Below are 57,671 nucleotides of genomic sequence, written 5' to 3'. Positions count from 1 at the left end.
GTATTGACAAAACTAAAAATATCCAAATAACTTTGGTTGAATTGAGAGATTTTTTGCTTAATAACCAATATGCCAATAAAACTAAAACAACAGGTACTATAGCTGGCATAATAGGGTCTAACATTTCTGTTTGGAAAGATAGTTTCTTATCACCAATAACTAACTTGAATGGAACACCAACCTTTACAACACTAGGAACCAAGCCTCCTATTACTACTACGCCAAGTAAAGTTGCTGATTCAGTTAAATCCTTCAACAATCCACCTACACTGGATACCAGTTTTTTACCTTCTCGGAAAGCAATTGGTAACTCAAAATATCTCAAAAATAGTATAATGAGAGATACTAATAACCAAAGTAGTACACCTAATGGATTTCCTTCTAATCCCATATAAGCTGCTAGAGATCCAAAAATTGTTGGAATCACTGCCCCAAATAAAGAATCGCCTACAGCTGCAAAAGGTCCCATCATACTCGTTTTAATTGCTGCAACAGCATCTTTCGATTTGCTTCCATCTTCTACTTGCAATGCTAAATCAATTCCAATAATAAATGCACTTAAAAAAGGACTGGTATTATAGAATTGCATTTCTGATTGCAACACACTTTTTAATTCTTTTTCATCTTTGTATAACTTTTTCAAAGCTGGATATACAGCTCGAACATATGCCACATTCATCATTCGTTCGTAGTTCCAACCTAGTTGAGCTCCAAACATATATCTTAAACTAACTTTTCTCAGATCTTTGCTACTTAATTTGCTAACATTAGATTTCATCATCATCAACCTCTCCGTTAACTACTTCTATATGATTGATAGTATCTAGTTTTGATTCTAATAAACGTTTATCTTGTAATTTTTTATAGTGAATAATAGCAGCTGCCAATCCTGCAAAAGAAATACCCATCATTGGAATATTTAAATAAGCGGCTAAAATATACCCAATAATTAAAAAACCGAAAAAATTCCTAATTGGCAAATAATGTAGTAAAATGGCAATCCCAACAACTGGTAATATAGCTCCTGCCAATTTTAATCCTCCCATTAACCAATCCGGTGCATAATTTAATACTGTATTTACTACTTCATTACCAAAAATTAAACATAAACCTACTGGTATTGCACGAGATAATGCAATAGGAACTAAACTTAACCATGCTTCTAAACTAATCTTATGAAAATTTTCTTCTTCTATATGTTTATCCACACGATGTAAAAAATAAACCCCACAAAAACGAGCTAAAATATCTAATTGAACTAATAATAAGCCTACAGGAACAGAAATACCTATTGCAAATTCAATTCCTTTTCCACTAACAACACCTAATGCTGTACCAATGATTGCCCCTGTGCCAAAATCAGGAATTGATGAGCCACCAAATGTTCCTACACCTAAGACCATCAGTTGTAATGTTGCTCCTACTAATAAGCCTGTATTAATATCTCCCATTATAATTCCTGCTAGAAAACCAGAAATTGCCGGTTTACTTAATTGTAATCCTGACAGATAAGGATCTATACCTCCTAGTATAGCTAAACATATTAAAGAAAATATCTGAAAAAAAGAAATATCATTCATGATCAAACTAACTCCTTTATATTATTTTGAACTTTTCACTGCCCCAATATCTAGTATGCCATCTAACTTAATACCAAAAAAATCAGTTCCTAAATTATAACTATTTTTATCGATAACCTTCTTCCCACTATGAATAGCAGGAGATGATTGTTCCAATTTATATCCATCAAACACTGTATTCTGACTGAATCGATCATATGTCAAATAGTTAAAATTAGGTTTTACGGGACCATTTTCAGGAGAAACAAATATATTCGACTCTTGGCTATTACTGATTTCAATACACGCCTCTATATTTTCTGAATTTTTTATTTGTAAATACTGATCTTCAAAAACCAATCCATTTTCTAATAAAACTTTATCCCCTGGATTTAATTTAAGTTCATTTATTTTATTTAAACTTTTAAAAGGCTCAGATATAGATAATCCTGAATTAGTGTCACTCCCTCTTTGCGAACTAACATAGTAACAATTACCAATGGGGTTACTTTCAGCATGAGCGACTTTTGTTAACATAGATAAACTGATCAAACAGCAAGTTGCAATAAAATATATTTGGATTTTTTTATATTCATAAATTCCTCCACATTCATTCATCTTCTAAATCTATTGGATTTGCTTCCAAATATTCATTTACATGTATAATATTTTCTCTTCCTTTATTTACCAAAGAACTATCTTCTCCTAAAAATTGATTATTAACAAAGCCTATAACCATTGGCATATTCATTCCTGCATATAGTTCTATTTCTTTTCCTTCTAAAATTAATTGAGAAACAACATTGCAAGGAGTGCCTCCCATTAGATCAGCCAGAACTGTAACTTTTTTCAAACCATTAATTGTTTTTTCGAAATTTACTCGAAAATCTTTTGCTGACTCTTCAGGTAATAACCCTACAGTATAAATATCTTTTTGTACTCCCATGATCATATCAACACTTCTCTTTAACTCTTCACAAAATCGTCCATGACTAATTAAAACTAAATGCCCCGCCATCTTTTCACCTCCTCGTATATTATTATTTATTTAACAGAGACATAAAGTCATCTGCTTTGTCACTTGGAACCATTTGCGCAATTAAATGGACACCTTTTTCATTTAATTGATTGAACGTTTCTACATCTTGATCGACAACATTAATTGATTTCGTAATTGATCGAGTCTCAGAAGTTTGTGACATATTTCCAACATTAATCTCTTTTATTGGAACGCCCAATTCTACCAATTTTAATAATCGATCAGGTTTTCGTGCAATAATCAGTAAACGTTGTGAATCATATTTTCCTGCTAAAATGTTTTGCGCCGCTTTTTCAATCGGCAAAATACTTAGTTTCACCCCTGCTGGGGTAGCCAATTTCAATCCGCTTTTTTCAATATCATTTTGAGCCACTTCATCATCCACAACCATAATTCGAGAAATATTCAATTTGGTTGTCCATAAATTGGCTACCTGTCCGTGAATTAAACGTCCATCAATTCTTACTCCAATAATACTCATTGTTCATCCCTCTTTCATTTCTTTATATAATGGTGCTTTTAATAAATTGATTTCTGGTTCATAGGTACCTTCTGTCTCAAAAATAACAATTTCATTCTTACCAACTTTTAGAAAGCCGCTAGAGATGTACAGTGAAAGCGTTGGACCTACTTCCCAAAAACGACCTATATTGGTCTGATTAACAAAGACAATTCCTTTACCAAATTTCCTTAAATCAATAAAACAATCACCGATATCCTCTAAAAGAAACTCATATCGATAAAAACTTGGGTGTTGGGGCTGCCATCCTTTTGAATAATCCACAGTTTTACAATTTTCCAAAGGCAATGAATACTGTTGCCAATTTGTAATAAAATGTAAGTCTGCCATTACTCCCGTTCTAATTCCTTTTTTTTGCGTTTCCGCAAAGAGTTTATGTCCATAATTGACACGTCCCATATTTTCAATCAAAATATCCACTTGATTGATTTCTTCTGTCATACTAACTTGTATATCTTCACCTATTTCTGTTTGATATTGGGTAGCTTGTAATTCTTGATTCAAAAATAATTGGCTGCGATCTCTGCCATCAATTACCCGTAATCGTTCTTCCTCTGCATCCCTCTCTATCATTGTTCGGTAAAGTAGATAACCTGTATTTTGTCCCAACTCTTCCATTGTCTTTGGATACTTTGATTGAACCGGTTGACTAATGGTATCTAAAGTCGCGAAAAGACTTACCTTATTCGTCAAAGAAATCTTTTTCTTTTCAATCGTGGGTTTAATGACAGGATCTAGCTGCTTAATCTCTGGATAATTATCATGAATCATTTTCCGCAATGCATAATATTTTTCTGTTGGATTCCCCTGCTCATCTAATGGTGCACCATAATCATAGGAAGTAATTTGCGGTAAATCAATCACTCCTCTTGCTGAACAACCATTCATAAACCCAAAATTCGTTCCTCCATGAAACATATATAAATTAATGCTTCCTTGTTCTAATACCTCTTTTACCGCTTCAGCGAGTTCCTGTGGATCTCGTTGAATAATTGGTTCTTTCCAACGATTAAACCAACCATCCCAAAATTCCATACACATCAGTGGCCAATTTTTATCATATTCTTTAAAAAACTGCTTCATAGAGTTGAAGTTGTCTTTTGCTTTAGAACCAAAATTACCAGTAACCAAAATATCATCTTCAATCATGCTTCCCGCTCGTAAAGTAGCCCTCCACGGTCCATCTGAAGTGAAAAAAGGAACTGTCACTCCTCGCTTAATCATCAAATCTCTTATCGCACGCAAATATTCCTTTTCTTCCCCAAAAGATCCATACTCATTTTCAATTTGAATCATCAATATATTTCCCCCATTATTAAGTTGATGGGGAACAATCCTTTTCATCAAAACATCATAATAATCTGCTACATGCTCCAAATAAGCGATTTCATTCCTTCGGATATGAATCGGTTCACGGAGTAGCCATGACGGAAACCCTCCAAATTCCCATTCAGCACAAATATAAGGCGATGGCCGCACAATAGCATATAATCCTAAGTCTTGAGCGATTGTCAAAAATCTCTCTAAATCCAATATCCCTTCAAAATGAAACTCTCCTTTTTGAGGCTCATGTAAATTCCAAGGAACATATGTCTCTACTGTATTAAATCCTAGTGCTTTTAAATTGTACAAAGAATGTTCCCAATCACATGGGGGAATCCGAAAATAATGAATTGCACCAGATAGTATTTTAAATGTTTTTCCCTTTAATAAAAATTCTTCCTTTATTTCAAATGTAGTCATCTGTTACTTTTCACCTCGATATGTTAATATACTTAGTATATTAATACTTTTGTATTAAAAGTCAACAATTTTTTTTTTAAGTATGTTAATATAGATGCGAGTAATTTAAAGGGGGAGCTTATAATAAAACCGAAATATCTAGAAATCAAACAGAATCTAAAACAACAAATTGTAACCGGTCAATTTCATAATGGCGACCGATTCTATTCAGAATCAGAAATTATCAAAAAATATAATGTTAGTTCTATAACAGCAATTCGTGCGTTAAAAGAATTAGTTGCCGAGGGGTATATCGTACGTTATCAAGGAATAGGAACTTTCGTTTCACGTGCAAGAAAAGAAAAAATAGTAAAATTTTCTGATATAGAAATATTTTCATTTGACAATGATAAAACACACGTTCTTTCGATTAAACGCGAAAATAAAAAACAAATATTAGATACATTAAAATTATCAACTGATTCATATTATTATCAAATCGAACGAATTAGAGAAGCTAATGAAATACCTTATATCTATCATAAATCTTATTTGCCAGAACAATATATAAATTCTAATTATCCAGAAATTAATTATTACAATTCTATTTACAAACGTTTAAAATCAGACTACAACATTGATTTAAACGAAGAAAACTTTAGGGAAACAAACGAAATTTTATTTCCTGCTCCTAATAGTGTATGTAAACAACTAAAAATAAATGAATCTGAGCCTGTCGTTTTTCAAACCAAATTATCCTGCTTATCTGAAAATAATAAACCTATAGAATATGTTGAAAGTTATAAAAAATGGAATTTCTATAAGATTCAACTCCTATCTAATTAACTACTACTGAATTTGATTTTACTTTGTTCGTTATAGCAATTTTTCATAATTAAACTATATTAAAAAATGAGGTTCTTACTATGAAACATATTTCAGTATTGATCAAACCCGCATCTTCCCTCTGCAATCTTCGTTGCAGCTACTGCTTTTATGCCAATGTCAGTTCCTTGCGAGAAGTCCGCTCGTTTGGCAAAATGAAAGAAGAAGTGACAGAGAAAATGATCGAAAATATTTATGCAGACTTAGAAGACGGCGATCAATTAACATTAGCGTTTCAAGGTGGAGAGCCGACTCTTGCTGGTTTACAATATTTTCAACATCTGATCGCTTACGTAGGGACTAAAGAAAAAAAAGTTCAAGTCTCTTACACGCTTCAAACGAACGGGACCATGATCAATGAAAAATGGTGTGCTTTTTTGAAAGAACATGATTTTTTGGTCGGTCTCTCGATCGATGGCCATCCGCTCTACCATGATCTGCATCGGGTCGATCCGAAAGGAAGAGGAACTTTTCAGCGAGTGCTGCAAACAAAACAGCTGTTTGACTACTATGAGATCGACTACAATGTACTTTGTGTCTTGACCAATCCGTTGGCAAAAGAGGCTAAGAAAGTCTTTCGCTTTCTAAAAGAGCAACAAATTGATTTTGTCCAGTTTATTCCTTGTTTAGAAGATCTAGATGCAAAAAAAAGAAATAGTTATGCTCTCACACCAAAACGTTTTGCAGGATTTTACCACCAGCTTTTGCAGTTATGGCTGCAAGAATTAGCGGAGGGGCATTATATAAGTATCAAGCTTTTTGATGATCTTTTGAATCTATTGATCAAACGACAAGTCACTGCCTGCGGGATTTTAGGAAACTGTCAGGTACAATATGTCATTGAAGCAGATGGCAGTGTGTATCCTTGTGATTTTTATGTGCTGGATGAGTATCGCATGGGGTATATTCAAGAACAGACTTTACGTCAGTTATTTGAACAGGACATTGCAAAAACGTTTGTGTGTCAACGGTCCGAAATGCCAAAGAAATGTCTGAGTTGCCCGTTTCAAAAAATGTGTCGTGGCGGCTGCAAACGAATGAAAGATGCCATCTATGTGGATGGGGACTATTGCGGTTATCAGCAACTCTTGCAGGAATTTGTGCCGCAGATCAATCGGATTTTAGGTTTGTTACAGGGGGTAAGTGTGTGATTGGGTTCGTTTATTTTATAGTGATCGTGTTGGCAAATACGGTTGGTGCCGTTTCAGGCATGGGGGGCGGTGTTCTGATCAAACCCATTTTTGATTTTATCGGTGCCCATTCTGTTGCAGCCATCTCGTTTTATTCTACCGTAGCCGTGTTTACCATGTCGCTGGTTTCGACCGCGAGACAGTTGGCTAGTGGACGTAAAATCAATTGGCAAATCGTCCTTTGGGTTTCAGGCGGCGCCGTCTTAGGAGGCATCTTGGGCAATGTCGCTTTTGATCACCTGCTACTTTTATTTCAGAATGAAGATGAGGTACAAATGATTCAGATCTTTTTGACCGTTGTGACACTGCTGTTTGCTTTCTTTTATACCAAATATGACTGGCCCGGATTCCAACTGAAAAAAAATTTCTGGTATTGCTTCTGTGGCCTAGTCCTTGGTTTTCTAGCGAGTCTGCTGGGCATTGGCGGTGGACCGATCAATGTGTCCTTGCTGATGCTGATGTTTGCTTTACCCATCAAAGAAGCCACGGTCTATTCGATTTGTACGATTTTTTTCTCTCAATTGGCGAAAATCGTGACGATTGCTGGGACCACTGGATTTGGCCTCTATGACTTAAAGATTTTGTGGTTTGTGATTCCAGCCGCGATTGTTGGCGGTTTGTTAGGGGCAAAAGTCAGCACTGTCCTCTCACCACAAAAAGTGACGCTGGTCTTCCAGACAGTCATCTTCTTGGTGCTAATCATCAATCTTTATAACGGCTATCAATTACTATAAAAAACGAGTATTATCAACCACTTATAGAAAACGATTAATTAGTAACTTTAGAAGTACTTTCTCATTAAGAAGCGCTCTTTTTTGTGACTTTTCTGAAACTAGAATAAATACTCTCAATTGCATTAGTAATATGCATGATTTTTCTAATAGCACTGCCAATCAAATAGTTGTTCACCATGTGCAAAGTACCGTTTCCAGACATCTACTAACAAAATAGGCTCTTTGTCAATAAGGACTGATGAGTTGTGCAAAATCAAATCTGGGTCAGAATGAACCACATTCTGGCTCAGATTTTTTGTTATCTTACATTGATTAATTGATTGATCAAAAAGATTCTAATTCTCATGTTCTCGAATGATTTAAATCCGTAGGATACTCGTTTCATTGTCTTTATGTGGGTATTCTTCGCTTCAATTTTTCCATTGGAATAAGGATAGATCATTGCGTTGGTGATACCTTCTTCATAGGTCAGAAGGTTTTGAAGCTTCTCCCGAAATCCGTCATCTAACGTTTCGGGAAGTTCTGCCAATAAGGAGAAAAATAAGTCAGGGTCTTTGTCTCGAAAGGCTTCGACTAATTCATGAAAAAAGGGATACGCCTCCTTTAGAGGCGCAGAAAACTCAAGCAATCGATCAATCATCATTGCTTCAGTGAGAAATGGGTATTTTGGTGCTCGGAAACTTTTCCATGTTTTGTACTCATAATGGTTATGCTTGCACGATTTTTTAGCAGAAAGCGCCAGTTCTTTTTCAGTTTTTCTGCCTGACTTTTCTGTCCTGCTTTACGAAGCTCATTCATTTCACGGATACGCAACTCATTGAATGCCTGATTCATGTGTTTGACAATATGAAACCGATCAATCACTACTTTCGCATTTGGCAGAACACGTTTGGTAAGCTGAAAGTAAGCGGCGTTCATGTCTGTGACTAAGAATTCTACTTCTTCTGGATTGGTGCAGCCTAAGAAATAGCTTGTTAATCAAGGTAATTTACGCGTAGGCAAGACAGCAATTAAGTGTCCTGTTTCACCATCTGCACAAATAAAGCTCATTTTATCTTCTATGGAAGCGTGCGAACGAAATTCATCAACCATCAATACTATGGGGAGAATCTTCTTAGAAGGCTTTGGTAAATAGCTTTTAAACTCTTTCAATGTACGAATAACGGTAGTCAAAGATACCTGACAACTTTTCGCAATAAAAGACAAAGATACTTTTTCAGTCAGTAAAGAAGCAATTTTATATCGAACATGATCTGCGATTGAATGTCTGGGTCGGACAAAATAACTTTGAGCCGTCCAATAGGTACGACAGTTTTTACAGGTATAGCGTTGCTTTTTTAGGCGCATAACCAAAGGCATATGATTGTATTGTTCAAAACGGACAATCGTTTCCTTTTTTCCATTTTTCACTATAATTGCTTTCCCGTTTCCATCTACCACAGTAGAACCACAACTTCTACAAGCACGAGGAGTAGGCGAGAGAACAGCATCGACGACCAACGTCTTTTTCTTCTGAAGGGTCTCGTAAGAGACCTCTGTAATCATCAAATCTTTCTCTATTATTCTCAGCATTTTTTGATAGAATCATTCATATAGCATATCGTCCTCTCAGTTGTTTATTTTGTGGTGATTTAATCATACTAGAGAACGATATGTTTTTTAATACCTAAAATGAAAATGGGGCTGAAGAATCAATTCTGATTCATCAGTCCCATAAATTATAGAGCCAAAATACTTTGGCTCTATAATATCTAGTGTTGGTGACACCTTCTGTTGCCAACACTTTTTCTTTTTTTTAATAAACGCAAACAGACACCTTGAAATCCTTTAGAATAAAGTCGACGAAAACCATTCAAAGGAGTGTTTCAAGATGTCCTATTCAGAGTTTACCAAAGAGTTACTAGATATTCTAGATCTAAATCTTACCTTTCATGAGAATGCCTTTCGCAAAGAGCGAATCAATGACGAGACCTGTTTTGTTTTTAATGTCACATTAACCTATCGACCAGAAGAATGCTTTTATTGCCACTATGAAAACGATCAAACAATCATCAAATGGGGCTGGAAAAAAGTCTCTATCTTATTAAATGTCGTCAGTAACTACATGGATAGGCTACAATTAACTAGACAGAAAAATTAAGGTGTGTAGACTAGAAGAAAACATACCAGGAGGAATTTTTATATCTAAGAGAACACGAAGAACTTTTTCACAAGAATTCAAGCAACAAATCGTCAATCTTTACTTAGCTGGAAAGCCACGTGTAGAAATCATTCGAGAATATGAACTAACGGCTTCAGCATTTGACAAATGGGTAAAGCAATCTAAAACGAGTGGTTCATTCAAAGAAAAAGATAATCTTACGCCTGAACAAAAAGAATTGTTAGAACTACGTAAAAGAAACCAGCAATTAGAAATGGAAAATGATATTTTAAAGCAAGCAGCGCTGATATTCGGACGAAGAGACAAGTAATCGATGCGAATAAGCATCTTTACCCTATATCAGCGATGTGCAGAATATTAGGTCTATCACGTCAGTCCTATTATTATCAATCAAAACCAAAGAAAGACGAATCAGAACTTGAAGAAGTAGTCGCTGAAGAATTTATCCTCAGCCGAAAGGCCTACGGCTCAAGAAAAATAAAAAAAGCCTTATCAAAACGAGGCATTCAGATCAGCCGACGAAAAATTAGTAGAATCATGAAAAATAGAGGATTAAAATCGAGCTATACTGTTGCTTATTTTAAAGTACATCATTCTACTTGCAATGAAGCCAAAACGACAAACGTATTGAATCGTAAATTCTTAAGAGACAACCCATTAGAAGCGATCGTAACAGACTTGACTTATGTACGAGTCGGGAAAAAATGGAATTATGTCTGTTTCATTTTGGATCTGTTCAATCGAGAAATTCTCGGCTATTCTTGTGGAGAACATAAAGATGCCGTTCTAGTAAAAAAAGCATTTAGCCGTATCAGACAACCTCTGACAGAGGTTGAGATTTTTCATACTGATCGTGGAAAAGAGTTTGATAACTAAGCTATTGATGAATTATTAACGACTTTTGACATCAATCGATCATTGAGTCATAAAGGCTGTCCTTTTGATAATGCCGTAGCTGAATCAACTTATAAGTCGTTGAAAGTAGAATTTGTCTATCAATACACATTTGAAACCTTACAACAATTGGATTTGGAGTTATTTGACTATGTCAATTGGTGGAACCACCTTCGGTTGCACGGTACACTTGGCTACGAGACACCGGTTGGTTACCGTAAACAGAGATTGGCGCAGCGAATCCTTGATAATGAGCTCGGATGTGCTAACGCTAGCGAGGCAGTCTAACTTTAACTGTTAGCTCCTGCCGAAGATCGTCACATCCGAGGAGGCTTATTGTCTAGGACAATCGGAATAGTATACGGAAAGAAGTTCTGCACCTTATAAAATTTGTCAAAAAAACTGTTGCCATTCCATTAACGAGTTCTGTTCTTTTTCATACAGATCAAGGGTCTCAATATACCTCTTTTGAATTTAGAAAATTTATAGAGGATCATCCGATTGTCCACTCACTTTCAAAACCAGATTATCCGTGGGATAACGCCGTTACCGAAGCTTTTTTTAAATATATGAAAAAAGAAGAATTAAATCGCCGTTCATTCCATTCAATTGAAGAAGTACGGTTGGCTTGTTTTGCCTACATTGAAGGCTTCTATAACACCAAACGTCCTCATGGAACATGAGATATGCTTACACCAAATGAAATGGAGGCTCTTTACTTTGAAAATCTTTAAGTATCTTCTCTTTTTGTGTCTACTTTATTGACATCTATCCAATTAGTAATCAATAAATATTTCAATAATAGTCTAGCTATATATAAATAACATTACAAAACCTAAAGAATTATATCTGATAACCTTCCATGTTTTTCATATGATGTTACTCTTTCAACTTTATTATTATCATCGACAAAAACAACCTTAGGTCTATGATCCTTAACCTCATTTTCATTTAATTCACAATATGCCATTAAAATTATTTTATCTCCAGTTGATACACATCTAGCTGCAGCTCCATTCAAGCAAATCATCCCTGTTCCTCTCTCTCCAGCTATTGTATAAGTTTCAAATCTATTTCCATTATTAACATCAACTATTTGTACTTTTTCATATTCATATATTCCTGCTGCTTCTAATAAATCCATATCAACAGTAATACTTCCTACATAATCTAACTCAGCTTGTTCAACTTTAGCTCTATGTATTTTTCCTTTTAACATTGTAACTTTCATTATTATAGCCCCCTATTGTAATTCAAATGTAAAATTATCTATTAATCTTGTTTTTCCTATAAATACTGCTATTGCAACTAAAACTGATTTTTCAATATAATTTACTCTTTGTAATGATAAAGAATCAACAACTTCTACATAATCAATCTTTGCCAAATTATAAGTATTTATATTTTTACTTATTATCTCAATTATTTTTAAGCTATCTCTCTCTCCATTATTTAAGGCTTCCTTAGCTAAAGTTAAAGATTTATTTAAAATAGTAGCTGAAGATCTTTCCTCTAAACTTAAGTATGTGTTTCTAGAACTTTTAGCTAGTCCATCCTCTTCCCTTATAATTGGACACCCTACAACGTCTATATCAATATTAAGGTCCCTAACCATTCTTTTAATTACAGCTAACTGTTGTGCATCCTTTTCTCCAAAATAAGCTCTATCTGCTGGTATTATGTTAAATAATTTACTTACAACAGTGCAAACCCCTCTAAAATGTATTGGCCTACTAGCTCCACATAAACCTTCTGTTAATCCAGTTATATTAACAAAAGTACTTGCATTGTCACAATACATCTCTTCAACTTCAGGATTAAATATTGCTGTTGCTCTACCTCTTGTGCATACTTCTATATCTCTTTCTAAGTCTCTTGGATAACTACCTAAATCTTCATTTTTCCCAAACTGAGTTGGATTTACAAAGATACTTACAACAACTTTATCATTTTCTTTTGATGCTTTTCTAATTAAACTTTCATGACCTTCATGTAAATATCCCATAGTAGGAACTAATCCTACCTTTAAGCCTTGTTTTTTCCACTCTTTTACTTGACTTCTAACATCATTTACTGTTTTAAATATAACCATATTTCTTGACCCTTTTAATATAATTTTTCTAAAACATCATCACTTATTTTAAACCCATGTTCTGGACCTGGAAAAACTCCATCTTTTACTTCCTCTATATATTTTGTAAATGCTTTATTCATCTCTTCTGATAAATTAGCATATTTCTTCACAAATTTAGGGGTAAAATCACTATACATCCCCAACATATCTTGATATACAAGAATTTGTCCATCACACCCTGCACCTGCTCCAATACCAATTGTAGGTATTGATATCTCTTTAGAAATTAACTCTGCAAGCTTAGTTGGAACACATTCTAACACTACAGCGAATGCTCCTGCTTTTTCTACAGCTTTAGCAGCTCTTATTAATTCTTTAGCAGCTTCCTTGTCCTTTCCTTGTACCTTAAATCCTCCAAATGCATTAACAGATTGAGGTGTTAAACCTATATGCGCCATAACAGGTATAGAAGCCTTTACTATAGCCTCTATTTTATCGCATACTTCTATCCCTCCTTCTAATTTAACAACCTGAGCTCGTCCTTCTTTTATTAATCTTCCTGCATTAACTACTGAATCATATACTGAAGTTTGATAAGACATAAATGGCATATCTGCAACAACTAAAGTGTTCTTAGCTCCTCTTGTAACTGCTCTAGTATGATGAATCATGTCTTCCATTGTTACTGAAAGTGTATCTTCATGTCCTAGACATACCATACCAAGAGAATCTCCTACTAATATTCCATTTATCCCAGCTTCATCAATTATTTTTGCTGTTGAATAGTCATAAGCTGTAAGCATTGTTAATTTTTCATTTCTTAATTTAGATTCTTTAAATGTAACTGCTGTATTTTTCATCTATCTCTCTCCTAAATACTTTTCTAATTCACTATAATCTCTATTAATATTTTTTAACATAGCTATCTCTAATACATTTTTTGATAATAGCATATATAAAGCTCTGTCTTCATCTGATAAAACTTCACAGTGACCTTTAATTGTTGAAATATCACAACGTTCAACTGGTCCTGTCAAACTTTCTATAATTCCTTTTTCTTTTATATTTCTAATATTAAATTCAATTAATGGATATAAAGCTTCAATTGCCATTTTTTCAGTAAATCCACATTGAATTAGATATGTAACGCTTGTATTAATAAGTCCTAGCACAAGGTTACTAGATACTACTGATGCGGCATGATAAAGAGATTTATTCTCCTTAGATACAATTACAGTACTATTACCTAACTTTTTGAAGAAATCACATAAAAACTTTGCATATTTTTCATCGCCTTCAATTGTTATAAAAGATTTTTTTAATTTTTTGTATGAATTATATTTATCTGATATTGAAAACATAGGATGGACAGAATAGCCATAAGCACCATAGTCCTGTATATTTGAAAAGATATCTGAAGATATTGCACCACTGCAATGGCAGATTAATTTGTTTTTGATTTGATAATTTTTAATTTCTTGCCATACCTCCTGAATTTGACCATCAGGAGTCGTAATGAAAATAGTATCATTTTCATCTACTAATTCTCTTAAGTTTAAATATTGTTTACTAGATGTAAAATTCGAAGCTGCTAATGACGAGTCTTCGCTTTTACTATAAAATCCTGTTACTTGTATTTTATGTTCCTGGAAATACTTCCCGAATGAACAACCTACCTTGCCGGCTCCAATAAAACCAACGTTCATAATTATCACCTCCATAAAGAAGTGAGACTACAAGTCCCATTCTTACGATATGAGCTTAAAAATAAAAATTAAATCAAATATACAGTATGGTTTTTTCAAATATCATCCATAGTTAATTTATCATAATATCCCATATTTTAAAATAAAAGATAGCGTAAAATATTTTGTGTAAATAGAAATTTAGGGTAGAAAAAAAAAGTCCATTCTGTAAAATTAAAGTTACCACACAGAAATTTTATAGGAGGACTTTCTCATGACTAAATTTACTATAGAAATTATGCAAACACTACTCAATAAAGGGGATTTAGATGAATTATTTCAGGATCATTTAGAGCGAGCGATTAATTCACTTCTACAAGCAGAGCTAACTGCTTTTTTAGATTACGAAAAATATGATTGAAATGGATTCAATTCAGGAAATTCCCGTAACGGGAATTATTCACGTACATTTAAAACAGAATATGGCGAGTTGAATTTAACTATTCCTAGAGATCGGAATGGCGAATTTTCTCAACAAACACTACCAGCATATAAGCGAACCAATGATTCATTAGAAACGACCATTATCCAATTATTTCAAAAAGGCATTACTATGGCTGAAATCTCCGAATTAATTGAAAAAATGTATGGTCACCACTATACGCCACAAACAATCTCCAACATGAGTAAATTGGTGGCTGAAGATGTTTTAGCTTTTAAAGAAAGAACGTTAGAAGCCAATTATTCCGTTATATTTATGGATGCGACGCATATCCCTGTGAAGCGACAGACTGTTTCGAAGGAAGCAGTGTATATTACGATTGGTATTCGTTTGGATGGAACCAAAGAGGTTCTTGGGTTTACTATTGCCCCAACTGAGTCTGCTTATATTTGGAAAGAAGTTCTTCAAGATCTTAGAAAACGTGGGTTAGAAGAAGTTTTATTAGTCGTGACAGACGGATTAAGCGGTATTGAAGAAAGTATCCATAGTGTGTATCCGAATACCCAATTTCAACAATGTTGTGTGCATGTATCTAGAAATATCGCTCATAAAGTTCGTGTTCGAGATCGAAAAGAAATTTGTGAGGATTTCAAATTGGTTTACCAAGCGAATTTAAAAGAAGAGGCATTGGATCACATCGACTTTATGATTAGGAAATGGAAAAAGCAGTATCCAAGAGTCGTCAATTTACTCTTGAATCCTGCCCTATTAACCTTTTATAATTTCCCTCACGCCATCAGACGAACAATTTATTCGACGAACCTGATTGAAGGCTTTAATAAGCAGCTAAAACGATATACTCGAAGAAAAGAACAATTCCCTAATGAAGAATCTCTAGAGAGATTCTTAGTTTCGCAATTTAATCAATATAACCAAAAATTTTTAGGTAGAATTCACAAGGGATTTAAAGAAATTCAGGATACATTAGAGTCGATGATTTAACTGTAATTAACAGAATGGATTTTCCATTTACACATAATTCTTGACGCTACCATAATCTAAATAACCATCATATTCATCTACTACTTATATAATTGAGTTTTATTAAACTTTTTAAGTTTCTATTCTATCAAATATTTAAACAATCTCTGCATCCGAAAAGACTACCTCGTATAGTTTTACTAACAATATTTTTATTAGCGTGTTCAAATCCTGATTTCTTGTATCAATTATTTTCTGTTCACTTTCAATAAGAAAAAAGTCTTTACTTCCATGGCTAATAATAAGTCTCTATTTTTCAATAACTATTGCAAAATTATATCTTAATTAAGAAAATATTTTTATTTTAAAGATAAAAAATTCTTCATCTTGCAATACTTTATATTCTATATTGTAATTATTCAGAATATTACTTACAATATATAAACCTAATCCATTACTATTTTCCTTATTTAAATCAAATTTAACATCAAATATTTTATCCATATTCGAAATTTTATTGTTACCGTATGAATTCTCTATATATAACCAATCATTAACTATCCCAATATTAATTACCCCATTTACATCAGTATATTTTACCGCATTACTAATCAAATTAGATAGAATAATCTTTAAAGCTGTTTTTCCTATATAAACATTCTCGTCTAATATATAATTATTGACAGTTATTTTCTTTTGATTTGCTAATATTTCATACTTTTTTAATATGTCTTCTAATGTATCATTTATTTTCAAATATTCTTCATCATTATTCAAATTTTCTATAGAATGAACTGATAATATTTGAGAAATATTTTTTGTTAAACTATCAACGATTTCAATACATTCATTAATATAAATATCTCTTTCTTTATATTTTCCAATATTGTATTTCATGTTTTCCAGTATTATTTTAAGACTAGCAAGAGGGGTTTTAAGTTCATGGGATGCACCTTTAAAAAAGTCATATTTTAACTTTTCTAATTTTAAAATTTCTTTATTTTTAAATTCCAAATCGTCAATTGTTCTTAATAAAGTAGAATACAAATCATTAATTTGTTGTTTTAATTCTCCAACTTCATCATTAGAGCTAACTTTTAAACTCATTTTTTTATCAAGTTTCATCATTTTATCAGTAACAATTTTTATTTCTTGTATATTATTTTTTATTGATTTTGCATAAATTAAAGAAATAATAGCAGAAAATAAAATTGATATTAATAAAGAATATGGTAAAAATTTAAGGCTTAAATCTTTCGCATCTTTTTGCATATCAGCTGTAGAAACAAATTGTAGATTTGTTTTTTTACCATCATTAAGCTTTATTTCTCTTTCTTCAATTATCAAAGAATTACTATCACTTTCTAAATTAACATTTATATTATCTTTGATTTGTATTTCATTCTTATTATTTTTTTCTTTTATGAATACTTTTATTTCACTACTCTTGGAATAAAACTCCAAAGTTTGTTCTATATATTTTATTTCTTTTCCATTCATATTACTAGAAATTTCATTTGCCATATTATGAATCTTTTCTTTTCTCGTCTCCAAATATGTTTTAGGAAAGATAAAAAAAACTAATGAATGAACTAATATAATTATTATTCCAAGAACAGAAAATATTTGTATGAACATTTTTGGAAATATCTTTAATTTTTTCATTTTCTCTCCAATTTATATCCTACATTTCTTATAGTAGTTATACAGTCTAATTGTAATTTTTTTCTAAGTTCTTTTATATATACATCTATTACTCGATCATAAGGAGTTTCTTCGCTATCTTTCCATACATAATCAATAATTTGCATTCTTGTTAACACTTGTCCATTATTATCCAATAAACATTTTAATACTTCTAGTTCTTTTGCATTTACATCTATTTCTTCACCATTTATTTTAGCTGTATAGCTATTAAAATTAACCGATAGATCCTTATATTCAAACTTCTCTAAATGTCCATAATTCTTCTTAATTAAAGAATCTATTCTAGCTTTTAAGACCGGCAATGAAAATGGCTTTTCTACATATCCGTCTACTAAATTAGTAAATGCATCAATTTTATATTCTTCATCACTAAATGCAGTCAAGATTAGAATTGGTAAATTGCTTTTCTTTCTAATTTCTTTCAACACTTCTAAACCATTTATAAAAGGTATCTGAATGTCTAAGATAACCAAATTTATATCGCTATTAAATTTTGACAAGGCTTCTCTTCCATCTTTAGCTTGAATAACAGTATATCCAAATTCTGAAAGATATTCACTTATTCCCTCTCTTATCATATTATCATCTTCAACAGTTAATATTTTCATATATACCTCCACTTAAGCCTATACACTAGATATTATACAGCATATTATGGCTCTATAATATCTAGTGTTGGTGACGCCTTCTGTTGCCAATACTTTTTCTTTTTTTTAATAAATGCAAACAGACACCTTGAAATCCTTTAGAATAAAGGGTTCTATAATATTTTGTGTTGTTGGAAAATCGAAGGCGATTTTCCAACAACACTTTTTCTTCGTTTCAACTCAAAAAGAGACTCACTTTTGGTAAAATTTAGTCGACCAAAACATCACCCTACCAAAGGAGTCGCTCTATGGATAATCATACTAGAAAATTACTCGGATTAACAGATAAACATTTATTTTTTGATGAAGAATGGCTGATTGAAAAAGAATATAAAGGCGTTCAAGCGCAGTTTATTAAAGGGAGATTGGATGACTCACCTTCCCATTGTGAACACTGTGGATCGATTCGTATTATCCGCAACGGTTCCTATACGACACGCACTCAGATGTTGAAAGTCAAAGAAAAGTTGACTATTTTAGAATTAAAACGTACCCGTTTTCTCTGCCATGATTGTGGACGGACCTTTTCTGCGAAAACGGACTTAGTTGATGAACATCATCAACTAACAAAGGAACTGAAGCAGGCGATTCTCATGGAACTGCACGAAAATCAATCACGTAAACTAATCGCTAAGAAGTACTTCGTCTCGGATGGGACGGTGATACGGATCTTGCGTGAAGCAACAAAGCATTACCAGCCACGTATGAACTTCCTTCCGACGGTGTTGTGTATGGATGAGTTCAAATCAATGAAGTCTGTTTCTGGTTCCATGAGTTTTATTTGTGTTGATGGGACAACCAATCAGCTATTTACGATCCTTGAAGATCGCAGACTTTACAAACTAACTCAATACTTCCTGCGCTTTCCTAGAAAAGCCCGTTTAAAGGTCAAATACCTAGTGATGGACATGAATGCCAGCTATTGTCAGCTGCTTAAAACGGTCTTTCCAAATGCGGAGATCGTAACTGATCGCTTTCATATTGTCTAACATATCAATCGCAGCTTCAATCAATTGCGTATCCAGATCATGAATCGTTTTCGAGCCTCGCACTCTGAAAATCAGAAGACGTACCGTCGGCTCAAGCGATATTGGAAACTCTTACTCAAAGATTCCACGACATTGGAGCCGCTCAAACGGCATTATCATCGACTGTTTAAACGACCAATTAGTCAAACAGAAATCGTCGATGAACTGTTAAGCTACAACGAAGAATTGCGAACTGCGTATCATTTTTGTCAATTATTACGCTATTATTTCGTTAAACGAGATACGGAAGGCTTTCAAGAAACCCTTAAAACAATTTCATCTACGTTACCTCAGTCGTTTAAAAAGAAATTCACGATCTTCCATCGCTACCAATCGGGCATTTCAAATGCCTTTAAAGTGTCCCACTCAAACGGCGTCACGGAGGGGCTGAATAACAAGATCAAGCTGATTAAACGAATTGCGTTTGGTTATCGCAACTTTTATAACTTTCGGGCACGGATCTATTTACAACAAGGTCTGATCTTTGAAAACTAAAAAATATGCGGCGCATAGAACGCGCCGCATATCGGACTAAGTTTTATTCAAATTTGTCTTCACCAACAAGATTTGACGAAGAGCCAAAATCAATTCTACCTTAGATGTTCTTATATCACTCTATCAGTCCTATTTGACAAAGAGCCAGAAATGTTTGCCGACTATACACTAGCTTTGTTGTGCAAAATGCTGAGTATCAATTTCCACAGGGATTGCTAGAATATCTTTCAGCTGAATGTATAAGGCATCGCTAATTTTCTCTTCCCGATCGTTCAACCGATCCACTAAAATTTCTTTGCCCTCCAGCGTTTGAAAAACATACCGTTGAATGTTGCCTAAAATAAATGATTCCTTCCATAGAACCGGAATCTTAACCCCCTGAGGAACCGGTTCAAATTGAATCAGCTCCGGTCTTAAATAATAAATGCAGCGATTGCCCTTAGCGGAAAACTCGTGGGTATACTGATCCAGCTCATACCATTCGAAACGATTATAGTTGCCGATAAATTCCGCAACAAATCGGCTCTGAGGATTCTGATACAATTCCTTCGAGGTGGAAACCTGAGCCACCCGCCCAGCTTCCATCACAAAAATCCGATCACTGATTCGCATCGCCTCTTCTTGGTCATGAGTCACAAAAATCATCGTCATCCCTAGCGATTGCTGGATAGCGCGCAAATCCCGCTGCAGCTGTTTTCTAATTCGGGCATCCAAAGCACTTAATGGCTCATCCAGCAGCAGGACTTTCGGTTCAGTGACCAATGAGCGAGCCAGTGCCACCCGTTGTCGTTGACCGCCAGAAAGAAACTGGACATTTTTATCTGCCTGCTCCGTCATATCCACCAATGACAGCATCTCAAAAACCTTTTCCTGAATCGCCTCAGGACTCAGCTTCTTTACCTTCAAACCAAAGGCTACATTTTCAAAAACAGTCATAGTTGGAAACAATGCATACTGTTGAAAAACAAAGCCGATATTGCGATCCTTCGTAGGCTTATCGGCAATATTCTCATTGTCCAGCACAATCTCACCGCTCTTTGGTTGTTCCAATCCCGTGATACAGCGCAGCAACGTAGACTTTCCGCACCCGCTGGGACCTAGTAAAGTAACCAGCTCACCCTTTTCAATCTGAATTTCATCAATAGCTAAAATCTGTTTTTCATCAAAAAACAGATTGAGATCATGTATTTCTAAAAACATTTTCCGTCACAACTCCTTTAAGGGCTTCATTTTTCGACTGCTTCTCTTCCCTCGTCTGCTTAAGGGACAGCTGTTGCTTTTGTCGATTAGTCAGCATAAAGGTAGTTAAAGCAATTCCCACCATAAACAGCAAATACAAAACCATCACAGCGCTAGCCAAATGGCCGTTTTCGTTCATCCGCCGCAGCATATAGATGCGTACCGTCTGAAATCGACCGCCAATCAACAGGTTCGTCAGCATGTACTCCCCAAAAACCGAAGAAAAAATCATCAGAGAAACCAGGGTCGCACCGATACGGATGTTGGGAAACAGCACCTGGATAATAATCGTAGACATCGGGGCGCCCAAGGTTTCTGCTGCATCCACTAATTCCTTCAGATTAATTAAGCGCATCTGGTTGTTAAGACTAAGATAGACAATCGGCAACGCCGTAATAAACAATGCACCTACCAACACTACAAACATTGAGATACCAGTTTTAGCATACGTTCGAAGCAAAGCCGTTACCAAAATCACTCCCGGTAAAGCATACGGCAGCAGGAGCAGCTTTTCCAGCCAACGATTCAAACGAGGGAAATACAAATGAATCCAAATAATGGTTGGAATCATCAACAACAGAATCGTCACCAAGACCACACCTGCTAATAAAAGTGAGCGACCCACCGCAGCAATAAATTCCCTGTCCGTCAGCAGCTGTTGGAACCATTGCAAGGTAAAATCACTAGGTAAAAGCGATTTTGACCATTTTGTGGAGCTGGCATACAAAATCGTTCCAATAATCGGCAGCAAGTAATACAGGACAAAGCAGAACAAAATCGGTTTTACTAACTTTTTCACGTCTGCACCACCTTGCCTTTCTTTTGAATAATCAACATTGCCGTTACCAGCAGGACACCTAAAGCGACTGCCAACGCACTGCCTAAATTAGGCTTGGCGAACACATCTCCCGACACTAAAGCCGCAATTCGAATCGTTAAAAGATTTACATTACTGCTGGTCAGGGCATACGCTGTTTCATAGGTCCCCATGCCATTAGCAAATAAGATGACAAAGGTGCTGGCAATCGATGGTCGCAAAAAAGGCAAAGCCACCTTGAACCAAGCATACGCTGATGAAGCGCCCAGCAATTGTGCGGACTCCAGCCATTCCTTTTTCACTTCCTTCATGCTGGGATACAAAAACAAGACCCCTAACGGAATTTGGAAATAGGTATACGTGATGGTCAATCCCCACCAAGAATACAAATTGAAGTCCGCTAGAAATGGCAAAATCATTTTCAGCACACCTACATTCCCCAACAAAATAATAAAAGAGAATGCCAGCGGAATCCCAGCAAAATTAGCTGCCAAATTGGAAACAAAGGTGATTTTCTCCTGCAATTTAGTCGATAGATTCATTAAGCATAAACATAAAATAAACGTCCCGATTAACCCAATCACACTGGAGCTGACAGCAATCAGTACGCTGTTAACAAAGGCCTGTGTGTAATATTTGTTGCTGAAAATATCACTGTAATTGGCCAATGTCCACTGGTTAGTTAAATCACTGTGCAAGCTGCACAGAACCATAAAAAGCAGCGGCAGCAGTAAAAATGCACAGAAGATAAAGGAGGCAGGAACCAGAACCAAGCGTTTTTTCATCTCTTTCATCCCCTCATCAATTCTTGAATGTCCTGCATTTTCTCTGACGGTGCAATTCCTAATAACCAGCAAAACAATGGAGCCGCCAGCAGCTGTGGTACAGTTTGTTCCTTCAGCTTTTGGCGTTTATTTGAAATCAAATAAAAAGGAACTTCACGATGTGCAGCCAAGCTGCCGCCATGCAGTCCGTGCGCATCCATCCCGTGATCCGCAGTCACCACGACTTGATAACCTTTTTGCAGCCATTCAGGAAGGTAAACAGCCAATAATCTGTCCGCCTGATTAACCGCTGCTACATATTCATGAGAATCGGCGGTAAATTTGTGACCGACATCATCAATATTCATCGAATGTACGACCAAAAAGTCTGGCTGATACTGATTCACTAAATAATGGGCATCCGCAAATAAATGCGAATCAGGGTAAGTGTCCTCACTATAAAAGATGCCATGCTGAATCAGTCGCTCCTCCTGATGCTGGATGCGATCAACCAAACGATTATAGGGGGCTTGATTGTACAACTCGCTGTACCAGTGGTAAGCGGCGGCTCCTGTTTTTCCGCCAGCTTCCTTAACTAATTCAAACAGCGACCACTCTTTGGATCGCTGAGCATGGTAATTACTATAGATGCCATTTTCATAGGCTGGAACGCCGGTCATCAGTACTTCGTATAACGGACGTGAATTGCTGGGCAGCTCACTTTTTACCTTCAATAAGCTTGCTTGCTGGTGCTCAACTAAATGATTCATGAACCCAAGCTGGGCGACGGCTGTGTCGTAGCGACAGCCGTCTAGTATAACTACAATCAGTTTGTCAAGTCTACTTTGCATAGGTCAGTACCTCCGCCTGCCAAAGCTCTGGAAGCTCTACAGAGGTCTTGTTCCAAGCTTCATTGTCTTCAACTGGCACCGCCGCTTCATAAGCATCCTCCGGCAGTAATTTTTCAGCTACTTCTTTAGGCAGCTCTACCTTGCGAATAGGTCGCGCATAGCCCTTTGCCAAATTGATTTGCCCTTCATCAGATAAAATATATTCCCGTGCTAGCTTTGCCGCATTGGGATGAGGGGCATTTTTATTGATTAAGGTTGTATACCCGCTAATGATGGAGCCGTCTGTTGGCACAGTTACCTCAAAACGCTCGGAGTCAATTTGGTCACGATAATTTAGTCCATTGAAGTCCCAAACAACTGCCACATCGATTTCACCTTTTTCAAGATTTGCTACGCTGGCATCAACGGTGGACAAACGGCCTTTTTCTGCCATTTTTTTGTAGTAATTCAGACCTGGCTGAATATCCTTTTCGTCACCTCCGTTGGCAATCGCCGCAGCCAATACAGCAAATTGTGCTTGGTTGGCAACCGTCACATCCCCCACGCTAACTTGATAGTCACCCTCTTGTAGCTCCTTCCAGCTAGTCGGTGCTTGCTTCACATTCTCTTTATCGGTGATAAAGGAAATGGTTCCCGTATAGCTTAACAACCAATCCCCATCATCATCCTTTGCCCAATCCGGAATTTCCTCCCAATAGCTGGTCTTATAAGGCAAGGTTAACTCTTTGCTTTCAGCCAACGGACCGAAGCTGATACCGACATCACCAATATCGGCGGTTCCATTTTTTCCTTCTGATTCAAACTTGGCCAATTCTTCTGCACTGGACATATCCGTATCCACGTGACTTAAGCCGTATTCTTTTTCAAGGTCGTTCCAAGTGCCTACCCAATTTGCCCAAGTATCCGGCATTCCCAAGCTGGCAATCTCTCCTTCTTCCTTGGCTTTTTCTATAATCGTATCTAAAGAGTCGTCTGCCGCAGCCGATTGCTTCGTTGCTTCACCTGAGCCGCAGCCTGTCAGCAGAATACTTACTGTTGTTGCACAAAATAAACCGATAGTCATGTTACGAATTTTTTTCATTCATTCTTATCCCCTTTCGATAATTCCATTCTAACAAAGCTTTGTAATGAGAGAATCAATTTCTTGAAAAGGTTTCATGAACAATGTAAAGGTTGTGTATGGTTTGTAAATTTCGACGAATTCCCATTAACCTTCTAAAGCTTTTGCGGTATGGTAGTAGAAAAAAGGAGGCTCCCTATGCAGTATTATGATCAGCATCTCCACACGTATTTTTCCTTTGATTCAGAGGAAAAATTTGAAAACTATTTAGCCTATCAGCCGGAGTTTTTCGTTTCTACGGATCACTTTGATTTAAACAATCCATCTACCGGAAAAGATGACATTCCGGATTATCCAGCCTATATAAACAAACTGGACTCTTTAAAAGAAACCTATTCCACCAAATTTCTGCGAGGTATCGAGATTGGCGTTGTTCCAGGACAAGAAGAGCGGATCGTGGATTACCTCGCTCAGCATCCTTATGATTTAAAGCTGGTAAGTATTCATCAAAATGGCCGCTTTGATTATATGGACGATGTGGTTTTAACCAAAGATCCCATTCAAACTACCAAGGAATATTTTGATCAGATGTTGCAGGTCTTGACGGATTTTCCAGAAGGAGATATTTTGACTCACTTTGATTATGGATTACGCCGCTTCACCTTCACAGCGGAAGAATTCGCGGAGCATTTTGAGGCTCAGCTGCTAACGATTTTCAAAAAGGTTGTTGAACGAGAATTGGCGATGGAGTTAAATGCCAAGAGCTTCTTGAAATACGGCAACGAAGACCTTTACCGTTATGCCGTTCCTTTGTATCAAAGTGTCGGCGGAAAGCTCTTTACCTTAGGCTCGGATGCTCATGTTGCCGAAGATTATCAGCTGGGCTTTAAAAAAATGAGTCAGCTGTTGGCAGACTGTCAGGTAGAAAAGTTGCTAGTCATTCAAGGAAAAGAACGCTGCCTGACGCCGCTGCCGATTTTGTGATTCCTATATAATAGAAGAAAGTGGTGAAAAAATGAGCAACCTGCGGGACTACAATCAAGAGGCACCCATCCATCATTTAATTGCGCGACATTGGGATGCATTGGAAATTGAGGCGGTTTGCCGATCCTTGTTAGCAGCCGTTCCAAAACAACAACTGGAAAATTTTTTGGTGGCTGACAGCTTGCAGCGGGAAAAAGTTCAGGCTTATTTTGCAGCCTTTAAAGATCAACCTTTGGAATATTTGCATGCGCAGTTTCATCTTTTTTATCAAGTAGCCGCCCCAGATGACTACAACGATTTACGAGGACAGCTGCAATTGACCTTTCAAGCGGATGAAACCGCCTATACCGTTTTATTGGGAATGGCTCGCCTTGGTGATCAGGCGAAGGTCGAGTGGCGGATTTTCGATATTTGATGGCAGGATCAAGGCGTTTCAGTTGCAAACCTTCCTCTCTTTCAATTAGAAAAACCGCAGCAGGAAGAAGTTTGTGTGCTGGTCACCGATGCTGGTGAAATTCGTCTCCGCTTATTTCCTGACCAAGCTCCCCTAGCTGTAGCCAACTGGCGCTCCCTAGCTGAGCAAGGCGTTTATGACAACACACCTTTCGGCTCGTGTCATTAAGGAATTTGTTATTCAAGGTGGCGCTTTGGATGGTTCTGGTGATGAAGCTGTTTCCAGCTATGAGGGCTTTTTCGCTGATGAAGTGCATCGCGGACTTTATCATTTTAATGGCGCCTTGGCCTTAGGGGACCACGGCCCCCACACCAACGGCAACCAGTTTTTTTATTGTGCAAAACACAAAGGCGCAGGCTGACCTGCTGCCGAGGCTCTTGCTTCCTCAGAATGTAAAGCAAGCATACTTGGAGCTTGGAGGACTACCGGAGCTGGATGGTCGTTATACTGTTTTTGGACAGGTATACCAAGGGTTAGAAATCGTAGCAGCGATCGCAGCTCAGCCGACAAACAGTGAAGTTGTACCGATTGAGCCAGTGTTCATTCGACAAATTAACTTCGAAAAAACATCGTAAAAAGACACTCACTGACTTCAGCAAAAGCTCTATTCTTGAGCTGGCTGCAGCTAGTGAGTGTCTTTCATTTATCCATAAGATAAAGCTTGGATTCAATAAATAAATGTTTTGGTTAAAGCTGTGACCGGCAAATGAGGAACCGTGCGAGCCAGTTGATCTACCAATGCAAACATTTCTTTAGGTGAAGGCGCTGGCGTGTCTGCCAACGGATACTCCAGTCCCAATGCTTGGTAACCGTGCATACCATAGCGGTGGTACGGTAGTAATTCTAACGGTACGAACCGATCAAGATCTGCCACAAAACAAGCAATCGTCAGCAGCTCGGTCAGGTTCATATTGATACCTGGAACCACAGGAACTCGAATTCGCACTTCGCAGTTAGGATACTCAATTAAAAAGCGACGAATATTCTTCAAAATTTGTTGGTTATCTAAGCCGGTCCATTGTTTGTGGAGCTTGCTGGTAAACATTTTTACATCCACAAACAATGTATCCACATAGGGAGCTACCTTTTGGATTTCATTATAAGCACCACAAAAGCTGGTTTCCAGTACGGTATTGATTCCAATGTATTTCGATTTTTGCAAAATTTCTTTAGCAAAATCCGCCTGAACCAGTGCCTCGCCTCCGCTAATGGTCACTCCGCCATCCGAGTGAAAGTAAAAAACAGCATCCTTCTCAATCTCATCCATTACCTCTTCAGCGGTCATGGTCTGGCCAAATCCTTTTTCAATCTGCTTGCTTTGTGATTCGGGAATCGAACACCAGGCACAGCGTAATGGGCAGCCCTTTAAATAAACAACGGTCCGTAAACCAGCACCATCATGTAGAGAACCCTGTTCTATTCTTAATACTGTTCCTTCCATATAGATTTTTGAATTACACACTAGTTTAAACTAAAACACACAAGGAAAAATTTACCATTTAATCATAAAATTAGCTCATATGAATATACTAGAATGTAAAATAGACTGGTCAAAATCTGGTCAAAAAAGAGGACTAATACAGGTAGTCCTCTTTTTTGTTATTTTAATATTCTAAATCATTTTTTATTGGTTTATTCCCTTATTCGATGTAGACTCAAATCACTATATCACTAGATATCAAACGGCGTCATACGGAATCAAAAACATCAAATTTGACCTGTTAAATGGTCATTGAATAACATTTAAAATCAATAAAACGGAGTCAGACACGGAGTCAAAAATGCTGAGAGTAAAAAATATATACAGCCTTGTAGGTAAAGTACCACAGGGCTGTATATTTTTTATTTCAGATTACCTTAAATGATTCCATTTACTTTTTATCTCATTTTTTCCTACTAGTTAGTATCAAATACTCTCCTATTTTCTCAATAAACTATTTTTGGTTACATGGTATCTGAAACAGCTAAAACCTTGTCATTACAGCAAAAAATCACGTTATCTCCGTTTCATTTCAGATACATTTCACTTAAGCGGATTCCAAAAAAACAAAAGAAAAAGGAACCCCTAGTTAGCCTATGCTTTTTATTGGTTCCTCTCAAAACACGGTCATATAACAACGGGGTGGGGTAAATGAATGAAAAAGGTGGAAGAATCATTATTCAATAACTTTTTTAAATACTTCGTTGTAATCAGTTACCTGTCCATTCTTAAATACCACAGAATAATCTTTTTTCCCATTTTCAAGTAACCTAAGTGGAATATCTTTACCAACTTGCTCTGTCACTGCATTACTGATACCTGTTAGATTAGGTAATAAATCTGATAAAGATTGAGCATCTGTAGAAATCTCTGTATCAGTATTTATCGTGATTCCTTTATCTTCATTTACAAGTTTCCAAGTAGGTGGTATAGTTGTGTATGTTTCTACAAATGAATTAAGTTTTTTCATTAAGTGGCTTCTCTTTTATATTTCCATCTAAAAACTCTCTATATATGGCTTGAGCCATACTAAAACAAAGCTGACCTTGTTCCAATAATTTTACATCGTTAGTTAGTAAAGCTGTGTTCACTTTATCTATCGCTTCAAGAAGAGTATCTTTGGTGTCCCTAACAGCTTTTGGTATGCCTTCTGGAATTTCCCTACTTGATACCTCGTCCATTTTATCTTCCATAAAACCCTTAAAATCATATCTTTCTCCCAAATCCATAAAATTTTTTGATAAAATTTTCATTTCTGAGTCTATTTCTTCAATAACATGTAACATATCTGATACATATTGTTTTGTCTGATTCGTTTTTAATCTATATGTGGTAAATGTCTCAATTCCTCCAATTATCAATAAAATTGCCAAACAAATCCATAATAATTTTTTCTTTTTCATTTCTCCTCCTACGTACTGTTGTTATAACAGTGACTAATGTAAAGATTTTCCCAATAATCATTAGACTATTATTTACAGGGAATCAAAAAAACTCCTTAGTAAGCTTACACCTTTAGGAGTTCCTGTTTGGACGGTATGCATAATACATTTAAATCAATTTAACATTAACACCTCAGTATATGGTATCTCTACGTATACACAGTCTTTCTTTGGATAGTATTCAATATTTATATTGATAGCACTTCCATTGTCTAATATAGCTTTAGCTCGATATGTGTTATCTTCATTTTCATGAGTGATAGTTACATCATCACATGACCGATTTAAGCTATACTGTTCTTGTAAAATCCGTGTTACCAATGGTTTAGATGACTTCTCTAAATTAGATGAGCCCGTCATCCTTGAAAAAATGACACCTATAATAATAGCTAATACAACAATACCTATAATGACAAACTTCTTATTCATATTTACTTTATTCAACTATTTAATGTCTGCCGATCATTTCTAAAACCTTAACTTACCAGCAACACCCGCTGATATCTGATAAAATTAATGCAGGCCTTTTTCAGTAATATGCTGAAAACCGTGCACTCTTACCCTTTTTGGAGGTTTTTGAATGTATAAACCGCAAATTCACACCCAACTCGCTTTTGAAGATTTTAATCAACCTATCGGTTTAAAAATGAATCCTGAAAATCGCTGGATCAAAAAAGCAGAACGGATTCCTTGGATAGAGTTGGAGAAAGAGTACGCGAAAAACTTTCGAAATAAAAAAGGGAATGTCGCAAAACCGCTGCGCATGGCATTGGGCGCTTTACTCATCCAAAAAGAGTACAGCTACAGTGATGAAGAAACGGTGTTACAAATTCAAGAAAATCCATATCTTCAATTTTTTATCGGGTTACCTGGTTACCAAGATGAACGACCTTTCGATGCCACATCAATGGTCAATTTTCGTAAGCGATTAGACAAGACAACTTTGATTGAGATCAACGAGAAGATTGTCGCTTACAATGAAAAATCGAACCATGACAGCTCAAATGATAACGATGACTCATCATCTGGTACCTTGATTCTTGACGCAACCTGTTCGCCCCAGAATATCAAGTATCCTACGGATACTGAACTTTTAAATGATGCACGAACACATGCCGAAACAATCATTGACACTCTTTGTGCTGAGAACAATTGGAAGAGGCCTCGGATCTATCGTAAAGTAGCACGTAAAGTTTATTTGAACGTCGTTCGACGCAAGAAGAAAGCAAGGAAATGGTTGCGTGCCCAGCTTCGGAAACTTTTAGGATTCTTGAACCGTGATGCGAAAATTATTCGAAAGTTCCTGACCAAGGGCACTACTCTATCTGAAAAGCATCAAACATGGTGGGAAATAATCCAAAAAATCTATGACCAACAAAAGTACATGTACGATCATCGTACCCATTGCGTCTCTGATCGAATCGTCAGCTTTCACCAGCCATGGGTTCGTCCAATTGTGCACGGAAAAGTCAAAGCTGCAACTGAATTTGGAGCGAAATATGATATGAGCATCGATGGAGGAATCGCCCGCATCGAACGAACTAGTTTTGATGCATACAATGAATCAGAAGTACTCGTTTCAGCAATCCGGCGATATTACGACCGGCATGGATATTATCCAGAACGCGTATTAGCTGATAAAATTTATCGTAATCGGCAAAACATTCAATACTGTAAAGCACGAAATATCCGACTTTCTGGACCAGCATTAGGTCGACCAAGAAAGAATGAAAATCGAGATAAATTAACCGAATATCAGGACAACACAGACCGAATTGAGGTAGAGCGTGGCTTCAGCCAATTGAAACGCTGTTTTGGCGCGGCTTTAATTACCACAAAACGTCAAGATACGACTTTATCAAGCATCGTGTTGAGTGTTATCGCAATGAATCTGTCAAAATTGACGGCAGATTTTTTACGCCAATTTTTCAGATGGATATCGAAGATATCTCTCTTAGAACTGAATAATCAATCAATCATCATTTAACCAAAATTTGTCAATTATTCAGTAGGCACTAGTTAACTGTTTACTTTATTAAACACATCAGAAAACAGCTCGTTTATTGGTACACTTAATATCTCAGAAAGCATTTTCATTTGATAGGGTTTAGGAATCGTTCTCCCTGTTTGCCACGAACTTACACATTGCTGTGTAACATTCATTTTTTTAGCTAACTCAGTTTGAGAAAAGCCTTTTTCTTTTCTGTATCGGCTGAGATTACTTACTTTTTTCATGATTCTCCCCTCCTGTTTTATTATATACAACAATACGATGTATTTAAACTCATAAAATATATAAAAACTTCAAATATCATTACAAATACAACAACTTGTTGTACTCTACTGAGAGTCTAATGGTAATAAGTCAAGATAAAAATTGAGAATATTCTTATTGAGTAACCTGTTTTTAAGCGCACTTAACTAAACCCGACCAAAATCAAATTTTTTTCGGGTCATTCAAGGATTTGCGTAAATAACAAATTGTTATTTATCTATCACGCTCCTTGGTGGCGTGTAGAGTTGATGGTTACGTAGTAGCGTATCCACCAGACGCGTAAATTTTCTTGCGGTTAAGACGAGTGCTCGTTTGTGTTGATGCTTTGGAACCTCTTTACATTTACTTTGATAAAAAGCTTTATATTCAGGAAGATAATTTCTTACAGAGTTGGCAGCTTCAACTAAGTAGTAACGAAAATAGCGATTCCCTTGTTTTGTCAGAGGTGTGTTTTGAGATTGGTAATTTCCGGATTGTTTGACTTTCCAACTTAAACCTGCGTATTTTGCCAATTTTGTTTGATCCTCAAAACGTTCGATTTGTCCAATTTCAGCGATCAAGCCAGCGGCATATACTTTCCCAACGCCTGGAATACTGGTTAAGCATTGGTATTCTGGAATGACGACAACTAGTTGTTCAATTGCTTTATCTAAGTCTTTGATGTTCTTTTCAAGTGCACGTATTTCGCGTACAAGAACACTTAAAACAACATTGATGGATTCTTGTGCAAGATAACCTAAACGATAACTCATGGTAATTGCACGTTGAATTGCTTTGGCAATTTTCTTGGGCTCTTTAAAGCGCCCCCTTCCTTTTTCTTGGAGTAAGTCACAGAATGCTTCCAAAGGAAGCTCAGCTAACTCATCTAGGGTGAAGTCTTCTGTCATAAGAGAAATGACAGTGGCACTAAACAGACTTGTCGATTCGTCTCGCATTTCTCGGGCTAATGTATTGCATTTGTACGTTAGGTTTTCCAGGAAGTGTTGTTTTGTACGAGTTAATTGTTTAATGATCTGATAGCGCGTACGGGTTAATCTCTGTAAGGCCATGTACTTCTCTTCTTTGATAGAGGAAGTTGTGAACCGTTGTATACGCAAGAAATCAGCAATTCTTAACGCGTCGTTTCGATCGGTCTTATCCTCATCAAACATGCGACTGAATTGTTTCACCCGAAAAGGATTTTCAATTGTCACAAGTGTATTGAGTTTTTTTAGCTCCGCATCTTCATGGAAAAACATTGAAGGGTGGAAGCTGTACATGGATGTCGATTCCATACCAATCACGATTTGATCGAAGTGATAGTTTTCATTGAACTCAAGAATCATTTCTCGTGTTAATGACGCACCTTCAATATCATTGGCAATAGAAATTTCAGACAAGATAGACAGTTGATCGTCGTCTGTTAGGAAACAAATATCTAATTTTTCAGAACTAACGTCAATACCGACAAATAATTTCATGGAATAAGGACCTCCTTTCAATATAAATTTTGGAAAATGCTTCGATACTGTGGGATTCCCCAGAACCTCACTGTGTAGCCACAACCTCGCCTAATAGAATACGGTGATAACAGAGCTAGAAGCTGCCTTCCAAACTACTATATGAAAGTCTAGTCCATTATCGAAACAGCTAATGAGTTGGTAGTGATAACAGTGGTTCGGGTAACAGACTTAACAAGGTAGACAAAGCTACAGGGGGTGATAGCAAATTCCCGCTGGATCCTTTCCATACATCCATTGTACTCTGAGAAATCACACAATAACGAAACAAATTCCGTTAGGAATGTGTTATTCAATAAATTTTATGGTTCAGAAACATTTTGATTAAAAAGTATTAGACAAAAATTATTTTACGAGGGGGGTGTATTAATGAAACAGAAACAATATGCAAAGGTCATTAGAGAAAAGCGAAAAGCACTCGGGTGGACACAAAAAGAATTAGCTAAAAAAATCTTCTCTACACAACAGGCAGTAGCAAGATGGGAAAATTCTGTAACAGAACCTAACCTCGATAGCTTAACAGCTCTTTCTAGAGCCCTAGGAACTCCTGTAAGCCATTTTCTAGACAATGTTGTCGTAGGTAGATATGAGGAAGAGTTTTTAGCTCTCTATCGCTCTCTTAGCACTGAAGACGCAGTTCGAACAATTGACTATATGAAGCTATTAAAAAGGCAAGAAAATGAACGCAATCAGTTATTGAAAGATTGAAAAATAAATAACCCACCGAACTTTAACGGTGGGTGTATTGAGATAAGATTAAGAGCTATGGGGGTTGTCAACTAAACTGTGGAAGTTAAATATCTAGAAGTTTAAAACACAAAATTCTTTTGGTCATTTTTTACATCAGATAAATCCCGATTGGAAGCATAGTTGAATAAGCCTAACGTTGTTACGGAAGGTAAATGACATACTTTTCAATTCTAGAGGAGAATGTCTCGTTGACCATTAACTGATTCAGCACCATAGCCCAGTTTCGAATTCGCCCACCCGCCCACTTCGTGTGTAATTCTTTCGTACGTAAATAAAGTAATTTTAAGAGCGCATTCTCATTAGAGAACGCTCCCTTTTTTGTGACTTTTCTGAAGCTAGAGTGAATACTTTCAACTGCATTAGTAGTGTACATGATTTTTCTAATGGCGCTGCCATAATCAAAGAGTTGTTCAACATGAGAAAAGTTTCGTTTGCATACATCTACTGCACCAGAATATTGAGACCAACGATTTTGAAAACTGTTGAAGGCAGCGTGTGCAGCGTTTAAAGAAGAAGCACTGTAGAATTTTTTCATGTCTCGACAGACTTCCTTATAATCCTTACTTGGGAGGTATCCTAACGCATTTCGAACAAGATGAACAATACAGCGCTGCACAATGACAGAAGGAAAAATTGCTTTTGCGCCTTCTTTGAGACCGGAAACACCGTCCATCGAAATGAAAAAAACATCTTCTACACCACGTACTTTCAATTCGTCGAAGACTTGCATCCAGCGATTTTTAGATTCTGTTTGATTGAGCCATAGGCCTAAAATCTCCTTGTTTCCTTTAAGATCATAGCCAAGAATGGTGTACACAGCATATTCTTTATCTTCATAGTTTTCGCGTAAAGTGACATACATACAATCAACGAATAGAAATGCATAACACTTGGCTAATGGCCGAGCTTGCCATTCTTCCAATTCAGGAAGGACGGCATCCGTGATATCAGAAATCATTTCGTGGGAAATATCAAAGCCGTAAATATCTTCAACGGTTGCGGCGATATCGCATTGACTCATTCCTCGTGCATACATGGAAAGAACCTTACCTTCGATGTCGGAGACATCTCGTTTTCTCTTAGGAATCAACTCAGGTTCAAAAGAAGCCTCCCGGTCTCTGGGAACATCAATGTTTACTTTACCAAAGCTCGTTTTAAGCGTCTTATTGCCATAACCGTTTCGTCGATTGTCATGTTTCTTTGGCTCTTTAGAATGGGCGTCATACCCTAAATGGTTATTCAATTCTCCTTGAAGCATTTTTTCAAATAAGGGACCAAACACATCTTTTAAAACATCTTGCATATCCTCTACAGATTCGGGTTGATAAGTATTCAAAATGGATTCAGCTAACTTCTCAGCATCAGGATTTCTTTTCTTTCTAGCCATCGTGTAATCACCTCTTGATCTTATTTTAGAAAAATAAAAACCGTGAAGCAACCACCCGCCTAGGATTGATGGTTACTTACACGGTTTATATTACACTCTCATTTTTGGTGCTAAAAAGCACCGAAAATTTTAATTATTGTCAATTAATAATTCTTTTGGATTCCTTCTTAATATATTGAATGAAGAAATAATCAATGATACAAGAAGTACTAAACTCATAAATATAACTACATAAATCATGAATTTAGGTAATACATTGATATCTAAACTTGATAATGTCTTGTTAAATCCTTCAGCTTCTGCCCCACCACCTAATTGGCTAGATGCAGATTGTTTAGCTATTTGTTTAGCTATATCACCAGTAACCTTATTCAATATATTATTCCCAAGCTTGTCAGCTGTATATTGAGCTAAGAAATAAGAACCAACGAATGCGGGGATTGATATAAATACCATCTCAATTAGGAATTGACCAAAAATTTCTAATTTTGATATACCTAATGATAGTAATACTGCTATTTCTTTCTTTCTAGCATTCATCCATAATAATAATAATAATGAAACTACAACTCCTGCAAATATTAATGAGCCAAAAAATAATTTATTTGAAATTGAGTAAATACCTGATATAGATTGTTGTAATGCAGGGTAATTTGATGAACTTTTAATCAAATTATATTCTCTCCAATTTATATCTAATTTCCCAAGATCTTTTATTACACTATCAAGATTCTTATCACCTTTTACAAAGAATGTTGCATCTTGGTATACAGCTGTATCTTCGGTATTACCATAAACTTTAGCAGCTGTATGAACATCAGTGATTAATGTATTTTCGTATAGTTCTTGTGCTGCACTTACTCCACCACTATTATGCCCATCGAATAGACCTTTAATTTCTACTTCTACTGTTTCATCTGCACCTTTCTCATTATCGGCATCAAATAAATTAGATTTTATTTTTATCTTATCTCCAACTTTAAGATTATTTTTTTCAGCTAAATCTTTATGCATTAAGATTTTATTTTTATCTTCATTTTCTAAATGCTTTCCTTCTACTAATTTATATGCTTCTGATACAAATTTTGTTTCTTTTGTTGAGTCGTTAACCCCAGTTAACATAACTGTTCTTTTAAAATTCTTTGCTCTTTCAGGTGATTGATTCGCAAGAGTCTCTTGAGTTTCAATAATATCATAATCAACTAAATCTGCAACACTGTTTATTCTTTTTACATAGGAGTCTATACTATCTGTTTGAGATATCTTTTTAATATCTTCACCTTTTACATTTCCCCCACCTCTAGGTGTTCCTGGATTTACTTGTCTATTTATCTCCATAGAAAAACTATTTGTTATATTAGCAAATGTTTCTTTTGAAGCTCTGTCCGTAGCATCTTTAATAGATAAACTAATGAGACTTAAAGTTGACATAGATAAAATAACTAATATAATAATTAATGATTTTAAACTTTTTCTAGTTACATAAGCAAATGCATTTTTTATCATTATTCAACCTCCAAATTCATTTTATTTACTTTTTCCAACTTTTTACCACTTAGTTCTAAAATGATATCCGCAGAATCTGCTACTTCCTTACTATGTGTTACAACTATTACACATTTATTTCTATCTTTAGCTAATGTCTTTAATATATTAATTATTTCTCCAGCAGTAACACTGTCTAGATTACCAGTAGGCTCATCAGCTAGTATTATTGGAGCATCTGATACCAATGCTCTAGCAATAGCTACTCTTTGTTGCTGTCCACCAGATAATTTCATAACATTTCTTTTTATTTGTTTTTTATCTAAACCTAGTTCAAACAAGATACTTTCATCTGCTGATTTATTTACTAATCTAATATTTTCAATTGGTGATAAATAATCTATTAAATTATAGTTTTGAAATACTAAAGATATATTATTTTTTCTATGATTACTATATCTTTTATTTTGTATATCTTCATTCTTAAACAATATTTTTCCTATTTGAGGTTTATCAAGTCCAGCAAGTAAGGAAAGAAGTGTAGATTTTCCTGTTCCTGACTTTCCTACTATCGCATAAAACTTCCCAAGTTCAAATTTCTGATTTACTCCTGACAAAACTTTTTCTTTAGAATTTGCATAACTATATGCTACATTCTTTATTTCTAATATATCCATTATTTTCTCCTAACTTATTTTTGATAAGATTTCTTTAGGCTTCTTGATTAACATTAATGAAGAAGCAAATACAACTGATAAAACAATAATACTTATTAATATTAAATAACTTTGTCCAAGCGTTGTTATATTTGACATAAAACTACTATTATTTATTAAACTTCCACCGGAAATCATTGAATCCTCTGAGTTAATGAATCCATCTACAATTACTTTTAGTAATACATTTCCTAAAAATAAGGAAGATATTATACTTGGTATCGATATGAATATTAACTCAAATATAAATTGCATTATAATTTGTATCTTAGATGTTCCAATAGATAAAAATATACCTATTTCATAAATTCTTTCCCTTAACCATAGAATCAAGATTAATGAAAGAACAACCATCCCACCTAACATAATAGAATAAGTCATTACTTTTATTATATATTTTATTCCACTCACTGACTCTAAAGACTCTTCAAACGCATTAGAATCTTTTTCAACAAAATATTTTGACTCATCAATTTTAAGCTCTTTCAATTTGTTTAAGGCTAAGTCTGTAGATTCTGCACTACCAGAATACATTAAAATTTTATTTGCAATTTCATTATTTTCTGAATTGTTTAATATCTCTTGGCTTGTTGGATAATCTACAAACACCATATTTTCACTAAAATCAGAAGATAATCCTGTATATGTTTCCTGTTTTTTACCAGAAAAGATCCCTATAATTTTAAATTTATGACTTTTTATTTTTCCACTTTTTTCAATATCTAGTAATTCAAGATCAACTACATCACCTAATTTTAGATTGTTTTGTTTAGCAAATTCTTCATGAACAATAATTGAATTCTTATCATTTTCTTCTATATTTTTACCTTCTTTAATTGTAAATACTCCACTACTAAATAAAATATTTCTTTTAGTATTATTTGTAGCTTCGAGTGAAACAACATTCTTAAATTCGTCAGATAAATCTTCTCTATTTATTCTTTGTTCTCCGCTAACTACTTTAGCATCTTTTAGTTTTGCTAATCCATCATATTGAATTATTTTTTCTTCAATTTCTTTTAATTTTTCAATATCTTTAAATTGATTAACATTAAAATATTTACCATCTTTTTTTGTTATTGATATTGAAGAATTAGAACTTTCATATAAAGCCTTTTCTATTTCATTGCTTGATTTCATTATTGTTAAACAAGAATACAAGCAAGAAAGAACTATAGTTAATATGATAAAAATTATTAAAGTTCTATTTTTCTTTCTTGTAATATATGCTATAGCATTTTTTATCACTTTCCTAACTACTCCTCTCTATTTTCTTACTCCATAACTAATTGCATCCACTGGACAAGCATTTTTACATCGTCCACATCTGATACACTCCAGATGATTGCAATTCTCAACTGAATCTTTATTCATTTGGCAAACTTTTTTACATTTTCCACAATTAATACACTTATCCTTATCCAATCTATATCTAAATATTGAAATAGGGTTAAAAATTGAGTAAATAGCTCCAAGTGGACATATATATTTACAAAAAGGTCTATATATAATTATAGAAAGTAACAAAGTAACTATTAGAATGATTCCTTTCCAATAATACAAGAAACCTATCGCACTTCTCATACTTTTATTTAATAAAATAAGTGGTAATCCTCCTTCCAGCATACCAATCGGACAATTAAGTTTACAAAAATACGGAGAACCCTGACCTAAAATATCAACCAAAAATAAAGGGAATATTAATGAAAAATACAAGTAATATTATGTATTTCAATTTTCTCAAATGTTTATCAAACTTAAATATTTCAACTTTTTTAAAAAAGGGAATCTTGTGTAGCAAATCTTGAATCAATCCAAATGGACACAGCCATCCACAAACAAATCTTCCCACCAATGCTCCTATAAAAAACAAAATCCCAACTATATAATAAAATAACTAATCTTATATTTTGAATTTCCAATTACTGCCTGTAGTGATCCTATTGGGCAAGAACCTTTTGCTCCCGGGCATGAATAACAATTTATACCCGGAACACAAATTTTCTTTAAATTCCCCCCGTAGATTTTACCAGTCTTAAACCCTTCAAAGTAAGAATTAGTAATTAAAAACCAAACGGATTGAAATAAATGCCTAAAACGATCTCTTATTTTATATTTATCTTTTTTTGTACTACCATTTATAATATTTTTAATTCTATCCAATTCCAATACACTCCATACAAATTCTTATCGCCTTATCCAAGACAACTTTAGTTTCTCCATTACTATCAACAAAGAAAGTCTCTGGCATAGCCTGTATACCATTCAATCTACCATTAAAGTTTGTTGGAATGGCAACACTTTTTTTGACAAAAATTATAAGGTGTTGTGAATGCTGCGGTGTTATGGCTCCGATTGCCCTTGACAATGAGCATCCTCGGATCTGATTTTCTCCGGCAGAAGCACAATCATTCAATTACGCTGCCTCTCCAGAGGTATCAGATCCGCGCTCATTATCAAGGATTCGCTTCGCCAATCTCTGTTGTCGAATTTGGATCGGTGTTTCATACGCCAACGTGCCATGTAAGCGTAGATAGTTCCACCAATGCACATAATCAAACAATTCTAGACGTAGCTGTGCCAGTGTCTCAAATTGGTATTGATGCACGAATTCTACTTTGACAGATTTATAGGTTGATTCCGCAACGGCATTATCATACGGACAACCCTTCCTACTCAATGAACGAGTAATTCCAAAACCATTCAGAATCTCATGAATGGTTTGGTTATCAAATTCCTTTCCACGGTCTGTATGAAAAAGCTTGACGTCTGTTAAAGAATACGGTATCCGTCCAAAGGCTTCTTTTACCAATGAGGCATCTTTCTTCTCACCACAGGAATAACCAATAATTTCTCGATTAAACAAATCAAGTATTAAGCAGATATAATGCCACTTTTTCCCCACGCGAACATAAGTAAGATCCGTAACGATGGCTTCCAATGGCTGTTCTTGTGTAAAGGTCCGATCTAATACATTCGCTGTTTTCGCTTCATTACAAGCTGTTCGTTGCCCTTTAAAATGAGCGATCGTATAGGTAGATGTCAATCCGCGGCGTTTCATGATTCGACCGATTCGGCGCCGACTGAGTTGAAGCCCACGCTTTGCTAAACACTTCTTCAATTTTCGGGTACCGTAAGCCTTTCGGTTTCGAATAAACTCTTCCTGAACGATCTCTTCTAAGTCGGACTCATTTTCGATCGGTTTCGCTTGATAATAGTAGGTTTGACGAGAAATATTTAGAATTTTGCACATCGCTGATATGGAATATTTATGCTTGTTGGTATCAATTACTTGTCTTTTCGTCCGAATATCAGCGCCGCTTGCTTTAAAATATCATTCTCCATTTCGAGTTGCTTATTTTTCTTTCTTAGTGCGATCAATTCTGCTTGTTCTGGTGTTAAGTTGTCTCTTTCTTTGAATGAGCCCGTTGATTGTGCTTGCTTCATCCATTTATCGAAAGAAGAAGGCGTAAGCTCATACTCTCGAATAATTTCTGCGCGAGGCTTACCAGCGAGATAGAGATCGACGATTTGTTGTTTGAATTCTTTTGAATAGGTTCTTCGTTGACGTCTTGACATGAAAAATCCTCCAGTGTGTTTTTTATTATTCTACACACCTTATTTTTTCTGTCTAGTCTAGTGTAGCCGATTCATGTCTTATCTGGCATTAAGAAAGGATATGAAGCCTTTGTCTTTTCATGTATTACCTTTGACTTTTCAATTGCTTCCTTGTTTTCACCGTTATCATCAACAGGATCTGTAACAACTCCAACGATATTTACACCCTTGCTTTTCATTTCATTCTGAACCTCAACCAAATCAGGAATTTCCTTTACACAAGCTGTACACCAAGTTGCAAATACATTTACCATAGTAAGATCATACTTCTCAAAATCTTTACTTGTAAAATCCTTGCCATTTATGTCCTTTGTTGATAGTTTACGTAAATCTTTAACCGATTCTTTGTTAAATGCTTCTGTATTTTCTAAATCAGTTTTTTCTGATAGCACAAAACCATTTTTAGGACGTTCTTTTTTATCTATAATTTGAATCTCAGTTCTTTTTAATTCATCCAGAAGATTACTTTCAGCTCCGCTATTTGTGCTTAAATAATGTCTGCCGATCATTTCTAAAACCTTAACTTACCAGCAACACCCGCTGATATCTGATAAAATTAATGCAGGCCTTTTTTCAGTAATATGCTGAAAACCGTGCACTCTTACCCTTTTTGGAGGTTTTTGAATGTATAAACCGCAAATTCACACCCAACTCGCTTTTGAAGATTTTAATCAACCTATCGGTTTAAAAATGAATCCTGAAAATCGCTGGATCAAAAAAGCAGAACGGATTCCTTGGATAGAGTTGGAGAAAGAGTACGCGAAAAACTTTCGAAATAAAAAAGGGAATGTCGCAAAACCGCTGCGCATGGCATTGGGCGCTTTACTCATCCAAAAAGAGTACAGCTACAGTGATGAAGAAACGGTGTTACAAATTCAAGAAAATCCATATCTTCAATTTTTTATCGGGTTACCTGGTTACCAAGATGAACGACCTTTCGATGCCACATCAATGGTCAATTTTCGTAAGCGATTAGACAAGACAACTTTGATTGAGATCAACGAGAAGATTGTCGCTTACAATGAAAAATCGAACCATGACAGCTCAAATGATAACGATGACTCATCATCTGGTACCTTGATTCTTGACGCAACCTGTTCGCCCCAGAATATCAAGTATCCTACGGATACTGAACTTTTAAATGATGCACGAACACATGCCGAAACAATCATTGACACTCTTTGTGCTGAGAACAATTGGAAGAGGCCTCGGATCTATCGTAAAGTAGCACGTAAAGTTTATTTGAACGTCGTTCGACGCAAGAAGAAAGCAAGGAAATGGTTGCGTGCCCAGCTTCGGAAACTTTTAGGATTCTTGAACCGTGATGCGAAAATTATTCGAAAGTTCCTGACCAAGGGCACTACTCTATCTGAAAAGCATCAAACATGGTGGGAAATAATCCAAAAAATCTATGACCAACAAAAGTACATGTACGATCATCGTACCCATTGCGTCTCTGATCGAATCGTCAGCTTTCACCAGCCATGGGTTCGTCCAATTGTGCGCGGAAAAGTCAAAGCTGCAACTGAATTTGGAGCGAAATATGATATGAGCATCGATGGAGGAATCGCCCCCATCGAACGAACTAGTTTTGATGCATACAATGAATCAGAAGTACTCGTTTCAGCAATCCGGCGATATTACGACCGGCATGGATATTATCCAGAACGCGTATTAGCTGATAAAATTTATCGTAATCGGCAAAACATTCAATACTGTAAAGCACGAAATATCCGACTTTCTGGACCAGCATTAGGTCGACCAAGAAAGAATGAAAATCGAGATAAATTAACCGAATATCAGGACAACACAGACCGAATTGAGGTAGAGCGTGGCTTCAGCCAATTGAAACGCTGTTTTGGCGCGGCTTTAATTACCACAAAACGTCAAGATACGACTTTATCAAGCATCGTGTTGAGTGTTATCGCAATGAATCTGTCAAAATTGACGGCAGATTTTTTACGCCAATTTTTCAGATGGATATCGAAGATATCTCTCTTAGAACTGAATAATCAATCAATCATCATTTAACCAAAATTTGTCAATTATTCAGTAGGCACTAAATAGCAATCGTATTTTCCATCACTTGAAACTCCTATTTTAGTATGAGTATCACATTCTATAATTTTAGATTTTTTTCTTCTGATGTATTTTTTTCAAATATACCAATAGTCCCAATTCTTTCAAGCTCATTTTGCCAATTTTTATATCCATCGCCCATCTTTTCTATAACTGCATTCTTTTGTTCTTCTGTCATTTTTTCAAATGTCAAAATAGCATACTTTAGTTCTTTATCTATAGGACTTTGATCATCTAACATCGCTATCTTTTTATCAGCTATATAATTTCTAAATTTGTCTGAGAGTTTAAATTTAAGCCCTAAATATTCATAAACATATTCTTTCTTTGCCTCCAATGTATAATCTGATGGCTTAAAAGTTTCATTTTTGCCATTTGCATTAATTGACATGCCTTCCTCTTCAGAACTTATGGATTGTCCTTCTTTTATTTTATTGTTTTCATTACTTTTTTGACACCCAACTGCGCTTAAGCTCAAACATAATGCAAGTAATAGGCATGCTCCTCTTGGTACTATTTTTTCATAAATTATTCCTCCTTTATTTTTTACACAATAGCATTTTATAGCTACTTTCAATAACATTCTACACACCTTTTATGAAACGTTGATGAAATATAATTTTTTATTTTTCCAAACTATGGTATAACAATATAAGTATTATGCTTAAAGTTGTTCTTACACGATTAGTATATGATCGATTAGTATATGAGCAAGCACAGTAAGTGTACGGACACTTACGAAAAAATTGATGAAGCAGCCCTTTGGGATCTGCTTCTTTTTTTATCAATTTTTAACTTGTTAGGGTGTACCCTAAGACCCAGAAATACATTCAAAGGAGGATTACCTATAGCAAATAGAATACGAAATGAAAGGCTTGAAATTAAATTAACAGAAGAAGAAAAGGCTCTTTTTGAGGAGAAAAGAAAACTTGCGAAATGTAAAAATATGAGCCATTTCATCCGCAAGTGTGTTTTAGAAAAAGAAATATATTAAGTGGATTTAGAGCCGTTTAGAGATTTACAGGGTTTCCTTTCCAATGCTACCAGCAACATAAATCAGATTGCAAAGCGTGTGAATTCCACCGGCATAATCTATAAGGACGATATAAATGATATGAAAAAGCAGATTGAATATTTCTCAAAAGAGTTGTGGCAAATACATTCTCTGCTTCTTAACAGAACTTCCGGAGTGATTAAATTTTATGGCTATTACAAAAATACATCCTATAAAATCAACCTTTAATCTTGCCATTTCATATATTATTAATGGAGAAAAAACAGATGAGCAAATCTTAGTAAGCACTCATAAATGCCATCAGGAAACTGCTCATATCCAATTTTCAAGAACACGAAATGATGCCGGAACAAACGGAACCGTTCTTGCAAGACATCTTATTCAATCCTTTTTACCCGGAGAAGCAAGTCCTGAAACGGCACATCAAATCGGTCTTGAACTTTGTAAAAAGATATTAAAGGACGAATACGAATTTGTCTTATCTACCCACATAGATAAAGGGCATATCCACAACGTGCGCCCAGATAGGGTATTAAGTAAAGTAGATTAAGGTACTACTCTGTACGATAACACAGAAGACAGCAACCTAACTGAAAGGCGAAAGCTGATACAGGAACATAGCACGGTTGGAAAGCGGTAAGTTACCTAAAGACAACTTGGTACGACTGAACTGCAATGTCAATCAGATACGAGGTATAAATTGGGTTTATTGAACGCAAGTTTCTAATTTCGGTTATGTGTCGATGAAGGAAAGTGTCTGAAACCTTCAGTACAGAATCAGATAAATTATGGTTGTGAATTTATCTGTTATCATTCATTCTGTACAATCTGTAGGGGAACCTATGGAAACGAAAGCGATGCCGACAATCTGAACTAACCTATACTTAATATTAACTGGGGATACCCTAAACAAGAACGCCAAAAGAAAGGAGGCAAAAGGCTATAGCTAGTAGAGCTTGAATATCTTACAAGGTGGAATGGCAACACTTTTTTTGACAAAAATTATAAGGTGTTGTGAATGCTGCGGTGTTATGGCTCCGATTGCCCTTGACAATGAGCATCCTCGGATCTGATTTTCTCCGGCAGAAGCACAATCATTCAATTACGCTGCCTCTCCAGAGGTATCAGATCCGCGCTCATTATCAAGGATTCGCTTCGCCAATCTCTGTTGTCGAATTTGGATCGGTGTTTCATACGCCAACGTGCCATGTAAGCGTAGATAGTTCCACCAATGCACATAATCAAACAATTCTAGACGTAGCTGTGCCAGTGTCTCAAATTGGTATTGATGCACGAATTCTACTTTGACAGATTTATAGGTTGATTCCGCAACGGCATTATCATACGGACAACCCTTCCTACTCAATGAACGAGTAATTCCAAAACCATTCAGAATCTCATGAATGGTTTGGTTATCAAATTCCTTTCCCCGGTCTGTATGAAAAAGCTTGACGTCTGTTAAAGAATACGGTATCCGTCCAAAGGCTTCTTTTACCAATGAGGCATCTTTCTTCTCACCACAGGAATAACCAATAATTTCTCGATTAAACAAATCAAGTATTAAGCAGATATAATGCCACTTTTTCCCCACGCGAACATAAGTAAGATCCGTAACGATGGCTTCCAATGGCTGTTCTTGTGTAAAGGTCCGATCTAATACATTCGCTGTTTTCGCTTCATTACAAGCTGTTCGTTGCCCTTTAAAATGAGCGATCGTATAGGTAGATGTCAATCCGCGGCGTTTCATGATTCGACCGATTCGGCGCCGACTGAGTTGAAGCCCACGCTTTGCTAAACACTTCTTCAATTTTCGGGTACCGTAAGCCTTTCGGTTTCGAATAAACTCTTCCTGAACGATCTCTTCTAAGTCGGACTCATTTTCGATCGGTTTCGCTTGATAATAGTAGGTTTGACGAGAAATATTTAGAATTTTGCACATCGCTGATATGGAATATTTATGCTTGTTGGCATCAATTACTTGTCTTTTCGTCCGAATATCAGCGCCGCTTGCTTTAAAATATCATTCTCCATTTCGAGTTGCTTATTTTTCTTTCTTAGTGCGATCAATTCTGCTTGTTCTGGTGTTAAGTTGTCTCTTTCTTTGAATGAGCCCGTTGATTGTGCTTGCTTCATCCATTTATCGAAAGAAGAAGGCGTAAGCTCATACTCTCGAATAATTTCTGCGCGAGGCTTACCAGCGAGATAGAGATCGACGATTTGTTGTTTGAATTCTTTTGAATAGGTTCTTCGTTGACGTCTTGACATGAAAAATCCTCCCGTGTGTTTTTTATTATTCTACACACCTTATTTTTTCTGTCTAGTCTAGTGTAGCCGATTCAAGGGTACGGAGTGCTCGTAGTAGTCTGAGAAGGATAACGACCTTTACATGGCGAAGGGGCACAGTTATTGTGTACTAAAATTTAAAATTGATTAGGGAGGAAAACCTCAAAATGAAACCAACAATGGCAATTTTAGAAAGAATCAGTAAAAATTCACAAAAAAATAAAGACGAAGTTTTTACAAGACTTTATCGTTATCTTTTACGTCCAGATATTTATTACGTGGCTTATCAAAATTTATACGCCAATAAAGGAGCTGCCACAAAAGGAGTGCTAGATGATACAGCAGATGGTTTTAGTGAAGAAAAAATCAAAAAAATTATTCAATCTCTATCTAAAAGAAGAAACCTATCATCCTCAACCTGTACGAAGAATGTATATTGAAAAAAAGAATTCCAAAAAACAGAGACCTTTAGGGATTCCAACATTCACAGATAAATTGATTCAAGAAGCAGTGAGACTAATTCTTGAATCTATCTATGAACCGGTATTCGAAGATGTCTCCCATGGTTTTAGACCTCAACGAAGCTACCATACCGCTTTGAAAACAATCAAAAGAGAGTTTGGTGGTGCAAGATGGTTTGTGGAGGGAGATATAAAAGGATGTTTCGATAATATAGACCATGGCACACTAATAGGATTAATCAATCTCAAAATCAAAGATATGAAAATGAGTAAGCTGATTTATAAATTCCTAAAGGCAGGTTATCTAGAAAATTGGCAATATCATAAAACGTATAGTGGAACACCTCAAGGTGGAATTTTATCTCCTCTTTTGGCAAACATTTATCTTCATGAATTGGATAAATTTGTTTTACAACTCAAAAAGAAATTTGACCAAGAAAGTCCAGAAAGAATAACTCCTGAATATCGAGAACTTCATAATAAAATAAAAAGAATCTCTCACCGCCTCAAGAAATTGGAAGGCTTAGAAAAAAATTGTCTGTCCAACATAATATAGGTCAATACGAGCATGAACAGATTAATGAACCAAACTGTATAAATGCTACTGACAGACCATCTAATGACCAATCGCTCCAACCCCTGCGGAAGCGATATTATGCGGTAATAAAAAGAAATTCAAGGCTAAAGAGATAATTGCTAATCCGAAAGAAATTTTGAATAGATATACGACTTTATTAATGACCATCACCTTCTTTTTAATAGTGCTCCAATCGTATCATTGCAATTATTAAAATGATGGTCATTTTTTTCAGTAAGCTATGAAATTTTTATTGCCAGTAGTTAGTAAATTCAAGCTTTTGAAGAAATAGATAATTATTCGATTAATCCGCTAAGACATTTTTACTTGGTATATCCTGTGATGCTTTTCTTATTTTTATGTAATTAATTAAATATAGCTAAATTTTCAAGTTGGAGCTTCTTCTTTTTCAATCAAGAATTAGACTCATCTACTTGCCCGTTCCAACTATATGAACATATAAAAAGGCGAAGGATCACTGATCCAACGCCTCATAACTTTAATCGTAGTTCAAAAAAGCTATTTCTTCTTAGGTTCATCCTCATCCATTTTCGATACCGACAGCTAGCTTATAACCCCAGGTATATCAACATAAAAAAATAAAAATAGGCTGTGACAGCAGCGTGACAGCAAAAAAGGTGGAAAGTTAAATATCAAACCTCGTAATTTCATTTGCGAGTGCTTGATTTGTTTCTGGATATAAGTGTCCATATTTGTCCAAAGTAGTTTTAATAGAGGCATGACCTAGACGCTTAGATATTGCATAGATATTTTTATTATGTTCAATTAAAAAGGCAACGTGCGAGTGTCTTAATCCATGCATATGAATTGGTTTTACTCCTGCAATTTCAGCTAGTTTTTTTATCCTACTTAAAATAGTTCTTGGAGATGGCGGTAATCCATCAAAAGAAAAAACCAATTCTATATTTTTCCCAATTGATTGTTGAGTTTTTTTCCATGTTTTTAAATCTTCAACGGTTTGTCTGTCTAACGAAATTATTCGAATACTTGATGTATTTTTTGTTTCAGCAAATTCGTAATCTTGTCTTGTACGGATGTAAATTGACTTATTTACGCTACATCTACCATTTATTAAGTCAAAGTCTTTCCATTGTAACGCTAAAAGCTCCTCACTCCTTACACCTGTAACAAAAATAAAACGCATCAAACGTTTATAAAATTCTTCATAAAAATCCCCGTGATAAACACTATTATATACTTTCTTAAATTCATCAACTGTCCAAAATTCTACTTGAGGACGCTGAGTTTTTATTTTACCTATAGTATCTACAGGATTTTCTTCAATAATTTCAAGTACAATTACCCTTTTAAAAACTACTCTCAACTTATTGAATATCTGTTTAATATAATTTGGTGATAATGGTTGCTCAATGCCTTTTTTTACAACATGGATTTTCGATAAAAACTGTTGAAATTCTTGTATATGAATTGGTCGAATCTTTACAACGTGCATTTCTCCAAAAAAATCCAATGCACGTTGTAAAATATGATCTGTTTTCATATATGTTTTTTCTACAGTTCCCAACTTATACCAAGGAAAAAAATACTCTCGATAAAAATCATGAAACGTTATTCCTTGCAGATAAATTCCTTGAGAATCTGAAAATGTCTTTTTCAATTCTTCCAGAGCTTCCTTCGCTTCACGTTGTGTTTTAAATCCTCTTCTTGTCGGTTGAATTCTTTTCCCAAAACGATCATATCCTAAAGTAACACTAAAATACCAAGTCCCTCTCTTTTTGTCTTTATATATATTTGAAACTCTCTTCATCAGTATTAATCCTCCCAAGAAATGTTCAAAACTTTGGAATGGCAACACTTTTTATGCCGAGCTTCACAGAAGTATCATTATACTTTCAAAAGTCATTGCATCATTTTAGCTTATATTTGATATCAATTAGTTTTCTCGCTCTTTCACTTGTCATGGCGCTAATTATATCTTGGCTCACTTTTGAAAGTTTTCGTACCTGACAAATACTATTTAATTTTCAAAGGTCAATGTTTCTTTATTATCGAAGTAAATTCACTTACTTCTGGAAACACCCTAATTAAGATGCTTCAAAAAATGAATGACGCTACTTTAAACGATATTGCCAATATCCACGATAGGCTCTTTCCACATTTATCCTTGAACCCTTGATAATTTTTTGCATAATATTGTTTGAGAAGTTTGACCGAGTCAAGGTAAAACCTCTCTCAACCAATGCTTCATATAGTTGCTTTGTAGACATGGGACAACCACTTCCTTTTAATAGTGCAGCAATAGTTAATGCGAGTGATTGATAATCATGACCTCTGAATTTGCTTTGTTTTGAGAAATAGTACTGTTGATTTTGTATGTCTATACCATAAATGGGTTTCACCTCTCTAGAAACTCTTGAATTTTCATCAAAACCATTTTCTAACGTCCGTTTCAACAGAGCATTATAAATTTTCGTTAATCTTTGAAACTCGTTTAAAACGGATTGAATTTGTTGGTATGTATATTCGTCGTTTTCTTTTTCCACGTTTATCACTTTGCAACTCCCTTCTTTTATCTAATAGTGAAATACCTTCGTTTCTTCGATACATTGTTGAAAAACTCTTACTACTTTTGAATCCCATTCTCTCACTGATTTCTTGAATAGTCAGAGATGTATCCGCCAATAGTCTTTCCGCTTCCCAACATTGCATTTTCCTAAAAAGTCGCATAGCCGTTGTTCCAGCGTGCTTATGGCACAAACGATTCAGACTAGATTCACTTAAATGTATCACTTTGCAAAAGTCAGAAATTCTTAACGGGCTAGTAATGTTTTCTTCCATAAATTTTAGCAATAACACGAAATAATGATTGGCAATCAAACTAGCTGAATTTAACTTTATGATTTGATCAACGAGAGAGTAAATCACCTTGTCTACTGAGTAAGTGAACTTTCCGTGAAGATAATAACTAAAAAGTAATTGCGTAATCTGTTGTAGCTCTTTCGTCACTCTCAATGGTATTGATTGTTCCCTTTGGTCCCAGAAATGAAAGGTCGAATTTAAATAAATTTCTAGTACACTACTTTCTTTATCAAATTCTGCAAATTCTCTCGTACCGTTTTTCTGCAATAGGAAGGTAAGGGAAGTATTTCTTCTGTTTAATAAGCGTCGTTGTAAAATGACAATAGAGAAGCCAGAGAGAATAGGAGTACAATTATTTGAATCTTTTAGAGTATAAAAATTTACCGATTGAATTAGTATCATCCATCTCTCCTCCTTGCTCCTTTATTCAGTTTTATCATCTTTGAAAATGAACAAACAGATGCATTACCAACATTGACAGAATCAAAAACCTGTTTGATTGTTCCAATAACCATTTATTTAATTTTTTTTAAGCTGCATTACAATTTATGAAATACAAAAAAGCGATGAACAAAAAATGCACCGCCTATCAACCATCTTTTATTTAATTTCATTTTTATAAACAAAGTTTAATCACGAAAATGTATTTCTATTTCCTTAATAACTGTTTCCATAATTTTTTCAATCTCTTTTTGAGAAAATTGATTGTGCTCACCGTGAACAGTGTGTTTCATTCGAAAGCTACAGTCGCAAATTCCATTAGCGTTTTCTTGTTAATGATAAAGTTTTCCATGGAGGAAAAGATTCAATTTGATTCTATTATGACTGACACTGCTAATTTCACTATCGGTATACCCTTCAATTTTTTCTTCTAGAACTGAACAGAACTTCATTTCTAATATATGATTTTTAGTTATATATTTCACCTTCATCAATCCTATCCATAATTTTTAGTACTAACGCTCTAGTAACTCATCAAAGTAGTTTGGGTTGGATAATGGTTATGTGAAATGCGTATTTACTCTACAAAATAAATCAAAATTCAGAAATTGAAAGTTGTAGTTCTAATCTATCCGTTGCTTTGACCAAGCACATAGGAATCTCGCCTCCCCCCAGTGATGGCGGGCCAATTTGATTACGGAAACATCATTATCAAGAATTCGTTGTTTTATCAAATCCCTATAGCTAGCTTTCTACTGGTTATGGCCATGACGTGAATTAGATAGTTAAACGAATACTAATGTGCCGATAGATATTTTATTCAATTTTCAATGAGCGATAGTTTTTTCAATTTATGAGAATTCCGTAGGTACGCCTTTTACGAAACTTTCATATAATGAAAAACACAAAAGAGAAAAAATTCGAACTAACGTTTTACATCAAAAGTTATAGTTTTTTCGATTGATCCAATTCTCAAACTCCTGTGCTACAACTTGATTGATATTTTTTTGAAGAAATTAAGAAAACTTACCAAAATAGGTGCATAGACAAATTTGCCTATGCACCTAGATATAGATAATTATTTTTCCATACTCTTCCAAAAATTTTTGATTTTTTTGTTTTATTAAATATACACGATAACTTTATTAACAATCTAAGAAATTAATTCAGGTAATACCGTTAAGTGAATTACCTGAATTAGTCAGACCACTTCATGCAAGCTATTTCCTGCCATTAGTCAACTATTTCCTGTAAATGTTCATAAATATTAATAATCTCTTTTGCCAAGTCAGTAAATGCAATCCCCGTCATTAAATGATCTTGACTATGAACCATCAATAAAGATACTTTAATATGGTTTCCTTGTGCTTCTTCTGTGAGCAATCCGGTTTGTGAATGATGCGCTTTAATTAAAGCTTCGTCAGCAGCCTTAATTTTTTCATCCGCTAATTTAAAGGAACCAGCTTTAGCGGCTTCAATTGCTTCCATAGCACTACTTTTCGCCTCACCACCATACATGATTAATTCCATAATAGTCTGTAAAGAATAGTCATCCATTTTTTACCACCTACTTATTCGCAATTAATTCTTCGGCTGTAGTTAAAACTTTTTCACCGTTCATCCTACCATAATCGGACATATCAATAACATCAACTGGAATACCTCTATCTGCTAATTTTTTCTCAAATTGAGATTTCATGTATCGTACTTGTGGCCCTAATAAAAGAACATCAACACTTTTTTCAGATAAATTACTATCAGCTTCGGAAGCTGATACTGCAAAGATATCTGCCTCCAATTCTCGTTTTTTTGCAGCCTCTTGCATCTTAGACACAAGTAGACTAGTACTCATGCCTGCTGAACAGACCAACATAATAGTTTTTTTTACCATTTTTCTCTCCTCTTTCTTTTAACGAAGTTATAGATCTAAATTATTAAAAAATCTAATTCATCAAGTATTACTATCAAAGCTTATTAATTTTTTGAAATGATATCCTCCATATCACTACTCTTCTTTATTGTTTGTTGAGCTGTTTCTTCCTGATTAGCTTCTTGCTCAATCTTCAATTTCACTTTGTCATCGGCACGAAAGAATGGGTAATAGATTAACATATTAATTGCAATTGTAATAATTTGAATTACAGCACCACTAATACGTCCACCTGATGCTAAAAAACCGGCAATCACTGGCGGAGTTGTCCATGGAATTGTAGCACCGACAGGTTTTGCGACTAATCCTGTACTCATTGCAAAATAAGTAACTAGTGTAGTAACAACTGGAGCCGCTACAAACGGAATTAACATTTTTATGTTTAGAATAGTCGGAAACCCAAATAATAATGGTTCAGCAACTTGGAAACTTACAGGAGCAATTGTCAATTTGCCTAAAGTTTTATTTTCTTTACTTTTTGAGAATAGGAAAACTAAGATAGCTAAAGCAAATAGGCATCCTGCTCCCCCAGAGAAAACAAAATTATATAGAAATTCGTAAGTGATAATGTTGGGTAATTCTTTTCCAGCTTGATAAGCTATACGATTTGCATCTGAATTTTGCAACAATAATGGCTCAATAATCGGACCAGTAACTTGTGCGCCATGAATACCAAACATCCAAAAGAAACATTGAATTAGAATCACGAAAATGATACCCGGTAATGTCTTAGTTAATACAGACAAAGGCTTAGCAATCGTATTGGCTATAAGAGCATGCACGTTTTCAATTCCAGCATAGTGACATACTACAACAATAATGAACCATAAAAGAATAACGAAAAAACCTGGAACAATCGCGACAAATGCCCGACTAACATTTGGCGGTACTGTTGATGGCATTTTAATTGTTATATCTTTTTCTACAAACCACCTAAAGATTTCTGTTGAGATAATCGCAACAATAATACCTACAAAAAGACCAGAAGTACCAAGATATTTAGTTGGAAAACCCATTCCACCTTCACTTTCTAATAGTGGTGTTAATAGAACATAGCCTCCTAGTGATAACAAGCCTGCAGATAATGAATCTACGCCATAGGTTTTTGCCAAGTTGTGCGCTAAAGCATAAGTTACGGCTAAGCCAATAATACCAAAAGTTGAATCAGAAGCTTTGTTAAAAAAAGTTTGTAAACCGATATCTGCTAACCAATTCGTAAAACTTTCCAGTGGAAAGTTTGCAATCAACATGAAGAACGAACCAATGATGATTAATGGCATGACTCCAGCCATGCTATCCCTTAAAGCTAACAAATGTCTTTGATTGCTAATCTTTGCTGCTATCCCTTGAACTTTGTCAATCATTTTAATCTCTCCTTCTATTAACGATAATTTGAGCGCCCTAACATAATAATTTGATGACGATATCCTCGAATTGCTTGTCCTAAAGCAAAAATATTTTCCGGAAGACACATGCCATTAAAAGAATCTCCGATGTGCTGAATATCGGCGCCACAAGCTTTTGATGTCAATCCTATCTTTTTAATTGTATCTTGGTCAGAAGAGTCTTGGCTTGTTCCATTAGCTGTCAAGATCAATACCTTATCTTCTATTGTTTTACCCTTGTTAAAATCTTTTACATAATCAACAATTTCTCGTAAATCTTGTTCCATAAAGTAAGGAACTGTATAAGGAGCAGGGACTAACAAAATATCTACACCTATTTCAATAAATTTTTTAGCGATTTCTAAGTTCATGACAGGTTCATCGACTCCGGCACCATGCATTTTACCGGCAATAATCAATCCTTCAAAATGTTTCTTTGCTAATTTTATTGCATTTAAAATAGCATTATTTGAAACTCCTGTACCAGGATTTCCCGTCAAACAAATAAAACTAAAGCCCAATTCATTAGCTTTTAAAAGCGTTTTAGGCGATACAATCCGGCCTATTGATATCTCGGCTCTGGATTCATTCATTGGTGCGTCGATGTCTACCGGTTCAAGATTCACTCCAATCGCTCGGCCAGTGGCTCTTTTTATCCAAGTTATTGGATTTTCTGATAAGTCATCGGGAACTCCATGTATTTCTGGTTCAAAAAGATCCAGCGCATTAAATAGAATTAAATCCGCACCTGCCGCTCTTTCCAATTCAGCATTTGTTACGGCATCACCCATATAAGGTAATCGACTAGGGACATTTTCAGCCATAATCGTTCGTCCTTCTGATGCTAAAATTGCTTGTTTCAATTCAAGTGGGGATACTTTCAAAAAATCCGAAGCAGAAAAATCTAGTAATCGTTTGTTCATAAGAGAACCTCCTAATTATTTGTTATAACAACACAACATCTTAATGTATCTTAAACCGTTTCCAATTAAGTGTCAAGTACTATATTTTTGATTATTGGTGATAATTTGACAAAAGATAGATATAACTTCATAATTACGTTATAACAAATATGAGGTGAAAACTATGTTAGACTCAAAAAATAAAGTTCCACTCTATTTCCAATTAGTGAATAATCTTTTAGATCAAATTGATACTGACATGGGGCCTAATGAAAAGCTCCCTACCGAAAAGGAAATCTGCGAACTTTATTCTGTTAGTCGTACCACGGTTCGCCTAGCCATGAGCGAACTAGAAAAACGTGGATATATTTATCGAATTCAGGGAAAAGGGTCTTTTGTATCCGCCATGAAAAAAAGCTCTCTAAACTCTTTTCTTGATATGGATTTTAATAAACATTATGAAGGTATTAATCCCGAAGAGCTGACTAGAAAACTAATCTCATTTTCTAAAGAGGATGCCCCTTTAACTGTTAAACAACAAATGGGTATTCCAAATGATCAGAAGGTCATTCGAGTTAAAATGATTCACAAGCTATCTGGTGAACCCGTTGCAATTGAGACAATTATTCTCAAGAATCAATCTTTCGCACTCCTATCAGAAAAAGAAATTGTTTCAGAAGATCTAGATACCTTGTTTAAAAAACGAAGTATCTTTCTAAAAACTATAGAAGAAAGTTATCAAGTGAAAAAAATTTCCGAGAAGGAAAAAGAATTTCTTGATTCTGATGATGAATGTCTTTTACTGGCAACGAAGTCTGCTTTTAATACTAACAATGAATTAATTGCAATTCTTGAAAGGAAAATACTAACTTCAAGATTTCATTATCAAAACATTTTATCCATTGATTGATTTTGTAATCATTTTTTTTGCGGAGTATACCAATTTGACACATTATTTTATCTGAGATTACATAATTAATTCTTAGATAGGATAGTATGAGAGAAAAGAAAGCCTATATAGGAATAAAATATGCCATTTATTGCTAATTAGGTAGCGTCAAGAATTATGTGTAAATGGAAGATCCATTCTGTTAATTACAGTTAAATCATCGACTCTAATGTATCCTGAATTTCTTTAAATCCCTTGTGAATTCTACCTAAAAATTTTTGGTTATATTGATTAAATTGCGAAACTAAGAATCTCTCTAGAGATTCTTCATTAGGGAATTGTTCTTTTCTTCGAGTATATCGTTTTAGCTGCTTATTAAAGCCTTCAATCAGGTTCGTCGAATAAATTGTTCGTCTGATGGCGTGAGGGAAATTATAAAAGGTTAATAGGGCAGGATTCAAGAGTAAATTGACGACTCTTGGATACTGCTTTTTCCATTTCCTAATCATAAAGTCGATGTGATCCAATGCCTCTTCTTTTAAATTCGCTTGGTAAACCAATTTGAAATCCTCACAAATTTCTTTTCGATCTCGAACACGAACTTTATGAGCGATATTTCTAGATACATGCACACAACATTGTTGAAATTGGGTATTCGGATACACACTATGGATACTTTCTTCAATACCGCTTAATCCGTCTGTCACGACTAATAAAACTTCTTCTAACCCACGTTTTCTAAGATCTTGAAGAACTTCTTTCCAAATATAAGCAGACTCAGTTGGGGCAATAGTAAACCCAAGAACCTCTTTGGTTCCATCCAAACGAATACCAATCGTAATATACACTGCTTCCTTCGAAACAGTCTGTCGCTTCACAGGGATATGCGTCGCATCCATAAATATAACGGAATAATTGGCTTCTAACGTTCTTTCTTTAAAAGCTAAAACATCTTCAGCCACCAATTTACTCATGTTGGAGATTGTTTGTGGCGTATAGTGGTGACCATACATTTTTTCAATTAATTCGGAGATTTCAGCCATAGTAATGCCTTTTTGAAATAATTGGATAATGGTCGTTTCTAATGAATCATTGGTTCGCTTATATGCTGGTAGTGTTTGTTGAGAAAATTCGCCATTACGATCTCTAGGAATAGTTAAATTCAACTCGCCATATTCTGTTTTAAATGTACGTGAATAATTCCCGTTACGGGAATTTCCTGAATTGAATCCATTTCGATCATATTTTTCGTAATCTAAAAAAACAGTTAGCTCTGCTTGTAGAAGTGAATTAATCGCTCGTTCTAAATGATCCTGAAATAATTCATCTAAATCCCCTTTATTGAGTAGTGTTTGCATAATTTCTATAGTAAAATTAGTCATGAGAAAGTCCTCCTATAAAATTTCTGTGTGGTAACTTTAATTTTACAGAATGGACTTTCTTTTTTTCCACCCTAAATTTCTATTTACACAAAATATTTTACGCTATCAAGGATTTCCATTTTCTCTTTTAAACAACCTTATCAATATAGTATAGTTAGTAACATTGTTTCTTTATTATGCCTAAACTATTACTCACCATACAAGTTTACAATGATTCATTCTTTCCTTGTTTTTTATATTCTCCTTAAAAAATTATTCTCCATTAATAATTTTCCAATTTTCTTCTTTGTTTAACAATAGATTGTATTGAAAACTATTTGTCACCTTTTCAATTTCATTTAGGTATTTTACTACGATTTTTACTTGTACCGAACCGTCCTTTTCAAGATAAATAGGATTGGTTATTTCTACAAATCTAAGATCGCTACTAACTTGGCTCATAGATTCATTTTCACTATAATACTCTAGCTCTTTTTCAGAAGCAATTGGATAAAGTTTGAAAAATGTCTCTAGAAACTCAGTAATTTCTTGCGTTGTTTTTGCATCAATGTCAGAATCACTTTCTACTTGTTTTACTTCATATTTTGCCTTACCTGGCTTACTAATCATAGTTGGTAAACTCGTCACTATATGATTTTCTTTTTCATCTTCAAATATCTTCACTCGATACGCAGAAGAAATTTGTTCTGACTTTTTCCCTTCTGTAATCTTTTGGTCTACTAAAAATGAAACGACAAAATCTTTCGAACGTTTTTCAACATCTAGAATTTTTACTGAATTTACTTCTGAACTAGTGGGAATATCTACTCGAACCATATCTTGACTCAAAGCAAGGCCTTCTTCTGTAAGGTACTGTCCAAGATTACTCATTCTCTTTTCAATTACTTCCTTGTTATTCTTCC

General features: G+C 35.2%; 56 protein-coding genes and 11 pseudogenes (2 of these 67 running past the window's edge). 20 read left to right on the top strand and 47 right to left on the bottom strand.

Translation table 11 applies throughout. From position 1 onward, the window contains the following. The 6 genes in view from AUF14_RS03870 to AUF14_RS03845 are tightly spaced (at most 22 nt apart) and all read right to left on the bottom strand, a layout consistent with a single transcriptional unit that may run on beyond the window. Positions 1–784 carry the 5' portion of a PTS system mannose/fructose/sorbose family transporter subunit IID gene (locus AUF14_RS03870; RefSeq protein ID WP_014748785.1) on the bottom strand. It extends 35 nt beyond the left edge of the window, so 784 of the gene's 819 nt are visible here — the first part of the coding sequence; it begins with the start codon at positions 782–784; its stop codon lies beyond the left edge, outside the window. After that, positions 768–1,580, bottom strand: a complete 813-nt coding sequence (locus AUF14_RS03865; protein WP_002364110.1) for a PTS mannose/fructose/sorbose/N-acetylgalactosamine transporter subunit IIC — start codon at positions 1,578–1,580, stop codon at positions 768–770. The genes AUF14_RS03870 and AUF14_RS03865 overlap by 17 nt, the downstream gene beginning before the upstream one ends. Before the next feature lie 21 nt (positions 1,581–1,601). Next, on the bottom strand, positions 1,602–2,177 hold the full coding sequence (locus AUF14_RS22455; RefSeq protein ID WP_028020862.1) for a hypothetical protein: 576 nt from the start codon (positions 2,175–2,177) through the stop codon (positions 1,602–1,604). Next, positions 2,170–2,577 carry a PTS sugar transporter subunit IIA gene (locus AUF14_RS03855; protein WP_002364112.1) on the bottom strand — a complete coding sequence of 136 codons (408 nt, stop codon included), beginning with the start codon at positions 2,575–2,577 and terminating at the stop codon, positions 2,170–2,172. Before AUF14_RS03855 ends, AUF14_RS22455 begins: the two co-directional genes overlap by 8 nt. A 22-nt stretch (positions 2,578–2,599) precedes the next feature. Next, positions 2,600–3,079 (bottom strand): PTS system mannose/fructose/N-acetylgalactosamine-transporter subunit IIB, encoded by a 480-nt coding sequence (locus AUF14_RS03850; protein ID WP_002364114.1) that lies wholly within the window; start codon positions 3,077–3,079, stop codon positions 2,600–2,602. 3 nt (positions 3,080–3,082) lie between these two features. Continuing rightward, positions 3,083–4,861 (bottom strand): glycoside hydrolase family 35 protein, encoded by a 1,779-nt coding sequence (locus AUF14_RS03845; protein ID WP_002364115.1) that lies wholly within the window; start codon positions 4,859–4,861, stop codon positions 3,083–3,085. Positions 4,862–4,900: 39 nt separating this feature from the next. On the opposite strand from AUF14_RS03845, the gene AUF14_RS03840 reads away from it, so the two are divergent. The 3 genes from AUF14_RS03840 to AUF14_RS03830 all read left to right on the top strand — a co-directional run bounded on the left by AUF14_RS03840 (position 4,901) and on the right by AUF14_RS03830 (position 7,649). Continuing rightward, positions 4,901–5,686, top strand: a complete 786-nt coding sequence (locus AUF14_RS03840) for a GntR family transcriptional regulator (protein WP_306418715.1) — start codon at positions 4,901–4,903, stop codon at positions 5,684–5,686. A gap of 80 nt (positions 5,687–5,766) precedes the next feature. Next, positions 5,767–6,876, top strand: coding sequence for a radical SAM/SPASM domain-containing protein (locus AUF14_RS03835; protein WP_028020863.1), 1,110 nt, complete (start codon positions 5,767–5,769; stop codon positions 6,874–6,876). Continuing rightward, positions 6,873–7,649, top strand: coding sequence for a sulfite exporter TauE/SafE family protein (locus AUF14_RS03830; RefSeq protein ID WP_002364118.1), 777 nt, complete (start codon positions 6,873–6,875; stop codon positions 7,647–7,649). The genes AUF14_RS03835 and AUF14_RS03830 overlap by 4 nt, the downstream gene beginning before the upstream one ends. A gap of 30 nt (positions 7,650–7,679) precedes the next feature. On the opposite strand, the pseudogene AUF14_RS03825 reads toward AUF14_RS03830, so the two are convergent. The 3 genes and pseudogenes from AUF14_RS03825 to AUF14_RS23075 form a co-directional block, all read right to left on the bottom strand. Continuing rightward, positions 7,680–7,855, bottom strand: a pseudogene (locus tag AUF14_RS03825) (IS256 family transposase); the annotation flags it as partial. A gap of 92 nt (positions 7,856–7,947) precedes the next feature. Then, positions 7,948–8,567: pseudogene (locus AUF14_RS23080) on the bottom strand (transposase). 60 nt (positions 8,568–8,627) lie between these two features. Beyond that, on the bottom strand, positions 8,628–9,221 hold the full coding sequence (locus AUF14_RS23075) for a transposase family protein (protein ID WP_265331626.1): 594 nt from the start codon (positions 9,219–9,221) through the stop codon (positions 8,628–8,630). Between the two features lie 298 nt (positions 9,222–9,519). On the opposite strand from AUF14_RS23075, the pseudogene AUF14_RS03810 reads away from it, so the two are divergent. The 3 genes and pseudogenes from AUF14_RS03810 to AUF14_RS03800 form a co-directional block, all read left to right on the top strand. Beyond that, positions 9,520–9,783: pseudogene (locus tag AUF14_RS03810) on the top strand (ISL3 family transposase); the annotation flags it as partial. 46 nt (positions 9,784–9,829) lie between these two features. Then, a pseudogene (locus AUF14_RS03805) lies at positions 9,830–10,992 on the top strand (IS3 family transposase). Between the two features lie 71 nt (positions 10,993–11,063). Next, the gene (locus tag AUF14_RS03800; RefSeq protein ID WP_082718880.1) at positions 11,064–11,387 is read left to right on the top strand and encodes an integrase core domain-containing protein; all 324 of its coding nucleotides are present in this window, start codon (positions 11,064–11,066) and stop codon (positions 11,385–11,387) included. Between the two features lie 152 nt (positions 11,388–11,539). Here the strand turns inward: AUF14_RS03800 and panD are convergent, their stop codons facing one another. The 4 genes from panD to AUF14_RS03780 are packed head-to-tail and all read right to left on the bottom strand — an operon-like array spanning position 11,540 to position 14,499. Continuing rightward, positions 11,540–11,935, bottom strand: a complete 396-nt coding sequence (panD, locus tag AUF14_RS03795) for an aspartate 1-decarboxylase (protein ID WP_002297874.1) — start codon at positions 11,933–11,935, stop codon at positions 11,540–11,542. 12 nt (positions 11,936–11,947) lie between these two features. Then, complete coding sequence (panC, locus tag AUF14_RS03790) at positions 11,948–12,796, bottom strand: pantoate--beta-alanine ligase (RefSeq protein WP_002287875.1); 849 nt, start codon at positions 12,794–12,796, stop codon at positions 11,948–11,950. A gap of 14 nt (positions 12,797–12,810) precedes the next feature. After that, complete coding sequence (gene panB / locus AUF14_RS03785) at positions 12,811–13,638, bottom strand: 3-methyl-2-oxobutanoate hydroxymethyltransferase (RefSeq protein ID WP_002287874.1); 828 nt, start codon at positions 13,636–13,638, stop codon at positions 12,811–12,813. Then, on the bottom strand, positions 13,639–14,499 hold the full coding sequence (locus AUF14_RS03780) for a Rossmann-like and DUF2520 domain-containing protein (RefSeq protein WP_028020811.1): 861 nt from the start codon (positions 14,497–14,499) through the stop codon (positions 13,639–13,641). It lies immediately after the preceding gene. 238 nt (positions 14,500–14,737) lie between these two features. Here AUF14_RS03780 and AUF14_RS03775 point away from each other — a divergent pair. Continuing rightward, positions 14,738–15,907 (top strand): annotated as a pseudogene (locus AUF14_RS03775) (IS256 family transposase). A 324-nt stretch (positions 15,908–16,231) separates the two neighbouring features. Here the strand turns inward: AUF14_RS03775 and AUF14_RS03770 are convergent. Beyond that, positions 16,232–17,551 (bottom strand): sensor histidine kinase, encoded by a 1,320-nt coding sequence (locus AUF14_RS03770; RefSeq protein ID WP_002297866.1) that lies wholly within the window; start codon positions 17,549–17,551, stop codon positions 16,232–16,234. Next, positions 17,548–18,201: a response regulator transcription factor gene (locus tag AUF14_RS03765; RefSeq protein ID WP_002285815.1), complete on the bottom strand. Its 654-nt coding sequence runs from the start codon at positions 18,199–18,201 to the stop codon at positions 17,548–17,550. The genes AUF14_RS03770 and AUF14_RS03765 overlap by 4 nt, the downstream gene beginning before the upstream one ends. A 287-nt stretch (positions 18,202–18,488) precedes the next feature. On the opposite strand from AUF14_RS03765, the pseudogene AUF14_RS03755 reads away from it, so the two are divergent. Continuing rightward, positions 18,489–19,763 (top strand): annotated as a pseudogene (locus AUF14_RS03755) (ISL3 family transposase). 168 nt (positions 19,764–19,931) lie between these two features. On the opposite strand, the gene AUF14_RS03750 reads toward AUF14_RS03755, so the two are convergent. Genes AUF14_RS03750 through AUF14_RS03730 form a run of 5 tightly spaced genes read right to left on the bottom strand, consistent with a single transcriptional unit; the run spans position 19,932 to position 24,515 of the window. Continuing rightward, complete coding sequence (locus AUF14_RS03750) at positions 19,932–20,963, bottom strand: ABC transporter ATP-binding protein (RefSeq protein WP_002326114.1); 1,032 nt, start codon at positions 20,961–20,963, stop codon at positions 19,932–19,934. Next, positions 20,944–21,801: an ABC transporter permease gene (locus AUF14_RS03745; protein ID WP_016180798.1), complete on the bottom strand. Its 858-nt coding sequence runs from the start codon at positions 21,799–21,801 to the stop codon at positions 20,944–20,946. The genes AUF14_RS03750 and AUF14_RS03745 overlap by 20 nt, the downstream gene beginning before the upstream one ends. After that, positions 21,798–22,613, bottom strand: a complete 816-nt coding sequence (locus AUF14_RS03740) for an ABC transporter permease (protein ID WP_002330693.1) — start codon at positions 22,611–22,613, stop codon at positions 21,798–21,800. The genes AUF14_RS03745 and AUF14_RS03740 overlap by 4 nt, the downstream gene beginning before the upstream one ends. Continuing rightward, positions 22,610–23,434, bottom strand: a complete 825-nt coding sequence (locus AUF14_RS03735) for an alkaline phosphatase family protein (protein WP_002326111.1) — start codon at positions 23,432–23,434, stop codon at positions 22,610–22,612. The genes AUF14_RS03740 and AUF14_RS03735 overlap by 4 nt, the downstream gene beginning before the upstream one ends. Next, entirely contained in the window at positions 23,424–24,515 is a 1,092-nt protein-coding gene (locus AUF14_RS03730) for an ABC transporter substrate-binding protein (protein ID WP_002326110.1), read from the bottom strand. Before AUF14_RS03730 ends, AUF14_RS03735 begins: the two co-directional genes overlap by 11 nt. A gap of 177 nt (positions 24,516–24,692) precedes the next feature. Between AUF14_RS03730 and AUF14_RS03725 the strand changes: the two genes are divergently transcribed. The 5 genes from AUF14_RS03725 to AUF14_RS23065 all read left to right on the top strand — a co-directional run bounded on the left by AUF14_RS03725 (position 24,693) and on the right by AUF14_RS23065 (position 26,507). Next, positions 24,693–25,478 (top strand): PHP domain-containing protein, encoded by a 786-nt coding sequence (locus AUF14_RS03725; protein ID WP_002326109.1) that lies wholly within the window; start codon positions 24,693–24,695, stop codon positions 25,476–25,478. Positions 25,479–25,509: 31 nt separating this feature from the next. Continuing rightward, positions 25,510–25,893, top strand: a complete 384-nt coding sequence (locus AUF14_RS03720; RefSeq protein WP_002326108.1) for a hypothetical protein — start codon at positions 25,510–25,512, stop codon at positions 25,891–25,893. 75 nt (positions 25,894–25,968) lie between these two features. Then, the gene (locus AUF14_RS23260) at positions 25,969–26,100 is read left to right on the top strand and encodes a peptidylprolyl isomerase (protein ID WP_077828694.1); all 132 of its coding nucleotides are present in this window, start codon (positions 25,969–25,971) and stop codon (positions 26,098–26,100) included. Then, on the top strand, positions 26,069–26,293 hold the full coding sequence (locus tag AUF14_RS23070) for a peptidylprolyl isomerase (RefSeq protein ID WP_016180796.1): 225 nt from the start codon (positions 26,069–26,071) through the stop codon (positions 26,291–26,293). Before AUF14_RS23260 ends, AUF14_RS23070 begins: the two co-directional genes overlap by 32 nt. Then, the gene (locus AUF14_RS23065; protein ID WP_071875991.1) at positions 26,268–26,507 is read left to right on the top strand and encodes a peptidylprolyl isomerase; all 240 of its coding nucleotides are present in this window, start codon (positions 26,268–26,270) and stop codon (positions 26,505–26,507) included. The genes AUF14_RS23070 and AUF14_RS23065 overlap by 26 nt, the downstream gene beginning before the upstream one ends. Before the next feature lie 92 nt (positions 26,508–26,599). Here the strand turns inward: AUF14_RS23065 and AUF14_RS03700 are convergent, their stop codons facing one another. From AUF14_RS03700 to AUF14_RS03685, 3 genes and pseudogenes are all read right to left on the bottom strand, one after another. Next, complete coding sequence (locus AUF14_RS03700; RefSeq protein ID WP_227656326.1) at positions 26,600–27,394, bottom strand: glycyl-radical enzyme activating protein; 795 nt, start codon at positions 27,392–27,394, stop codon at positions 26,600–26,602. A gap of 694 nt (positions 27,395–28,088) precedes the next feature. Next, positions 28,089–28,815 (bottom strand): annotated as a pseudogene (locus tag AUF14_RS03690) (hypothetical protein). Positions 28,816–28,968: 153 nt separating this feature from the next. Continuing rightward, entirely contained in the window at positions 28,969–29,298 is a 330-nt protein-coding gene (locus AUF14_RS03685; RefSeq protein ID WP_028020813.1) for a hypothetical protein, read from the bottom strand. 136 nt (positions 29,299–29,434) lie between these two features. On the opposite strand from AUF14_RS03685, the gene AUF14_RS03680 reads away from it, so the two are divergent. Next, complete coding sequence (locus tag AUF14_RS03680) at positions 29,435–30,841, top strand: IS5 family transposase (RefSeq protein ID WP_102865880.1); 1,407 nt, start codon at positions 29,435–29,437, stop codon at positions 30,839–30,841. A 32-nt stretch (positions 30,842–30,873) separates the two neighbouring features. On the opposite strand, the gene AUF14_RS03675 is transcribed toward AUF14_RS03680, so the two are convergent. Together AUF14_RS03675 and AUF14_RS03670 are read right to left on the bottom strand one after the other, a co-directional pair. After that, complete coding sequence (locus AUF14_RS03675) at positions 30,874–31,089, bottom strand: helix-turn-helix transcriptional regulator (protein ID WP_002404111.1); 216 nt, start codon at positions 31,087–31,089, stop codon at positions 30,874–30,876. A gap of 249 nt (positions 31,090–31,338) precedes the next feature. Further along, the gene (locus tag AUF14_RS03670) at positions 31,339–32,589 is read right to left on the bottom strand and encodes an IS110 family RNA-guided transposase (protein WP_028020687.1); all 1,251 of its coding nucleotides are present in this window, start codon (positions 32,587–32,589) and stop codon (positions 31,339–31,341) included. 408 nt (positions 32,590–32,997) lie between these two features. Between AUF14_RS03670 and AUF14_RS03665 the strand changes: the two genes are divergently transcribed. Beyond that, on the top strand, positions 32,998–33,336 hold the full coding sequence (locus AUF14_RS03665) for a helix-turn-helix domain-containing protein (protein WP_016180789.1): 339 nt from the start codon (positions 32,998–33,000) through the stop codon (positions 33,334–33,336). A 181-nt stretch (positions 33,337–33,517) separates the two neighbouring features. Here the strand turns inward: AUF14_RS03665 and AUF14_RS03660 are convergent, their stop codons facing one another. The 10 genes and pseudogenes from AUF14_RS03660 to AUF14_RS03625 form a co-directional block, all read right to left on the bottom strand. Beyond that, on the bottom strand, positions 33,518–34,765 hold the full coding sequence (locus AUF14_RS03660) for an IS256 family transposase (protein WP_060789640.1): 1,248 nt from the start codon (positions 34,763–34,765) through the stop codon (positions 33,518–33,520). A gap of 129 nt (positions 34,766–34,894) precedes the next feature. Further along, positions 34,895–36,271, bottom strand: a complete 1,377-nt coding sequence (locus AUF14_RS03655; RefSeq protein ID WP_028020916.1) for an ABC transporter permease — start codon at positions 36,269–36,271, stop codon at positions 34,895–34,897. Then, positions 36,271–36,927, bottom strand: coding sequence for an ABC transporter ATP-binding protein (locus AUF14_RS03650; protein ID WP_060789641.1), 657 nt, complete (start codon positions 36,925–36,927; stop codon positions 36,271–36,273). Before AUF14_RS03650 ends, AUF14_RS03655 begins: the two co-directional genes overlap by 1 nt. Before the next feature lie 9 nt (positions 36,928–36,936). Next, the gene (locus tag AUF14_RS03645) at positions 36,937–38,214 is read right to left on the bottom strand and encodes an ABC transporter permease (protein WP_028020918.1); all 1,278 of its coding nucleotides are present in this window, start codon (positions 38,212–38,214) and stop codon (positions 36,937–36,939) included. A gap of 18 nt (positions 38,215–38,232) precedes the next feature. Continuing rightward, on the bottom strand, positions 38,233–38,652 hold the full coding sequence (locus tag AUF14_RS23305; RefSeq protein ID WP_169794385.1) for a 4Fe-4S binding protein: 420 nt from the start codon (positions 38,650–38,652) through the stop codon (positions 38,233–38,235). Next, positions 38,645–38,818, bottom strand: a complete 174-nt coding sequence (locus tag AUF14_RS23300; protein WP_249024502.1) for a 4Fe-4S binding protein — start codon at positions 38,816–38,818, stop codon at positions 38,645–38,647. The genes AUF14_RS23305 and AUF14_RS23300 overlap by 8 nt, the downstream gene beginning before the upstream one ends. 29 nt (positions 38,819–38,847) lie before the next feature. Beyond that, entirely contained in the window at positions 38,848–39,129 is a 282-nt protein-coding gene (locus AUF14_RS23295) for a hypothetical protein (protein ID WP_028020921.1), read from the bottom strand. Next, positions 39,122–39,217, bottom strand: coding sequence for a CD1871A family CXXC motif-containing protein (locus tag AUF14_RS23060; protein WP_253254076.1), 96 nt, complete (start codon positions 39,215–39,217; stop codon positions 39,122–39,124). The genes AUF14_RS23295 and AUF14_RS23060 overlap by 8 nt, the downstream gene beginning before the upstream one ends. 165 nt (positions 39,218–39,382) lie before the next feature. Next, a protein-coding gene (locus tag AUF14_RS03630) for an IS3-like element ISEfa8 family transposase (RefSeq protein ID WP_102865879.1) occupies positions 39,383–40,545 on the bottom strand; the annotation gives its coding sequence in 2 pieces (ribosomal slippage) (positions 39,383–40,269 and positions 40,269–40,545; 1,164 coding nt in all). A gap of 74 nt (positions 40,546–40,619) precedes the next feature. Beyond that, positions 40,620–40,976: pseudogene (locus tag AUF14_RS03625) on the bottom strand (TlpA disulfide reductase family protein); the annotation flags it as partial. Positions 40,977–41,208: 232 nt separating this feature from the next. On the opposite strand from AUF14_RS03625, the gene AUF14_RS03620 reads away from it, so the two are divergent. Next, positions 41,209–42,615 (top strand): IS5 family transposase, encoded by a 1,407-nt coding sequence (locus tag AUF14_RS03620; protein WP_060789659.1) that lies wholly within the window; start codon positions 41,209–41,211, stop codon positions 42,613–42,615. 88 nt (positions 42,616–42,703) lie between these two features. Here the strand turns inward: AUF14_RS03620 and AUF14_RS03615 are convergent, their stop codons facing one another. Beyond that, complete coding sequence (locus tag AUF14_RS03615) at positions 42,704–43,246, bottom strand: hypothetical protein (protein WP_002298088.1); 543 nt, start codon at positions 43,244–43,246, stop codon at positions 42,704–42,706. Positions 43,247–43,510: 264 nt separating this feature from the next. Between AUF14_RS03615 and AUF14_RS22750 the strand changes: the two are divergent. Together AUF14_RS22750 and AUF14_RS03600 are read left to right on the top strand one after the other, a co-directional pair. Further along, positions 43,511–43,906: pseudogene (locus tag AUF14_RS22750) on the top strand (plasmid mobilization protein). Further along, a pseudogene (locus tag AUF14_RS03600) lies at positions 43,866–44,192 on the top strand (relaxase/mobilization nuclease domain-containing protein); the annotation flags it as partial. The pseudogenes AUF14_RS22750 and AUF14_RS03600, both read left to right, overlap by 41 nt. Before the next feature lie 588 nt (positions 44,193–44,780). Here AUF14_RS03600 and AUF14_RS03595 read toward each other — a convergent pair. Further along, a protein-coding gene (locus tag AUF14_RS03595; protein ID WP_099434174.1) for an IS3-like element ISEfa8 family transposase occupies positions 44,781–45,943 on the bottom strand; the annotation gives its coding sequence in 2 pieces (ribosomal slippage) (positions 44,781–45,667 and positions 45,667–45,943; 1,164 coding nt in all). A 185-nt stretch (positions 45,944–46,128) separates the two neighbouring features. Here AUF14_RS03595 and AUF14_RS03590 point away from each other — a divergent pair. Beyond that, a pseudogene (locus AUF14_RS03590) lies at positions 46,129–46,954 on the top strand (reverse transcriptase domain-containing protein); the annotation flags it as partial. An 84-nt stretch (positions 46,955–47,038) separates the two neighbouring features. Here the strand turns inward: AUF14_RS03590 and AUF14_RS23055 are convergent. The 8 genes from AUF14_RS23055 to AUF14_RS03550 all read right to left on the bottom strand — a co-directional run bounded on the left by AUF14_RS23055 (position 47,039) and on the right by AUF14_RS03550 (position 54,519). Then, entirely contained in the window at positions 47,039–47,167 is a 129-nt protein-coding gene (locus AUF14_RS23055; protein WP_255212373.1) for a hypothetical protein, read from the bottom strand. A gap of 478 nt (positions 47,168–47,645) precedes the next feature. Continuing rightward, entirely contained in the window at positions 47,646–48,788 is a 1,143-nt protein-coding gene (locus AUF14_RS03580; protein WP_060789638.1) for a site-specific integrase, read from the bottom strand. Positions 48,789–49,092: 304 nt separating this feature from the next. Continuing rightward, complete coding sequence (locus tag AUF14_RS03575; RefSeq protein WP_127478965.1) at positions 49,093–49,434, bottom strand: hypothetical protein; 342 nt, start codon at positions 49,432–49,434, stop codon at positions 49,093–49,095. 7 nt (positions 49,435–49,441) lie between these two features. After that, the gene (locus tag AUF14_RS03570; RefSeq protein WP_028020886.1) at positions 49,442–50,242 is read right to left on the bottom strand and encodes a helix-turn-helix domain-containing protein; all 801 of its coding nucleotides are present in this window, start codon (positions 50,240–50,242) and stop codon (positions 49,442–49,444) included. A 1,272-nt stretch (positions 50,243–51,514) separates the two neighbouring features. Then, positions 51,515–51,838, bottom strand: a complete 324-nt coding sequence (locus AUF14_RS03565; protein ID WP_028020948.1) for a PTS lactose/cellobiose transporter subunit IIA — start codon at positions 51,836–51,838, stop codon at positions 51,515–51,517. A gap of 10 nt (positions 51,839–51,848) precedes the next feature. Further along, the gene (locus AUF14_RS03560; protein WP_028020949.1) at positions 51,849–52,172 is read right to left on the bottom strand and encodes a PTS sugar transporter subunit IIB; all 324 of its coding nucleotides are present in this window, start codon (positions 52,170–52,172) and stop codon (positions 51,849–51,851) included. 83 nt (positions 52,173–52,255) lie between these two features. Then, positions 52,256–53,575: a PTS sugar transporter subunit IIC gene (locus tag AUF14_RS03555; RefSeq protein WP_065422885.1), complete on the bottom strand. Its 1,320-nt coding sequence runs from the start codon at positions 53,573–53,575 to the stop codon at positions 52,256–52,258. A 17-nt stretch (positions 53,576–53,592) separates the two neighbouring features. Continuing rightward, entirely contained in the window at positions 53,593–54,519 is a 927-nt protein-coding gene (locus AUF14_RS03550) for a DUF7916 family protein (protein WP_049221514.1), read from the bottom strand. A gap of 205 nt (positions 54,520–54,724) precedes the next feature. Between AUF14_RS03550 and AUF14_RS03545 the strand changes: the two genes are divergently transcribed. Continuing rightward, positions 54,725–55,408 carry a GntR family transcriptional regulator gene (locus AUF14_RS03545; protein WP_265331625.1) on the top strand — a complete coding sequence of 228 codons (684 nt, stop codon included), beginning with the start codon at positions 54,725–54,727 and terminating at the stop codon, positions 55,406–55,408. A 191-nt stretch (positions 55,409–55,599) separates the two neighbouring features. On the opposite strand, the gene AUF14_RS03540 is transcribed toward AUF14_RS03545, so the two are convergent. Together AUF14_RS03540 and AUF14_RS03535 are read right to left on the bottom strand one after the other, a co-directional pair. Beyond that, a complete protein-coding gene (locus tag AUF14_RS03540) occupies positions 55,600–56,769 on the bottom strand; it encodes an IS256 family transposase (RefSeq protein WP_070509231.1) in 1,170 nt (389 codons plus the stop codon). A gap of 252 nt (positions 56,770–57,021) precedes the next feature. Further along, a protein-coding gene (locus AUF14_RS03535; RefSeq protein ID WP_060789634.1) for a conjugal transfer protein crosses the window boundary here: on the bottom strand, positions 57,022–57,671 show its 3' portion. Its footprint extends 262 nt past the window's final position; 650 of the gene's 912 nt are visible here — the last part of the coding sequence; the start codon falls outside the window, past its right edge; the stop codon is at positions 57,022–57,024.

It is taken from the genome of Enterococcus avium, assembly GCF_002891025.1.
Taxonomy (GTDB): Bacteria; Bacillota; Bacilli; order Lactobacillales; family Enterococcaceae; genus Enterococcus_A; species Enterococcus_A avium.
The sequence above is the reverse complement of the archived record's forward strand: the minus strand, read 5'-3'. Positions and strand labels throughout refer to the sequence as shown.

Coding starts and splice junctions, on each gene's coding strand:
- AUF14_RS03865 (WP_002364110.1), bottom strand. CDS start 1,580: ATGAATGATATTTCTTTTTTTCAGATATTTTCTTTAATATGTTTAGCT.
- AUF14_RS22455 (WP_028020862.1), bottom strand. CDS start 2,177: ATGAATGAATGTGGAGGAATTTATGAATATAAAAAAATCCAAATATAT.
- AUF14_RS03855 (WP_002364112.1), bottom strand. CDS start 2,577: ATGGCGGGGCATTTAGTTTTAATTAGTCATGGACGATTTTGTGAAGAG.
- AUF14_RS03850 (WP_002364114.1), bottom strand. CDS start 3,079: ATGAGTATTATTGGAGTAAGAATTGATGGACGTTTAATTCACGGACAG.
- AUF14_RS03845 (WP_002364115.1), bottom strand. CDS start 4,861: ATGACTACATTTGAAATAAAGGAAGAATTTTTATTAAAGGGAAAAACA.
- AUF14_RS03835 (WP_028020863.1), top strand. CDS start 5,767: ATGAAACATATTTCAGTATTGATCAAACCCGCATCTTCCCTCTGCAAT.
- AUF14_RS23075 (WP_265331626.1), bottom strand. CDS start 9,221: ATGCTGAGAATAATAGAGAAAGATTTGATGATTACAGAGGTCTCTTAC.
- panD (WP_002297874.1), bottom strand. CDS start 11,935: ATGAAAGTTACAATGTTAAAAGGAAAAATACATAGAGCTAAAGTTGAA.
- panC (WP_002287875.1), bottom strand. CDS start 12,796: ATGGTTATATTTAAAACAGTAAATGATGTTAGAAGTCAAGTAAAAGAG.
- panB (WP_002287874.1), bottom strand. CDS start 13,638: ATGAAAAATACAGCAGTTACATTTAAAGAATCTAAATTAAGAAATGAA.
- AUF14_RS03780 (WP_028020811.1), bottom strand. CDS start 14,499: ATGGAGGTGATAATTATGAACGTTGGTTTTATTGGAGCCGGCAAGGTA.
- AUF14_RS03770 (WP_002297866.1), bottom strand. CDS start 17,551: ATGAAAAAATTAAAGATATTTCCAAAAATGTTCATACAAATATTTTCT.
- AUF14_RS03765 (WP_002285815.1), bottom strand. CDS start 18,201: ATGAAAATATTAACTGTTGAAGATGATAATATGATAAGAGAGGGAATA.
- AUF14_RS03750 (WP_002326114.1), bottom strand. CDS start 20,963: ATGTTTTTAGAAATACATGATCTCAATCTGTTTTTTGATGAAAAACAG.
- AUF14_RS03740 (WP_002330693.1), bottom strand. CDS start 22,613: ATGAAAGAGATGAAAAAACGCTTGGTTCTGGTTCCTGCCTCCTTTATC.
- AUF14_RS03735 (WP_002326111.1), bottom strand. CDS start 23,434: ATGCAAAGTAGACTTGACAAACTGATTGTAGTTATACTAGACGGCTGT.
- AUF14_RS03730 (WP_002326110.1), bottom strand. CDS start 24,515: ATGAAAAAAATTCGTAACATGACTATCGGTTTATTTTGTGCAACAACA.
- AUF14_RS03725 (WP_002326109.1), top strand. CDS start 24,693: ATGCAGTATTATGATCAGCATCTCCACACGTATTTTTCCTTTGATTCA.
- AUF14_RS03720 (WP_002326108.1), top strand. CDS start 25,510: ATGAGCAACCTGCGGGACTACAATCAAGAGGCACCCATCCATCATTTA.
- AUF14_RS23070 (WP_016180796.1), top strand. CDS start 26,069: ATGACAACACACCTTTCGGCTCGTGTCATTAAGGAATTTGTTATTCAA.
- AUF14_RS03680 (WP_102865880.1), top strand. CDS start 29,435: ATGTATAAACCGCAAATTCACACCCAACTCGCTTTTGAAGATTTTAAT.
- AUF14_RS03675 (WP_002404111.1), bottom strand. CDS start 31,089: ATGAAAAAAGTAAGTAATCTCAGCCGATACAGAAAAGAAAAAGGCTTT.
- AUF14_RS03670 (WP_028020687.1), bottom strand. CDS start 32,589: ATGAAATTATTTGTCGGTATTGACGTTAGTTCTGAAAAATTAGATATT.
- AUF14_RS03665 (WP_016180789.1), top strand. CDS start 32,998: ATGAAACAGAAACAATATGCAAAGGTCATTAGAGAAAAGCGAAAAGCA.
- AUF14_RS03660 (WP_060789640.1), bottom strand. CDS start 34,765: ATGGCTAGAAAGAAAAGAAATCCTGATGCTGAGAAGTTAGCTGAATCC.
- AUF14_RS03655 (WP_028020916.1), bottom strand. CDS start 36,271: ATGATAAAAAATGCATTTGCTTATGTAACTAGAAAAAGTTTAAAATCA.
- AUF14_RS03650 (WP_060789641.1), bottom strand. CDS start 36,927: ATGGATATATTAGAAATAAAGAATGTAGCATATAGTTATGCAAATTCT.
- AUF14_RS23060 (WP_253254076.1), bottom strand. CDS start 39,217: ATGCCAGAGACTTTCTTTGTTGATAGTAATGGAGAAACTAAAGTTGTC.
- AUF14_RS03620 (WP_060789659.1), top strand. CDS start 41,209: ATGTATAAACCGCAAATTCACACCCAACTCGCTTTTGAAGATTTTAAT.
- AUF14_RS03615 (WP_002298088.1), bottom strand. CDS start 43,246: ATGTTATTGAAAGTAGCTATAAAATGCTATTGTGTAAAAAATAAAGGA.
- AUF14_RS23055 (WP_255212373.1), bottom strand. CDS start 47,167: ATGGTCATTAATAAAGTCGTATATCTATTCAAAATTTCTTTCGGATTA.
- AUF14_RS03580 (WP_060789638.1), bottom strand. CDS start 48,788: ATGAAGAGAGTTTCAAATATATATAAAGACAAAAAGAGAGGGACTTGG.
- AUF14_RS03570 (WP_028020886.1), bottom strand. CDS start 50,242: ATGATACTAATTCAATCGGTAAATTTTTATACTCTAAAAGATTCAAAT.
- AUF14_RS03565 (WP_028020948.1), bottom strand. CDS start 51,838: ATGGATGACTATTCTTTACAGACTATTATGGAATTAATCATGTATGGT.
- AUF14_RS03560 (WP_028020949.1), bottom strand. CDS start 52,172: ATGGTAAAAAAAACTATTATGTTGGTCTGTTCAGCAGGCATGAGTACT.
- AUF14_RS03555 (WP_065422885.1), bottom strand. CDS start 53,575: ATGATTGACAAAGTTCAAGGGATAGCAGCAAAGATTAGCAATCAAAGA.
- AUF14_RS03550 (WP_049221514.1), bottom strand. CDS start 54,519: ATGAACAAACGATTACTAGATTTTTCTGCTTCGGATTTTTTGAAAGTA.
- AUF14_RS03540 (WP_070509231.1), bottom strand. CDS start 56,769: ATGACTAATTTTACTATAGAAATTATGCAAACACTACTCAATAAAGGG.